Origin of the sequence: Rossellomorea arthrocnemi, assembly GCF_904424705.1 — a bacterium.
In the GTDB taxonomy this organism is placed as follows: domain Bacteria; phylum Bacillota; class Bacilli; order Bacillales; family Bacillaceae_B; genus Rossellomorea; species Rossellomorea arthrocnemi.
In genome coordinates, this window is the sequence record NZ_CAJGBF010000002.1 from 56,194 (window position 1) to 113,864 (window position 57,671).

Here is a 57,671-nt window from a genome sequence, read left to right on the forward strand (position 1 = left end):
ACGATGATCTTGGTATTCCAAAACTTCCCCAAAGAAGCAATCGACCATATTCTCCCGATTTGCATAAGGATAAAACCACTAAGTAAAATCGGCCAATAGTGGTTGACCCCGGAGTGAAAAGCCCCGCCTTCAATTAATAGGGAAATGAAAAATGCGATATGAATGAAGACCATCACTTTATAATGTGCCTGCCCGTATTCCTTTGCCCCACGCTCCTTCATCCACTTTTCATTCGCTCTGGCAATGTATAGTTCCACAATCCTTTGTATCAGTAATACACAGAAAAACAGTACAAAATATAGCATCATTCCCACCTCAGCAATAAAAGTTCCGAACTGAATCCCGGTCCCAAAGCCGTACCTAAACCTATATCTCCACGCTCACACCCTTTTTCCATAAATTCTTTGAGAACATAGAGAATGGTGACAGAAGACATGTTCCCATATTCCTTCAACACCTTCATGGATTCAGTGGTCATACTTTCATCCATCCCTAAAGCTTCCCTGTAAGCTTCAATCACTTTCTTTCCACCTGGATGGGCTACGAAATGCTTAATTTCTTCAAGTTTAACCTCATTCGCTTCAATGAACCCTTCTACATTCGGACGGAGCCAATTTTTCACCAGTGACGGAATATCCTTTGAAAATACAACATACAACCCGTTTTCCTTTACTTCCCAACCCATGACATCAAGTGAGTCCTCAAGCAACGTTGACTGAGTGGCAAAGATTCTTGGCAGTGGCTGTAAGACTCCCTTTACGGCAGGACTTTCATCCCCGCACACAATGGCACATGCCACACCATCAGCAAAAAGTGACGTCCCAATCAAATTACTCTTTGATCGGTCCCCATGTTGAAAGGTCAATGAACATAGTTCGATCGAAAGAACAAGAACATTTGCTTTTGGAAAAGCCAGGCAGTATTCATACGCCCGTGAAAGACCGCTCGCTCCCCCCGCACACCCTAATCCCCAAATCGGAATTCGTTTTACATGAGGAGAAAATGGAATCCTATTCATGATTCTTGCTTCAAGACTCGGTGTTGAAAGACCCGATGTTGATATGGTGATGATGGCGTCAATCTCTTCCATTGTGAGCTTATGACGGGACAGACTCTTTTTGACAACTTTACTCCCCAATTCAACTGCATGACGAATAAATTCATCGTTTTTCTCCTGAAAAGAATGCTCCTTAGAAAACCAATCCAGATCCTTCACAAAATAACGACTCTCTATTTCACCATTTTGAAACACATTGATTAGACGGCCAATATCCCTGAAACTCGAAGAAAATATTTGTTCCGCAAATTCCGCCGCTTCGTTTTGCGTAATTTTCACAGGTGGGATTTCAGTTTCAACTGAGAGTATCTTCGGCATGCACGTTCACTCCTTACACTTCCATGTAAGGATAGCTTTTCCATATGGACATAAATCATGTATAGCAGGTAGTCTTTTGTTATTTTTTCAATCTGCATTCCTTAAATATAGGTATTTAGTATGAATATAATATTATAATACCATCCTTTACTCCTGGGTAATATGGTATGATTACAGTAACAAAATACTGGAGGATACGACATGATTTTAACAAAAAGTGTCACCGATATACTTAATAACTCAGTAGAAGCGATTAAAGGGGTCATCCCTTTGAGTGTTACTGTTTTAAAGCCCTCATTGCTCACAGAGCCGTTTAGTCAGCATAAGATCGGAGTACTCATCGGGTTTACAGGTGATGTTAGAGGAAGAATGATCATTGATGGAGAAGAAGAGAGCTTTCAAGGCTTGGGTGCATCCATGTTCGGAATGCCCTTGGAAGGTGAAATGCTTGAATCTTTCGCGGGGGAACTCGGAAACATGATCGCGGGGAATCTGGCTACACTCCTTGCACAAGCCGGTCATTCACTGGACATCACACCGCCAACAGTCATTGTGGGACAATCCAAAATGTATGGCTTTGACAAAGCATTAAAACTACCCATTTCCATTGAAAATGTGGGAGATTTTTTAGTCATTCTAATGATTGAATAGTCATTAATGAACAAATAAAAGGCTAACCTTTAACCTAGGTTAGCCTTTTATCCTGAACAAATTAAAAACCATTAATCGTCATCCCGCCGTCTACAAAAAGGGTTTGGCCGGTAACATAGTTTGAGGCATCCGATGAAAGGAAAACCGCTGGCCCCACCAATTCTTCGAGCTCGCCAATCCTTTTTAAAGGTGTCACAGAAAGTATATCGTTTACATACTCTTGATTTTGCAGCAGTTCCTTGGTTAAAGGTGTTTTGAAATACCATGGACCGATGCTATTTACATTAATATTGTATTTTCCCCATTCCATGGCTAATACCTTTGTCATTTGAATCATGGCTGCTTTCGTGGAAGCATAAACGACTCCGGTCCTGAGGGCAACATGGCCAGCGACGGAAGCAACGTTTATGATTTTTCCCCGTTCCCTTTCTTTCATGTGTTTGCCCACTTCCTGACACATCATAAAAGCAGATTTTAAATTCGTATCCATGATTTTTTGCCATTCATCATCCGTTGCCTCCAGGGCAGCCGAACGAATATTCATACCTGCGTTATTGATTAATATATCAATTGACAAGTCATGATTTTCTATGTAAGTCATTACTTTTCTAATGTCTTCCCGAGATGTTACATCTGTCGGGAGGATATGAGCCTTCCTTCCAAACTTCTCAATTACATCTGCCGTTTCTTCCAAATCCTCCCTTGTTCTTGATAACAGAACCACATCGGACCCGGCCTCAGCTAACCCAATACTAAGAGCTCGTCCAATTCCCCGGCCGGCACCTGTGACAACGGCCAATTTATTTTTTAATGAAAATGAAGGAACAAACAAATTTCCCACCACCTAACTTATTATTTGAATCTTCTTTATATTAGCACAGGGTGTTTCCAAAGTCTTCTCTATGATCCTTTTTCCCCTGCTGGTGTTGGACCTGAATGTGTATTTTGGCTACGACAGGCAATTGGCATTGAGGGCATATCATTTTATCAGAAAAGATTTGACAGCACTGTTTACAATAATACTTTTCCATAAAATCATCTCCTTTCCTCTTCATTCCTACAATCTATGCTTCAGGTTCAGGCAAATGAACATATATGATAGCCCAATTTCCCTTCATTTCACATTTATTTCACAAACTCCTTCTGAAACTGTGACATTTATCACAGATACAAAGAGCTGTACCTGCTTATGATAGAAGTATCATCTAAAGGGAGGAATGAGAGGAATGGAAAAACCGGAATTACGTCAAAAATCAGAAACCAAATTAGACGATTTCAAGTCATTAAAAGGTACGTTTACTTCCGTTTTATTCTTAGGTGGATTTTTAGTCCTTACATGGCTGGGAGTATTCTTACTGTTTCTGAATCGTTTTTAATTTAAGGAGTGGTTTATATGCATATGCATCGCTATGAAAAATGGTGGTTAACGTTAGGCACGGGATCTCTTATTTTATTTTTAATTATCTTAGGAATCAGCGCTTTTCATCAGGGGCATCAACCTCCAGGTGCAAAGGCTTACGTCAATCCAGAGCAGGTGGACAAAATTGCTCCTTTCAACGAACCTGGGCTTAAAAAAGTGGAAGATAAGCCTTGGGATTATGAGTTGATATTTGTAGCTTCAGCTTTTCTTTACACCCCCGGGGAAATTGAAATCCCTAAAGGATCTACACTCAAAATCACTGCCACAACCAAAGACGTTGTACATGGATTTGAAGTGGCAGGAACGAATATAAATATGATGCTTGAACCGGGATTCGTGAGTGAATACACGACAACCCTTGACCAGGCGGGGGAATTTCTCATTGTCTGTAATGAATATTGTGGTGTAGGGCATCACACGATGAAATCAATGTTAAAGGTGGTGGAGTAGGTGAAACCATTTGTTAGAATCGATAAGAAAGATGCTGCCTTGGCCATGGCTCATATATATGTTGGCTTTGCTGCCCTTGCACTAGGTGGATTGGCGGGGCTGTTACAAGTTTTGGTACGATCAGGCAGATTCACTTTACCAGCTGGAATCGGTTATTATCAAGTACTGACGGTCCACGGGGTATTACTCGGATTAGTACTGACGACATTCTTTATTCTCGGTTTCCAACATGCTGCCATTTCCCGGACCTCAGGAATTTATTCAGAAAAATCCCGCTTCATGGGCTGGTTGGGATTCTGGGTCATGCTTCTCGGTACGATCATGGCTGCAGTCATGATTTTATTAAATGAAGCAACGGTCCTTTATACCTTCTATGCCCCCCTCCAGGCACATTGGATCTTCTACTTAGGCTTAACATTTGTTGTAGTCGGCAGTTGGATTGGCGGGGCAGGGATGCTCATGAAATACATGAGTTGGAGAAAAGAACATCCGGGACAACCGAGCCCGCTGTTAACCTTCATGGCTGTCATCAACACCGTATTATGGATCGTTGCTACCATAGGAGTGGCAGGAACCGTACTATTCCAGCTCCTTCCCTGGTCCCTTGGTTTAGTGGACAGGGTCGACGTACTTGTCAGTCGTACATTATTTTGGTATTTCGGCCATCCTCTTGTGTATTTTTGGCTGCTGCCAGCTTATATGGCTTGGTACGTGATTATTCCAAAAATTATTGGGGGGAAAATCTTTTCCGATTCATTGGCACGATTGTCCTTTATTCTGTTCCTACTCTTCTCTATTCCTGTAGGCTTTCACCACCAATTAGTGGAGCCTGGGATTGATGCATATTGGAAATTCCTCCAGGTAGTCCTGACGTTCATGGTCGTCATTCCTTCTCTTATGACGGCATTCTCATTGTTTGCTACCTTTGAAATGTACGGGAGGTCCAAGGGGGCAACAGGATTATTCGGATGGTTCAAAAAGCTTCCATGGAGTGATGCCCGTTTTACAGTACCGTTCATCGGGATGGTCGCCTTCATTCCTGCCGGGGCTGGCGGGTTGATCAATGCTTCCAACCAGATGAATCAGGTAGTCCATAATACGATCTGGGTGACGGGGCACTTCCACTTAACTTTGGCTACTTCGGTTGTCCTGACTTTCTTTGGAATTTCTTATTGGCTTGTCCCACATCTGACAGGTCGTGTCCTAACGAAAGCGATGAATAAATTGGCAATCGTCCAGGCCATTGTATGGTCTGTCGGAATGAGTATCATGTCAGGTGCCATGCATGCAGTTGGCTTACTGGGCGCTCCAAGACGATCATCTTTTTCCACCTATGGGGATGCACCACAGGCCCTTGACTGGATTCCTTACCAAATCGCACAGGCAATAGGGGGAACAATCCTTTTCATGGGTATCATTTTGATTTTATACATTTTTGTCAACATGGCTTTCTTCGCTCCTAAAGGAGATGAAGAATTTCCTGTCGGTGAAACGGCAGACACAGCTGAGAGAACCCCAATGGCCCTGGAAAACTGGAAAATTTGGTTAACCATCTTAGCGGCACTCATCCTGGTTGCCTACACCGTCCCATTCATCGACATGATCCAAAACGCCCCACCAGCATCCAAAGGATATCGTATGTGGTGACAATAAAAGCGGAGGCGGCTTGGGCAGGCCCGACAAGCATAAGGCGAACCAACCGGAAAGGCACTCTTTGCCTTTTTGGTTGGTTTGACTTATGACCTCGAGGGCCTAGCCGCCGGAGCTGGATAATCGAAAAGCGGAAGGGGCTCGCACTGGGGCGACAAGCATAAGACGAGTGACCCGGAAAGGCGCACTTTGCCTTTTTGGGTCACTTGGCTTATGACCTCGAGCCCCAAGCCCCTGGAGCTGGACATAAATAAAAGCGGAGGCGGCTTGCTCAGGCCCGACAAGCATAAGATGAATTGGCCGGAAAGGCGCCCTTTGCCTTTTTGGCCAATTTAGCTTATGACCTCGAGGGCCTAGCCGCCGGAGCTGGATAATCGAAAAGCGGAAGGGGCTCGCCCTGGGGCGACAAGCATAAGACGAGTGACCCCGAAAGGCGCTCTTTGCCTTTTCGCGTCATTTGGCCTATGACCCCAAGCCCCTGGAGCTGGTAAAACAAGCATTATAAGAGGCTGCTTCAAAATAAAGCAGCCTCCTTTTTACTATTCTTTAATTGGGACAAAAAGCTCTAATTTCCGCTTATCTTCCGTATCGAAGATTTCTCTATCCCGGGACAAGTACTTTTCTATACTCAGCCTGGAGTAGTCTTTTTCAAACCCATTATCTTTAATCCAGTTAAAGATGGCAAAATAGGCTTGCTCCACTTCTGTTGATAAGCCTTCATACAAAGCGTGGGCATATTCACCGGCAGGGAGTGACAACTCCACTAATCCCGGTGGAAGATCCTCCACTCGATCAACCTCCACGGCACAATAATACGAAAAATCAGTCGCTCTGTCATGGAAAGGTGCGTAAATGCATTCATCTTCATTGATATGGTGAATGGACGGTATCATCTGTTGAAACTTAGTGAATAGTCCCGGGATCTCGGACCCTCTTCCATAGGGACCTGTCCAACCTATTCCAACAAGTAATTTATCCTCTAGGGATGTTACATTAATTTCCATGATTTTGCCTCCAATGTATTTAAGAATTCAAGGAATATACTTTCGAATACTTTTCCGTTAAATAATCGGCCAAGTATTGGGCATTAAGACCCTCCCCAGTCACTTCCCTGATGATTTCAAGCGGTTTCTTCATTTTCCCCCACTGATGCACGTTCGTTGTTAACCATTCTCTTACAGGAGCAAGATCCCCTTTTTCCAACAGATCGTCATAGTTGGGTATATCCTTTAACATGGCACGCTTAAACTGTGCAGCATACATATATCCTAATGCGTATGACGGAAAGTAGCCGAAGCTTCCACCAGCCCAATGTACATCCTGAAGCACTCCTTCACCATTATGTGAAGGCCGTATACCTAAATACTCTTCATATTTCTGATTCCAGATTTCAGGAAGATCCTTCACTTCTATCTCATCATTAAATAATCCTTTTTCAATTTCATATCGGATGATGATATGCAGAGCGTACGTTAATTCATCTGCTTCAATCCGGATTAAAGAAGGCTTTGATTCATTGATCGCTCTGTAGAAGTCATCCAGGTCAACCGAGTCAAATTGACCCGTCGAGTACTCCTTCAATAATGAATAATTCTTTTTCCAGAAGGAGTGATCCCTTCCTACAAAATTTTCATAAAACAGGGATTGAGACTCATGGATTCCCATGGAAGTTCCAGTGCATAGTGGTGTGCCCATTAAGTCCTTTGAAATGTTTTGTTCATACAGAGCATGTCCACCTTCATGGATCGTTCCGAAAACGGCTGTTCTCCAATCCTTTTCGTCATATTTAGTTGTTACCCTAACATCACCGGGGTTTAAACCAATCGCAAAGGGATGGACCGTTTCATCCAGTCTTCCTGAGTTGAAATCATATCCCATTTGTTCAAGGATTTTTAAACTGAAGTCCTTTTGCTTATTCTTTGGGAAAGGATCGAAAAGGAAATCGGTTTGAGGCTTATTTTCCACCTTGGCAATCTTATGTACAAGTGGGACGATTTGATCCCGAAGATCACCAAATACTTTATCTAACACTGCTACCGTCACTCCAGGCTCATACATATCCAGTAACGTATTATATTTGTTATCTTCGAATCCCCAATAATCAATGAAGCGTTTTGTAAATGCCACAAGCTTTTCTAAATAAGGCTTGAACATCTCGAAATCCGCTTTTTCTTTCGCTTCTTCCCAGATTCCTTCCGCCTTCGACTGTAACACCACATACTCCCTGTATTCAGTAGCCGGAATCTTTTTATTTCGATCATACTCTTTTTGACACTCTTCTATCAGTTTTTGTGTCTTCTCATCCAGCTGATCCATTACGGGAGAGAGTTCCGCTAAGTATGCCGCCATTTCAGTGGACGTAGACATTTCAAACAGCTCCGATGAAAGCATTCCGATGACTTCTGACCGTTGTTCTGCCCCATTTTTTGGAGCGCCTGTCCGTAAATCCCAAAACATCAATCCAAGTGCTTCATTGTAAGCAGACATTTTTTTAACATGTTCATAAAATTGATCTTTTGTCTCTAATACTGACTCTTTCATTTAATGGCCCCCTTATTTTACATTCAATCTATTTTATCATATTTTTCTGGAAACTTGGTTTCAGAAATGCTTTGGTGTAAGTGAATGCTCATTGCAGAAATGAGACTGGACCTTTTATATCTCGACGGCGAATGGAAAATCTTATATTAGTTCCATTAAAAATAGCCGCCCATCAAGGCGGCTCCATTTCATTCTCTTAAACGTTCAACACTTCAATCCCAACGGGTATAACGGACTCTACCAGGTATCTATATGACGTTTCCCCATCGGTCATCAGGACATGAACGCTTCCTTTGTCTACACTCGTACGAATCAGACGTCCGATTCCTTGCCTCAAGCGAAGGATCATGTAGGGAAGATCCACTTCCTCCACAGAATGAGTGGCATGTTTTCGTTTCGCATCAAAGACAGGGTCCTTTGGAGGGAACGGAAGTGAGTAGATAATGACCTGTGAAAGGGACTCCCCTGGCACGTCTAATCCTTCCCATAGATGATAGGAACAAAGAACCGTGGAGGTTTCCTGCTGGAACTGTTCTACCGTATCACTGATCTCCCTGTCACCTTCATAAATCACATTCCACGCTTGGTTCGCCTGTTGCTTTTGAAATGATCTAAAAGCGTTCATTTCATCTTTGGATGTAAAAAGTATCAACGATTTTCCTCCATTACTTTTCAGCTTGTCCAATACATACTGATTCTTGGAATGGACTCCGGAATCCATAGTAGAAACATAGGCTTTCATCATCTCTTCATATTCATACGGAGATTCCACTGAAAATTTCTCATATTTCTCTATCCCCAGGGAACGAGAAACATAAGAGAAATCCCTATTGTAAGAAAGGGTTGCAGAGGAAAAGATAAATGGGATATTTTGAGAAAAAACATGCTCCTTTAATATTTCCTCTACTAATCTTGGCATCACCACAAAAGTGTGTTCTTCCTCTGAAGTTTCCAACCAGTAGATTCCTTTTTCATCATCTAAAAACAGTTTCAATGAATACTGAATTTGTTCCAGGTATTCTTCAACGACCTTTAATAGATAATCATCCATAACATACATTTCAGCTTCAAAAACAAGCTCATTCAACAGGTTTTCAATTTTCTCAGTAAGAGCCCTGCCCTGCTGTAATATTGCTTCTGAACGAATGATGTATTGTCTAGTGGAGCCAGACTCTCTTTTCGATTCCTTCTCTATGAGCTCGAACCACTTCTCATTGTCAAGCATGATATCTTCAATGATATAAAGGGTCTCCTCCCTCATATCCGATGAAGACAGCTTTTCTAACAGTCCTTCAAGTGTCTCCATCCTCATACGGTAAGTCATCGCTTTCTGTGAGGCAAATTCCAATAGGTGACCTTCGTCAAAAACAACAGAACTTGCTTCCGGCAGAAGTGGCAGCTGTCCTTCCCGTTTTCTGCTGTCTTTCGTCCAGATATGTTCCATATAGAAATCATGAGAACAGATGATCAAGTCAGCCGCATTCCGATAGTGCTCACGATGAAGGGTAAGGCCACAACGATGTCGATAGACGCAGGACATGCAGTCCTGAAGAGAGTCCCATCCTACATGATTCCATTCTTCATCTGTCAATCCGGCATATTCTTTACGATCCCCGTAATGACTGAAGCTTTTCATGGAGGAACTATCATGGACGAAGCCCGGCAATTCTTCCCACATATCTTGATAGACTTCATTTTGAGAAACATTTTCCTCTAATTTCTTGATACAAAGATATTGCTCCCTCGACTTTGCCAAACGAACATCAATATCTAAATCCAAGGCATTTTCAAGCTTCTCAATGTCCCCTTCTTTTTTGACAATCTGCTCGATAAGCGTTTCATCGGCACATGCGATGATGGCAGGCTTTCCCGTATACCTCGCATAGGCTAAGGCGTATAAAAGATACACAAGGGTTTTGCCCGTTCCAACTCCTGCTTCGGCAAACATAACCTGCTTATTTTTATAAGCCTGATTGAGCTGAAATGCCATGAATACCTGTTCATCCCGTAAATCAAATCCCTTTTCAGGTAATAAATCATAAAAAACATCCCCGACCCAATCGGATAAGGCTTCATAAAAGGATTGCTCCTTGGTTAATTCAAATGGTAATTTTCTTCTCATGAGGACCTCCTGCGTTACACAATATTTCTAATTTACTAGAATTCTTTCTAAATGGAAAGCTGTTTCGAGAACTTTGTTTCTTTTAAGTTGTGAGGGATAATCAATATTTTAACTCACGGGCTTGACCATTCATTCAACGACCAAAAGAAAAGAGACTCTCCATACAAAGGGTGAGTCTACCAGTTGTATGGATGTCCCTAGTCTCCTGAGAATGCTCTCAGTCGTATATTTTCTTTTTTCTCATTAGTTCAAATTGAAATGCCTGATCCAGGTTTTTCGTTGCTTCATGTAAGTCTGGCTGAACGGCCGCCCCTTCATCTCCTGAGATAGATGAAATGGAGCTTTGCAAGGCCTGATAGATTTTATGGAAATCGATGAAAGAATGGTCCATTCTCTTTCACTCCTCTAAAAATGATAGAACTATTATACGCAGGAAGTGAAAAGGATATTCTGAACTTCATCATCTTTTTTCATCAATTCCAAGAATTCATTTTCTTGGAGGGCGAGGCCCGAAAAACTGGTAGTAGTCTGTCCGAATGAATCCATTGAACAATTTGCGTTTCTTTGTAGCTGGTTTCCCGTAGCATTGTTCAAAGTGTTCATGGGAAGTCAGCATGTACACAGACCATGTATCCAGTTTTTCAAAGGCTCTTCCCATTTCCTGATACATCTTTTCTACCTCTTTACGTTCACCTAAACGTTCACCATAAGGAGGGTTTCCCACAATGATCCCGTATTCCAGTTCCGATGTAAAATCCCTTACTTGCATTTGCTTAAATTTCACAAGGTCGCCAAGCCCTGCTTCTAATGCATTCTCTTTGGAAACTTCGATCATTCTGTGATCGATATCCGTACCGAGTATTTCAAGGGGTTGGTTATAATTAGCCATATCCTCTGCTTCCAGACGTGTTTTCTCCCAAACACCAGCAGGCATCAACGGCCAGCCCTCAGATAAAAATTCACGGTTGAATCCTGGAGCGATATTTTGCCCAATCAAAGCAGCTTCGATTGCAATGGTCCCAGATCCGCAGAACGGATCAACAAACGGACGGTCAGGGTTCCATGTCGTTAATTGGATAAGTGCCGCCGCCAGTGTTTCCTTTATTGGGGCTTCACCTTGTCCGACTCTATATCCTCTTTTATGAAGACCTTGACCGCTTGTATCCAGGGTAATACTCGCCACGTCTTTATGGATGGCCACTTCAATTTTAAACAATGGTCCTGTTTCGTCTAGCCACGATGTCCGCTTATACGCAGTCCGCAGTCGTTCTACGATCGCTTTTTTAACAATGGCCTGACAATCAGGCACACTGTACAATTTTGATTTAACAGATTTACCCTGCACAGGAAACTCTGCCTCTACAGGCAGGAAATCTTCCCAGGGAAGCTTCTTTGTATTCTCAAATAATTCATCAAAGGAATAAGCTTTAAAATCTCCAACAAGAATTTTGATTCTGTCAGCTGTTCTAAGCCACATATTGGCCCGTGCGATAGCCGTTTCGTCTCCCTTGAAGATGACCTTACCGTTTTCAACCTGACATTCGTACCCAAGTTCCTTCACTTCTTTGGCAACGATGGATTCTAAGCCCATGGCTGCTGTTGCGATTAATGTATATGTACTCATTTTAGTCACCCCGTCCATAAATATCCCTATATCAATAGTATGGTCCTTTTACCGTAAAATAAAAAGGACTGATACAAAAGAGCAGTGTATTACCTGCATGTATCAGTCACTTGCATTATTTAATCCATATTGCTCTTATCCCGTAATAGTGTTCTGTAAGCCATGTTTTGTTCCGTTGTACTACAGGCGACTGTTCGTCTCGTACTCGGGCGGTAATCATCTATCTACAAAGGAAATTCCTTTGTCCCTCTCTTTGTTCAATTCCTTCGAGAGGATTCCCCTACCTAATTTTGGGTTTCTCGCTCGTGGGGTTTACCTCGTTCCACTCCTGCCATTTCTAACAGGACTTCGTCACTGTGGCACTTTCAAAGTAGTCACACCATATCTCAGAAGATGAGACGTAGGTGTTTTCCCTGCCGTCAGCTCGGGATGAGCTGCCCTAGCTTATGAATTGGCTAGGCACGAACACTACGTGCATCTCAGCACCGTGCGAGCATGGACTTTCCTCTACAACGAAACGTTGCAGCGATTACCCAAACACCATTAAGGATCAGCAATAACTAATTATACGGTAATCTTTTAAAAAATTCAACTGGAAAAATCAGTCGTATAATTTGTTTCCAAAAACGTGTTTCTCTAAATTAGACAAACGCTTTAAAATATCGAAATTAGTTGTCCCGGTCTGTTGAGGGGGAGCCGCGGAACGTTGCTTCGCAGCACCTTCTGCCTGCTTTTTCAATCGCAGGTTTTCTTGTTGAAGGTCTTCTATCTCCTGATGGAACGTTTCATAATCTTTAATAATCAAATCTAAGAATTTATCCACATCTTCCGGTTTGTATCCCCGCATTCCACTTTTGAACTCTTTTTCGAGAATATCCTTTGCGGTTAATTTCACTTTATCTGAGATCATTCTATTCACCTCTATATTTATCACTATCATTTTTTCAAATAACCATCATTTTGTCAATTGTATTTCAATCCTGATTTATTCAAATTCACCCGGATTTAGGGTTAAAGGCTGTTTCTTCAGTCTGTTTTCCACTGCTCCTCTTCGACAATCCATTGTAGATCATGGAAACTGATTGCCCTTATATCAAAAGATGGATCGCTTTCTTTCTTCCGTTTAGCTTCTTCATAGAAATATTTAGGCGAACCTTCTTTTTCATCGTCATATAGTATCACACATGAGTGACTTTTTTGTAAAAATAATTGATTCTTGTTTCGGAACTGTTGTGGGCTTTTATAGGCATCCTTGGAAATGGATTCGACAAAATCAGCTTGAGAAAGAATCAGCTCATAGTACTCCTTGTTCTGATCGTTCCAGTTTTCTTCCTGAGAAATAAAAGGGGTCAGGATGGCCAATTTAAGATCAGGATAGTCTTCCTGAAGTTCAAACACGACTTCTGCCCCCCATAATTCAACGCCAAGCTGACCGCTTATAAGCACCCATTCCAGCCCTTCATCTAATAGGGATACCAGTTCTTTCTTCAGAGCTTGTTTTATGTAATAAACTGCTTTGTCATCCTGCTTAAAAATTCCTAATTCAAAGGATTTATATCCAGTTATGCATGCAACATTCCCCAAATGTAAAACTCCTTTTAGTTCACTTTAGGGGGTAACAAGTTTATTCAATGCTTAGTGTACCCCAATCCTTTACACTCTATTGTATCATATTTTACGGTTTTCTAAAGACAATGAAACAACTATGAATAATAATCTGGCGCTGAATTTAAAAAAGAGATGGCTCTATCAAGACTTATTTCTCTTCAGCAAAGTGATACAGCGCAGAAGCGCTGTATCACGAGCCCAGTCTTTTAGAGGCATCCCTCTGAAATCATTAAGTTTATTATCTTCCCATACCATATGGTCCGAATGGTGGTCTTGGTCGAGGTCCGAATCCTGGTCCTCCGGGACCTTGTGGCCCTTGAGGTCCACCAGGCCCTCCTGGTCCGCCCCCACAATTAAACTGCTGATGTGAAACACTGTCCACTTGGGATTGTGTTTGCGGAAAATAATGCTTATGCTGATACATAACATTATTCACGTTTGTCGTGTGAGTCGGGTGAATATGTGGCACCTCATAGGTAGTCATGTTGTGATTCACACAACATTTCGTCGGGTGCATAACTGCAGGAAGTACTTGATTAGGTCTTGGTCTACAATGCATATTAACGCTCTCCTTTCATCTCTTAGTTGTTACACTAATAGCCTATGAATTAGAGAGGGTACATGTACTAATGAAAATACCTATTTTTAGGAAGTTATTTTGTAAGACTTACATTAAGCTATATAAACTTTGTGAATAATTGGTAAAAACATAGGCTGTTAACCCAATGACCACAAAGAACAAAATTAAGATTGCACGGTTCACTTTCATCATTCCTTCTTCATATTAAATATTTTCAACACAATTTATTATTTTACAACTACTTTAGAAAATTCTCAATATAAAAATAAGGAGATGGAACCACTTTCACACTAAATTTTTTTATTCTTATCCCTTTGTGATACATGAATCTACTATTTGTCAATTTTATCCTCTATACGACCCTTACGATGGTTCAGATTCCCTAATTGGGTGGCTTGTTTTTTGTTCGTATCCCCCGTATTTTCAATCAGGGTCAAAAGCTGATCGCATATCTCTAAAGCACGCTGCAAATTCTTTGTTTTGTGCTCATACAATTTAGCCAATTCCAGTAATGCAGATTTCCTTATTGAAACTGGTGCTTCTTCTTGGATGCCCTCCCACAATTCAATCGCCTTCTCTACCTGCTTCTCTCTTTTATACTGAAGAGCAAGCTGGTGTATTGCTTCATAGTTTGGTTGTTCATTGTCTTTAATGATTTCCTCGTAGCGTTCCTTGGCGATATTCCTATTACCTGTGTATTCCAACCATCTGCCGACTTCGAACCGTTCCTGTCCGGTTGCGCGCTCATGAACGTTCAACAGTTGGAACGTCAAGTGAGTATAGAGGGTTATGAGGGATAAAATATCCAATTCGTTATGGGACATAACCTTGAGGACACCCTCTGGATCTTTACGATCGATGTAATCGAAATAAATCATCGGTGCCAGATAGCCAGGCACATCATCGACTCTATTAAATCCAAGGATGTTTCGTTCTACGTTAATCAGCTTCACGGATTCCAGTTTGTGCTTAAAAAGTCTTCTGGAACCATGGTAAAGATCGAAATGGCCAAAGTCAGGAAGTTTCGGTACATGATCTTTAATAAGGGTGTGCCTTGTCTTAACCTGTGGCCAATCAAAGGCTTTACCATTGTAGGTAACAAGGGTATTATAGTCCACTTTACGTAAGAAGCTGTGATATAACGGGATTTCATTCCCAGGCTGAGGTAGGAAGTGTTGTGTCACGATCACTTCTTTATCCGTCACCCTTCCATGGCCGAGAAGAAAAATCGTATTACCTACTCCCCCACCGAGTCCGGTTGTTTCCGTATCGAAAAAAAACATTTCGTCATGACTGAGCCCTTTAGAAGACAGGGGGTGATCTCCTGTAAATCCCTGCCAGGCATCGACTGCTTTAATAAAATCCTTAAATGTATAATCCCCATGCTTATAATCAATGGAATAGCGCTTTTCCTTTACAATACAGAAATCCTCATCAATGAAATACAACGTAGATCCATTTTCTTTCCATACATCCAGAAATGGAAGATCCGCCGTATCCTCCACAAATGGCTGTTCTGTCGTAGTATCTATATTCTCTTCCCGGATAATATGCTTTTTCATTCTCGTTAATTTATTTTTCAGAGACATGTTTGTATCCTCCTTCCATCATTGAAGGAAAAGATGAAGAAGCTTTAATGAATCAAATTTGGCTGTGTCAAGTGAATGCTCCATTCCAATACAGGACGGGCAGCCGCTTTGACAGGGACATCGTTCAATCATGGAAGATGTCTCAAGGAGAATCTTCTCGATTTGTTCATACACTTTTTCACTTAGCCCGATTCCGCCCGGGTAGCGGTCGTATATAAAGATGGTCGGTTGTTCATTATGGGCTGCCTTAATTTGGGGCACAACGAAAATATCGCTCGGATCACACATGACAAATAATGGGATGATACATTTCAGGCTTTGGGACACCCCGATAAGCCCCTCTTCAAGACGTTCCTGACTGAAAGTGGCAGAATCCTTTAATGAAATCCAACTTGAGCTCGTGTGCAGCTCCTCTTCTGGAAGGTGAATTGGTCCTGATCCGATATTTTCATGGGTATCAAATTTAATCTTCTTAAAAATGGTTGCCATGGCTTGAACGGTTACATCCCCATACGCTACATCGAATATTTCTGATTCCCGTATTTTGTCTGTTTCCAGTACTCTTAGTTGTACAGCGAGATTGGCGTCCGTAAAGTAATCCACATCTACCTCGCGTACGAATGCCTTCTTTTCTTCCCAGTCCAGTTTCTCTACTTGAAACTGAACACCCTGATGTAGATAAATGGCTTCATCATGCAATAAGGTCATAGCAGAAAAACGATCCATTTCTCCGATCACTTTCACAGATGAAATATCCGTTTGATCAATGATGATGACATTTTCCTGAGAAGCAGATCGAAGGCTGATGTTATGTGCCGGAAATACATCATTCATCCAGTACCACTTATCACCGTTTTTATGGACGACCCGCTCTTCTACGAGAAACTCCAATATATCTTCAATCTCATGTTCTCCAAATTGTTCGCCTTCTCTGAAGGGCAGCTCATATGCTGCGCATTTGATATGATCAACAAGGATGATTAAATTATCGGGATTGATCCTTGCCGTTTCAGGTGTTTGCTCGAAGAAATAATCCGGGTGCTCAATGATGAATTGATCCAACGGACTGGAGCTTGCCACCATTATGACGAGTGACTCTCCATGTCTTCTTCCCGCTCTTCCTGCCTGCTGCCATGCGCTTGCGATCGTCCCAGGATATCCCGTCATGATGCAAACTTGCAATTGGCCGATGTCGACACCTAATTCAAGGGCATTTGTACTTACCACCCCATATATTTCCCCTTTCCTCAAACCTTTTTCAATCTCTCTGCGCTGGGTTGGAAGATATCCTCCACGGTAGCCCCTGATAGATTTCGCCCCTAATTGACTTTTCACCAATTCTTGTAGATACGTAAGAATGATTTCCACACGCACTCTACTTCTCGCGAATATGATGGTTTGTATTTTATTCTTCAAGAGTTCGCCAGCGATCCTTCTCACTTCGAGAGTGGCGCTTCGACGAATATTAAGCGGTTTATTGACGATAGGGGGATTATAAAAAACGAAGTGTTTCCTTGCACTGGGTGCCCCGTTGTTATCGATTAAATTCATTTCAGAACCGGTTAAATGCTCTGCCAGTTCTTTTGGGTTGGCGATTGTTGCCGACGTACAGATGAATACCGGTGAAGCACCGTAAAATTCACAAATTCGCTTCAATCTTCTTATCACATTGCTGACATGGGATCCGAATACCCCTCTGTATATATGAAGTTCATCAATGATGACGTATTTAAGATTTTCAAATAGGGACACCCATTTAGTATGATGCGGAAGAATCGCTGAATGCAGCATATCGGGGTTTGTTATGACGATATGCCCGGCTTTCCTCACCTTTTGACGGATATTTGCAGAAGTGTCCCCGTCATATGTATAGCTATTAATGGAAACCTCAGCCTCAGTGATGATTTCGTTCAGCTCACTCTTCTGATCCTGGGCAAGGGCCTTGGTAGGGAAAATGTATAGGGCCCGTGACTCCGGTTTGTCCATGATGGTTTGCAGCACGGGGAGATTATAACAAAGCGTCTTCCCTGACGCGGTTGGGGTGACGGCTGTAAAACTATAACCCTTCATTGCCAGCTGAAACGCTGAATTTTGATGGGTATAAAGCTTTTCCACCCCTCTTTTGTGTAATGCTTTCCGAATTCTATTATCTAATTCATTTGGCATATCTACCAATTGTGGCGGTTTTTCATCAATGGTATGCCAATGAACAATCTGTTTATTGAAGTCTTCATCTTTCTTAAAATGTTCCATCAACTGTTGAAGGTTGTTTTTCATAAACATATCTATCACCTCTCTTACTCATTTTACCGAATCTATGTTCGAAACTAAAGTAAAATTCGCACCTTTCCATATTCATCCTTATTTAGGTTCTTTTCTCTAAGTGAGTTTTTTGGAAACGCAGGATATGCCAATGCTCTGTCTATCAAAATGTGAAACCCTCCTTCCTTTTTATCCCTGGATGCATAGGACATATGCACATATTCATCTCTGAAACATACCCTAGTATGAATACGTTTGCCTGAAAGGAGAATACCCATGTCGAAGGATTCAAACAAAAATGGTTTTGGTGATCTGATGCATTCTATGAATGAGTTCTTTCACGAAAGACCGATGAAAGGAATGCTACAAAGTATCGATGATTTCTTCACATCCTCTGCTAACCCTTTTGGTTCATTCCCGGTCGAAATGACTGAAACCGAAGATCATTATGTCGTCACTGCAGAACTTCCCGGTGTAAATAAAGAGCAAATAAAGCTCGATGTATTCCCTCAGTACATCACGATTTCAGTGACCAATAAGGAAATATACTCTGAAGAAAATGAACAACGCCAAACAATAAGAAGGAAACAATCCATGGGAAAAAGCAGTAGAACCGTTCCCTTTCCAAGGGTTGTAAAGGAAAAGGATGTAAAAGCTTCATATAAAAATGGTTTACTTACAGTGAAAGTGAACAAGGAGTCAGGGAACCGTATACAAATAGAATAATTGAAAAAGGAGCTGAGGAATCTGCAGCTCCTTTTTCGTTTAAAATTTGAATATTCCACCTAAACCTTTTACTAAAGAAGATACTTGATTAACGGCACCCATCATTTGTCCTGTAGTATTCATCATTTTGTTAAAATCCAACGAGCCGTCTTGTGACTTAAAGGAGTTCATGATTCCGCTTACCCCTCCTGAAGAGGGTTTTGCCATAAAAGATGCTTTCGGATAAGGATTAGCGTAGTTTTGTTGTTCCATTGCCTTCGTTTGATAAGGATTGTATTCTTTCTGCTGAAGAGGATTTTCAAAATATGGATTCATCTGCTGTGGCTGATTCATCTGCTGATATTGGTTCATCTGACTCCCGGCGCCGGAATAAGTGCCATCCGGCTGTGGTAAGTAATTGGGTTGATAAGGTCCATAATTCGGCGGTCTCATCCCTTGTATGGGATAGTTCATTATCGGCCCCATATTCCCAGGCTGAGAAGGATAATACGGAAATGGGTGATATCGCATCTGTCTCGAATAAGATGAAAAATTCATACTTAGCCCCCCTACTTTTAGTGGTTACTATACTTTATGTATCAACGGAAATAATGGTGAAAGAACCCATAAAGATCTTTCGACAATCTTTAAGAAGAATGTCGGAAGTTACACTATTCTTACAACTTAAAGAAAGGGTTTTCTATGATAGGATAATTGTAGATGCGAAGCTATCATCATTCATATGAAATATAAGTATTGGGAGGAATCGAGATGGACCTTAACGAATTGCTGAAAAGATATGAAAGCAGTAAACAGTATCAAGCAACCGATCAACAAGAACTTCTTACACTGGCCAAAAAACTTTATATTTCTAATGAGATTTCTTTTCACCACTATAAAGAGTTAGCGAAGCAAATCAGTACTGTAGAAGAAAATGCCATTTCAACTCCATAAGAAAGAGGCTGCCCTGTGGCAGCCTCTTATTTTTCATTCAGTTCATCGAGCTGTGTACCGAGAACGTATGAGACAGATTGGTAATGACTGATGAACCGGTTATAGCTGGACTCAGGAAAAAAGCAGTGTACCGATAACATTTCAATATTGTCGAAAGTATTTACGATCTGAGGTAGATGAAGGTGCTTGGGCTTGGATTCTTTTATCCAGTTCAGGGACCATTCTTTCCATCGATCATTCTTCTCTTTCACTTCATCTGCAAAAGGCTTAACTTCAGTATAAAAATCTCCTTTTTCACCTGACTCGCGCCTGCTTTTGTATTCATTCATCATTTTCTCGACCAATACGAGAAGCTCTCCCGTTACCTGATTCAATTCCTTCAAAAAAAGCCCTCCATGCAAGTATATAGAAAAAAATAAAAGTAGCACAATGCTACTTTCTTATAAAGTCAGTTTAAGACGTCTTAAAGGATAATTCAAGTTTTTGTAAGACATAGGACTTTTCCCTGTTATTCATAACGACCGTTTTTAAGCCTGTGTTTCTTTCTATAGAACTTAATTGGCTGTCCATTTTCTGTATCTTATTCGATAGTGTATTCAACCCTTCTTGCTCTTCAGCTGAGATTCGATCATGAAGGCTTTGTTCCAATTGATTGAGGCTTTCTTCGATTTCAGCCAACTTTAACATGATATCTTGTTTTGGAAGCATGTGAATCCTCCCACCTTTTTTTTGGATTAATACAGTAATTCTCCTCTTTTTTCCCTTTCCCTTCACCCCTGACAAAACTAGAAGCGTTTCGCCAAAGAAAGTGCAAAAAGGACATTCACAAAATGATGTTTCGACAGCTCCTGAATAAAAGGTACAAAAACTCAAAATACTATGGGTGGAGGTGTGAATCAATGAAAAATCCAAAAAACAAACAACCCAAACAACAACCAGCAGAAACAAAAGCATCCAAAGGCAACCCAAAACTAGAAGGCGAAAACAGACCTTCAACATAACAAAGCGGAGGCGGCTCGATCAGACCCGACAAGCATAAGACGAACCTCCCGGAAAGGCGCTCTTTGCCTTTTTGGGTGGTTTGACTTATGACCTCGAGGGTCTAAGTCATGCCCATTTTCAGTATATGATTAAGAAGAGGCAAACATTTTCAAAATGTTCGCCTCTTCTTTGTCTTTCGCCATGACCACATCCCATTGAGTGCCCCTTTTATGGATGCCAGCTTCTTAAGCTGTTTTTGCTTATGAGAAAACCACTTTGTCATAATGACGTCTTTAGGGAGTTCCTGATTTCTGTACCAGTCATCCTCAATCGAATTGTCCACAGACCAATCTCTGTGATGATTCCAATTGTGGGAAATCTGATTGTATGCCTGATGAAGAATCGGTGTCTTCGTACCAGGCACTTTACGACAAAATGTTTCATAATCCTTTCTGGAACCTGTATGCTCAACTTCTAGAGCAAACTCAAGAAAAAAACAATGGTAATCCGGGTGAAATAACAGTTCGAATAAAACGTTACCCAACTTGATTCTATTCTGGACTTTTCGAAAACCATGTACACTTGCACCATAAAGATCTCCATGTAAAGTCGGGAAAAGTACGGAACTAAAGTGCAGATGATCTTCTATAAAGAAGATTGAGGTACCAAACACTTTTTTCTTGTATACCTCATGTTCAATAACAGGTCCCTGTATAAGGTGCTGTTCATTTATTATGAGTGACTGCACCAATCGTTTCTCATCCCGTTCCTCCCAAAAACGGTTCCACTCTTCTTCCATAAAATTCGAAATGTGAAGATCTTGAAACAAATGAAACATTTTCTTCTTATATATCGTCGAATAATGGTAGAGAAGGAGTTGAGGAAAAGCATCTTGAAAAATGCTCCAATTCGCTCTCTCATAGGTCATAAAAAGAAGATTACATGTCGTCGGACTCAAGAGTTTTGGGAAGATGGCACCCTTAAGATCGGTCATATTCCACCCCGCATTGCGGGATACCATAGAAGCCAGAAGGGACCATTTAATTTCAGGATGAAGGAGGAAAAATGTTTGATAAGCAGTCGTTCGCGATATATTATCTTGATTGTATCTATTCACCAGTTGAATTACCTCTTTAATCCATTCATTTTCACGTTTAGGTTCAGGTATATAGGGTAAAAAGCGATAAGTATTGCTGAATTTTTTCATCTCTTTTATCACCCTTTCTCTACTAGTCCTAGAATGAGGAGATTTGTAAACAATTATTCACACAAAATGGATTGGTTTCTGTTATGATATAGATTAGTCTGCGAGGTGAATTACCATGAAATTCCATTATCCGAATGGAAAGAAATATGTGGAAGCAACATTACCCTCAAAAAAAATAAAGTCAAAACCGAAACAAATATCGTATAGCAACAGAGGGATGACACTGGAAGAAGATATTAATGAAACTAATCAATATTATTTGACGTTTCAAAAAGCGGTTATTCATAAAAAACCCACCCCTGTCCAAATTGTGGATGTTCACTATCCAACGAGGAGTGCCGCTGTCATAAAGGAAGCTTACTTTAAGCAGCCGTCAACGACTGATTACAACGGGGTCTACAAAGGAAAATATATCGATTTTGAAGCAAAGGAAACCAAAAACAAAACGTCTTTTCCTCTGCAAAACTTTCACGAACACCAAATTCATCATATGGAAAACGTCCATAAGCAGGAAGGCATCACATTTGTACTTATACGGTTCTCCGTTTCAGAAGAGGTATTCTTTCTCCCCTATGAAAGTCTGCGGATTTTCTGGGACCGCATGGCAGATGGAGGGAGAAAATCAATCAAAAGGGAGGAAATGGAAGAGAACGGCATTTCCATTCCATTAGGACTCCATCCCAGGGTTGATTATTTAAAAATAGTCCATCAGTTATATTTTTAGTTTAAGAAAAATGAGTTAATCTATATTTTATCTCATTATGAGTAGTATATTTTTAATCTTAGACAATACTAAAAACACAGAAGATTGAAAGTGAGGAAACAATATGGCTGGTCAATATAAGTCAAGGGAAGAAAAACGCCTGGCCCAACAGAAGTCTAAATCCACTAAGAGCAAGAAAAAAGGCTCTATGGTTAAGCGCGTCATTATATCATTATTTATTATCGGGATCATTGGGATGCTCGCTGGTGCAGGATTATTTGCCTATTATGCATCCAGTGCACCAAAGCTTGATGAAAAATTATTAAAAGATCCGATTGCCTCCGAAATCTATGATATGAACGGAGACTTGATTACAACAGTAGGAAAAGAAAATCGTGAGTACGCCAACTTCGATGATATCCCCCAAGTTATGCAGGATGCGGTCATTGCAACGGAGGATAACCGCTTCTATAAACATAACGGGCTCGACTTGATTCGTTTAGGAGGGGCCATCATCGCCAATGTAACAGGCGGATTCGGTTCAGAAGGGGCTTCAACGATTACTCAGCAGGTCATTAAAGGTTCCTTTTTAAGCCCTGAAAAAACTCTAAAGAGAAAAGCACAGGAAGCTTGGCTTGCTCTGAAGCTTGAGCAGGAGTATACAAAAGAAGAAATCTTTGAGATGTATTTCAATAAGGTATATATGTCTGATGGCATTAACGGTATGGCCACAGCCGCCGATCACTATTATGGAAAAGACATTAAGGATATCAAACTGCATGAAGCTGCTTTGATTGCGGGACTCCCTCAAAGTCCAAACAATTATAACCCGTTTGATTATCCTGAAAAGGCAGAAAAGAGACGTAATATTGTCCTGTCATTAATGGCCCAACACGGTAAAATTACGGAAAAAGAAAAAGAAGAAGCTCAAGCAATCCCCATTTCAAAAGGATTGGTATCTGCAGAAGATATAGAAGAAAAGAGCAGAAAAAAATATCCTGCTTTTGTTGATGCCGTCATCGATGAAGTACAAAAGATGGGAGACTACAACCTGTACTCTGATGGATTAAAAGTGTACACAACAGTCGACCCTAATGCTCAAAAACGCCTGGAAGAAATCTTAGCAGGTGAAAATACCAGCTTCAGTTATCCTGACGCTGCTGAAGAACCAATGCAGGCAGGCGTTACTCTTCTTGATACGAAAACAGGGGAAATTCGGGCGATTGGAGGAGGTCGTGAACAAGATCCAAATGTTCAACGCGGTTTCAATTACGCCATCGACTCCAAGCGTCAGCCGGGATCGACGATCAAGCCTTTACTTGATTATGCTCCCGCAATTGAACATTTAAAATGGTCAACATATCACATTTTAAAAGATGAGCCTTATGAATACTCGAACGGAACGGAAATCAACAACTACGATGGTCAGTTTAAAGGACCGATCACAATCCGTGAAGGACTATGGGATTCCCGGAATATTACCGCCTTAAAAGCCTTCCAGGCAGTTGGAGCGGAGAAGGCGGCTGATTTCGTCAATGGACTTGGACTGAAATTTGACCATTATTATGAATCTGCTTCTATCGGGGGGGTTTCACCTGGTGTGAACTCGGTACAAATGGCCGGGGCGTACGCCGCGTTCGGTAATGAAGGGGTTTATAATAAGCCTCATACTGTATCGAAAGTCGTTCTGCGCGACGGTGAAACAGAAATAAAGAATGAAAACAATCCAGAGCCGGCCATGAAAGAATACACGGCTTATATGATTTCAGATATGCTGAAGAGCGTCATCGACCACCCACAAGGGACTGGAAAGTACGCTAAGGTACCTGGATTGCCAATGGCGGGTAAATCTGGTACGACAAACTATTCTCAAAAAGAACGGGAAAAATACGGTATCGCCAAATCCGGTGCTCCGGATTCATGGTTTGTAGGATACACGACAAATTACACAGCAGCTGTTTGGACTGGATACAAGACTCAATCCATCCCGCTTTCCCCCACTGATCGTCATGTAGCTCAATATATCGTAAGTGACCTGATGAGCTATGTACATGATGGTGTCGATACACCTGATTTCAACAAGCCTGACAGTGTCGTACAATCAAAAGTGGAAATGGGAAGCGATCCTGCTAGACTGCCAAGTGAATATACGCCGGATGACAGAATCATCACAGAACTTTTCGTTAAAGGAACGGAGCCTTCCAAGGTTTCCAAGGAGTTCGATAAAATCGATGCTCCATCTAAACTGAAAGGTACATTCAATAAGAAAGATAAGACCATCACCCTCGCATGGGACTATGGTAAAGATAAAGGCGTGCAGTTTGAAGTTTCCGTATCTATAAACGGTGAAGCGAAGCAAGTCTTGACGACTACAGATAAAAAGGGACTAAATGTTGAAAACATTCAATCAGAAGGTACCTTCACCTTTGAAGTTGTAGCCATTTCGGGTGATCAACGGAGTAACCCTGCATCCGCAAACGTAGATGTAAAAGCGGATAAAGAGGATGAAGGGAATACAGAAGAAGGCGAAGGCAACAGTGAAGAAGGTCAAGGTAACGGTAATGGAAATAACCAAGGGAATGGCAATGACCAGGGCCAAGGGAATGGCAATGACCAGGACCAAGGGAATGGCAATGATGATAACTCAGGTAATGACGACGGCACTACTGGTGAGGATGATGGCACCACTCCTCCACCTGAAGGAGACGGTACTGGAGACGGGGGAGCAAGTGGTGACACCGGTACCGGGGATGGTGGAGCCACAGGAGATGGCGGCACTGGAACCGGAGACGGTTCAGGTACACCTGCTACTCAATCTGAAACCAGACGAAACGAAGAATAAAAATAAGGCAGCGAGAGAACTCTCTCGCTGCCTTATTTTATAGATGCTTGTTTCAACGCCAGAAATTTGGCATATTGTTTATGTTGTTCCTCAAAAAGTTGAGCAAGCTGGATATAGGCATGATAGTGTGACGAATTTTCCCTGATGAAGGTTATTCGTTCCACTGCATTTACAGGCTTAATAGCAAGACGGTTAACCTTCGATTCCCACTCATTCAAATTTGCGGGCTGTTTATTACTCCAAAACAAAAACATATAAAATTGGCCAATACTTTTCTTCATTGATTCCTTCGTCTTTTTTGAACGGTTTTTGAATACCTTCTCTAGATATTCACCTTCTTCCCTCCACTCCCTTACTATGTCTTCAATCCATTCTCCTTGCACGAACCAAGGCAGGCGATTGAGACTCACCCCATTGAAATGTAGAATCTCAAATGCAAAGAAAGGATCCCAAGGTACGATTTGAGATCCATCGATTTCCACCTTTTCATTGGTAAAGAAATAAGGATCTCTCAGCTCTGATGGGATGTTCAGGACATACCTGCTCATTGGCGGGCCTTTTTCTTCAATCTCTTTTGTCCTTCCCTGCATAGATCCACTAATGGACAAACGTCGCATTGAGGAGATTGAGCTTTACAGTGATATCGCCCAAAGAAAATTAAGCGGTGATGAGTTTCGGACCATTCTTCTCTCGGTATTCTTTTCATTAGCGTTTTTTCAACTTCCAATACGTTGTCTTTCCACCTGCAGATTCCCAATCTTTTACTTACACGCTCAACGTGAGTATCAACTGCCAGCGCCGGTATGCCAAAAGCAACAGAAACTACTACGTTCGCCGTCTTCCTTCCCACACCGGGAAGTTTCACCAATTCTTCATGATTCTCAGGTACGTCTCCCCCGTGCTCATCGAGGAGGATTTCACATAATTTGCGTATGTTTTTTGCTTTGTTTCTATACAGACCGATAGAGCGTATATCCTGTTGAAGTTCATCCAATGTGACATCCAGATAATCCTCGGGTCTTTTATATTTCTTAAAAAGGTCATTTGTGACCTTATTGACAAGGACATCCGTACACTGCGCCGATAGAAGGACAGCGATGACAAGTTCGAATGGATTGTCATGACGGAGTTCACAGTGTGCTTCTGGGAACATTTTTCTCATTTCATCCAGGCAAATGTGTATTTGTTTTTTATTTAACATTTTTTTACTGCCTCCAGCCTAAGGAAAATTTGTGTCAAAATAAAGAGACTAACCCCCAAGCATATGAGAGTCAGCCCTCTTTCATCATTTTATTGCTCGAGCCAATTATAAAATGGTACTGATTTTCGTTTCGGAGAAGATGCTGATTCATTTATAGCAGCCGGTTTCTGGTGAGACCTGAAGCGTTGGCTTTGATTTCGTGCATCTTCAATGGTTTTTACGCCATTTTTCTTCCATTCAAATAGAATGCGGTCAATATATCTGAAATTCAACTTACCTGAGATGACCGATTCCCTTAATGCTGCTTTAATGATAATAGCATTGTGATCGTCCTGATCCAGCCACATGGCCAGGGTCTCGCATTCTAATGGAGATAGAGGGCGACCGAATTCTTGTTCGAATGTTGTATAGATATCCGATTCTTCTTCCATTGATTGCTGCATTTGTTTCATTTTTGAATCTTGTATCACGAACTCTGCCATTTTTTCCCATAGGGGATTGAGAGAGTATTTTTCGAATAGAATGCCATCTGCTGATGAACCTTCTTCAATCGATAAAAATTGCTGTTGAATGAGCTTTCGTAATAAAGTGGAACAAAACTCACTGGAAATGCTCATAGGCCGGGAAAGTTCTTCCGGGGTCGGAAAGTGATTTCCCTTTTCTAAATGGCCATAAATATGCAAAAGCAGTACAAATTCTGATTCATTTAATCCCAGTGTATGGTAATTTGATAATAATAATTGTGGAATGTTCAGTGTCCCCTCTTCTATCCAAGACACCATTAAACGTTTATAATCCATATTCAGCACACCTCACTCATAAGTATATCATGATTCAATATATGTGGACATGGTTACGGATTAGAAGAAAGATGGAAAAACAAAAGCATTCTTGGTTCATTTGTTTTTATATCATTTGTAGTGTAAAACATAGGCCGTTCCTTTCTGCTCCACTTTGTGCTTCTCCATACTGACTGCCAAATTATGAATAACCCTAAAAAAAATATCCCTCTGCAAAGAAGTAAAAATTGCAAACCAGTGTGTTATAAAGGCAATTGGTATCAATCAAAGCATTCCCTATAAAAAAAGATCATAGGTAAAGATTCTAGCGGCAGGAACAAAAGAAAGAACCGGCCGGGATTGCCTATAAGCAATCCTGCCAGCTCTATGTTTGGTGTTTTTTTATTATGGATACAAACGGTTAAGTAGACGTGGGAAGGGGATGGTTTCCCTTACGTGTTCCACTCCGCTGATCCATGCTACTGTTCTTTCAAGACCAAGACCGAAGCCGGAATGAGGAACAGATCCATATTCTCTTAGTTCCAGGTACCACTTGTATGCGTCTGTAGCCAGCTCATGCTCTTTAATGCGCTGCTTCATCAACTCTGCGTCATGGATACGCTCTGAACCACCAATAATCTCTCCATACCCTTCCGGAGCAATTAAGTCTGCACATAATACCACATCGTCGCGATCAGGATCCGGCTGCATATAGAAAGGTTTCAGAGAAGTCGGATAATGGGTGATGAATACGGGCTTGTCGTAACTTTCAGCAATGGCTGTCTCGTGGGGGGCACCAAAGTCATCTCCCCACTTGATGTCATCAAAGCCTTTTTCATGTAATAATTTCAGGGCATCGTCATACGTGATGCGCGGGAAAGGTGCTTTGATCTGCTCCAGTTTAGACGTATCTCTTCCCAAACGGTCCAATTCAAGCTTGCAGTTTTGAAGTACTGATTGGACGATATAGGAAACATATTGCTCCTGAACTTCCAGATTATCTTTGAAATCATAGAATGCCATTTCAGGTTCGATCATCCAGAATTCGATTAGATGACGACGGGTCTTTGATTTTTCCGCCCTGAATGTAGGTCCGAACGAAAATACTTTTCCTAACGCCATGGCTGCAGCTTCCATATAAAGCTGACCACTTTGGGAAAGGTACGCATCTTCTTCAAAATATTTTGTGGCAAATAATTCAGTCGTTCCTTCCGGCGCACTTCCAGTGAGAATCGGCGGATCCACTTTTACAAAGCCTTCTTGATTGAAGAATTCATATGTAGCTCGGATGATTTCGTTCCGCACTTTCATCACTGCATGCTGTTTGCGTGAACGAAGCCATAGGTGACGATGGTCCATCAGGAATTCTGTTCCATGTTCCTTTGGAGTAATAGGATAATCTACTGCTTCATGGATGACTTCCACGCTCTTCACCTGGAGTTCGTATCCAAACGGTGAACGGGAATCTTCAGATACTATACCAGTTACATATAGTGATGTTTCTTGTGTTAATGATTTTGCTTTTTGAAAGATTTCTTCTTCCACTTCACTTTTAACGACGACTCCTTGAATGAATCCAGTCCCGTCACGAAGCTGAAGAAATGCAATTTTTCCACTTGAACGTTTATTGGCAAGCCATGCTCCAATGGTGACTTCTTCCCCAACGAACTTACTTACTTGAGATATAGTAGTTTTCACGATTTTTTCCCTCCAAAAAAACTAAGACGCTTATGTATCGTTATTTATTATACATTTACCGTTATCCCGTCGCAACAGATAGAGTAAAACGAGATGACTTTAAGGAAAAAGCAGACCGGCACACGGTCTGCAACCCTTTGATTAATGACTATTGCTCACAACGAATTCATGCATGCGCTCGATTGCTTCTTCAAGGGCATCCAGGCTTGTGGCATAAGAAAGGCGTATATTGTTATCTGACCCGAAACCTGAGCCGGGTATCACTGCTACCTTTGCTTCTTCCAGAAGGGCTTTGGTGAATTCGTCTACATTGTTAAAGCCCGTTTTCTTTGCTGCTTCCAATACATTGGGAAAAAGATAGAAAGCACCTTGAGGTTTCAAGCAGTGAAATCCAGGGATATTGTTCAATTTATTAAACACAATGTTTAGACGCTCTTCAAATGCCTGTCTCATATCCTCTACCGGCTGCTGATCCCCTAAATAGGCAGCAATAGTCCCATATTGTGAGGTAGTTGTAGGATTCGATGTAGAATGACTTGCAAGATTGGTCATAGCTTTAATGACCGTTTCGTTCCCAGCTGCATACCCAATTCTCCATCCCGTCATAGAATGGGATTTGGATACTCCGTTAATCACGATTGTTTGTTCTTTCAGCTCCGGAGACAATCCAGCAATAGAAGTATGTGTGCTCCCACCATACACCAGCTTTTCATAAATTTCATCCGACACAATCATTATACCCTTTTCTAAGCAAACATCCCCGATAGCCTGCAGCTCCTCACGGGAATATAGCATTCCTGTAGGATTACTTGGTGTGTTGAGAATGACTGCCTTTGTTTTCGAAGTGACTGATTCTTCCAGCTGTTGTGGAGTGATTTTATACTCATTCTCTTCTTTCCCCTCAACAATTACGGGAATCCCACCGGCAAGTTTCACTTGTTCAGGGTAGCTTACCCAGTAAGGAGTTGGAATGATGACTTCATCCCCTTCGTTTAACAGAACTTGAAACAATGTATAAAGGGCATGCTTGGCACCACTTGTCACGATGATCTCAGATGGTTTATACGTCAAGTTCTGATCGGCTTTAAACTTATGGATGACAGCTTCTTTCAGGTTGGCCATTCCACCGGATGGTGTGTATTTTGTATGACCTTCCCTCATGGATTCATATGCAGCCTGGATAATATGCTCAGGAGTATTAAAGTCAGGTTCACCTGCCCCCAACCCGATGACATCAATTCCCTGAGATTTCATTTCCTTCGCTTTAGCCGTGATCGCTAAAGTCGTTGATGGTGTTAATGCACTGACTCTATCAGCTAATGTGAATTTCATTGACATTTTCCCCCTGATCATAAATTTTCAATTTTCCTCCACCATTCTCCAGTAGAAAACAGCAGATAATAATAATTTAAATTGTCTTGTTGATCCAAGTAGGTCAATTCCCATACCGGTCCGACAGATTCGTATCCTAGGCGTACAGATAATAATTCTTTCGGCTTCTTTTCATCCTTTAGTTTATTGATCGCCTGATCTTTTGTAATACCATCAGCCCATTTTTTCTCAATTATTTTTCCTTTCTTGTCTGGTATCCACGCAACCAGCTTTTCATTTTGTTCATTTTCCCCCGTTACAACCACATAGGACTTGGATCCATGATAAAAGCTCGTGTTATCCACTTTAACGATTTCTGTTTCGTCTTGCACTCGCTTTAAGGCCTGGTCTGCCTGTCGATCGAGGGGATTCCGGGAAACCTGATACAATATGACTGACGCGGTTATTCCAATGACGATGAACAATAATACGATAATGGTTATCCATTTTTTCATTACAATCACTCTTTATGTACGATAAATTGTTAATACTGCTTGATTTTGATCTTCCGGATCTAAAGCTAAACCAAACATATAATCATCTTTTTTTAATGTTCTATTTAGTGTATCAACCACTTTATATAAGTTATCCGTATATTCAATACGAACGGTGGAAAGAATTTCAATGCGGCTTTCCATGTTGTTCCTCCTTTTATCTATTTCCTTACTTAAGAGTAAGAAACTCTACACATATTATAACAACATAAGTGGCCACCATGGTAGGGGGTTATCATAAAAACGATCGTGATTTCACACAGAGAGGGCCGAACTGGCAGACTTCTTTTCGTATGGCTGTTTCGCAAACTTTGTTGCTTTCAATTAGCGAGAATCGATGGAATTCCACTCCAGTGCCCGCTTTTCCGCGGAGGGTGAATTGAGCCTTCCTCGTTCTAAAAAGTGCTGAGGAGGCTCCCCGTAGGCTGGCTGCAAGTGAAGCATTTCCCTCCACTCGATTGACAAATCCAAATAAACTTGTTCAAAAAAAGCAATCTAAAAAACCTTTCTTTTACTCTTCTTCCTTGAACACTCCATCTCCCTGATCAAATGTGAGCACCTCATAGTTTCTCTTGTTGAACTTCACTGCAATCAACCCATGTTGACCTGTTAAGTAAAGATCGATCCACTCTTCATTGATCGCTTCCAGCATATCTCCATTAAGAAGCCTTTCTTTAGAGCGATAAAGGATAGCGGTTTGTGGATCAACATGCTCAAGGAGGCGCTGAGACATGCTCTCTGATTTTGAATGAACCGGTATTTTAACGATGTTGACATTTTTTAGGGATTTCGATAGTAACACCCCTTCAGAATGTGATGACTGAGAACTCATCCAGAGAAAACGATGGTGAAAAAAGGTGATGGAAAAGTCTAACCCTTCTCTTCTCTCATTTCCGTCATGTACAACTCTCATGGATAATTCATCAGAAAAAGTGTAGGTCTGATCCTCTTGAACGGGATGAACGATGCGGGAAACCAGCGTGGGCATATCAGGTTCCAGGGATTTCCCCACCACGATTTCTTCTATGCTGAACTTTTCCACCAATTCTGCAATCATTCTCTCATCCACTTCACTTTTCTCTGTGATGATCAAACCCTTTATGTTATCAATATGAAGTTGATTGAAATAATAATAAAGTTGATTACGGTCTTTAAATGATCCTGTATTGATCATATAATGGTCCCCCGAAGCCAAATGAAGAACAGCGACCTCCCCTTTTTGAACTGGGAGAAAGCTAATCGCATACTCATCTTGTGACACATGTAAGTTAACCTTGGGGACTTTCATTCCATAGGCATTTGAAATGATCAGGAGAAATAACAGCATTACCGATAGAATCACTCTCATTAACAATCCTCCAGTTTCACATCTACTCTCTAGGTTGTGTTAAAGAAGAGATTTTATCACTGACATTTCAATGGATTCAAAGCCAATCATCAATCAAAGAGACCAAATCAAACATGTCTCCTTCTTTGACTTCCATAGAAGGAATCGACTGTATGAAAGCTTTTCCATATCTTGTAGTCATGACTCTACGGTCGTACACAATTACGATACCACGATCACTGCTTCTCCTGATCAGCCTTCCCACCCCCTGCTTAAAGCGAATGATGGCTTCAGGTAAAGAGTGTGAAGAAAAGGGATTCTTCCCCTGTGCTTTGAGGATATCTGATTTCGCCTGATTGACCGGATCATCCGGCGGGGAAAACGGGAGTCTTACCATGGCAAGACAGGACAGGTCCTCTCCCGGAATGTCCACCCCTTCCCAGAAACTGCTCGTACCAAATAGAATTGCCTTATCGAAGCGTTGGAAGTTCTTTGTCAACCGTGTGCGGCTCCCTGAAGTAATACCCTGTGCCATCAACACATATTCTTCCAACAAACCACTTTCTTTCATGAGCTCATACGTTTTCCTTAACATATCGTAAGAGGTGAATAATATGAGCATTCTGCCTTTTGTCGCCTGAGCCACCCCTATTAAATGAGAGCTGATTGCCTCAATGTATTCTTCGTTGTGAACCTGCTGAATTTCAGGTACATCAGTAGGAACAAAAAGTCTGGAAACCTCATTATAGTCAAATGGGGAGGTAAGCTGCAGCTTTTTCACACCATTGTCGATAAGTCCTATTTCATTCAAGAAATATTGGAAAGATCCGCTGACAGTCAAGGTCGCGGACGTCAGCACTACACTTTTCTTTTTGGCGAAAATCTCGTCCTGGAGATTACGATCGACGGTAATGGGCTGTGCTTGGATAGAAAGACTATTGGGCAATGACCTTGTGTCCCCATCAAGCCAGAGAACGTGGTTGTTCATTTCCTTCAAAAATACCGTTTGAAAATTCGTCCTCAACTCTGTCCAATCCACCAAAAAACTGTAAAATTCTTCAATCAGTGCCTTTTCTTTATCAAGGAGCTTGATTTTCTTTTCCTTGATGGCTTCCAGTACCTGTTGGAACTCTCCTTCTACAAATTTCATTCCTGAAATCACACGTTCCATCGACATAACGACAGGCTGCCAATAACTGCTCTTTTTCATTTCATCTGTAATGCGCAGCTGGATCTTTTGTATGCCCGTTCTCTTTTTGGACTTCTTATAGAAAACACTTGTCAATACAGAAATGGCTTCTTCCAAGTCCATATAAAATTGTCCGATTTTCGAATCCACTTCAAAGGAATGTAAATTCAAATCAACCGAGTGACTGGTTAGAAGCTGATCCAGGCGGTAAAAAAGTTGTTTGTGGTCAAGTGTCCCTAATTGTGACGTGCTAAACTTAATGGAGAGATAATCCATGACTACCCCAAGGTGTTGTCGTGCCGACTTTTCCAGATGATGAGCTTCATCGATCACTAAGTACTCATAAGGGGGTAGCATGCTGTTTTCTCTCACCATATCCGATAAAAGCATCGAGTGATTCGTGATGATGATATCTGCTTCCTGTGCATTTTTTCGCGCAGAAAGGTAGAAATCCTTCCCGATCCATGGATCCTTCGTATGGGCCAGGTGCCAGCCATCGTGTTTTAAACGATTCCAGAATAACTGTCCCCCAGAAGTAAGGTTCAATTCATCCAAGTCCCCGGACTCGGTACGTGTCAGCCATACGAGAATCTGCATCTTTGTCAGGACCACATCGTATTGGGACTCGCCTTCCCTTAGGGACTGCTCGAATTTGAACAGGTTTATGTAATGATTCTTCCCCTTCAAGAGAACGGTTTTGAAAGGGGTCGGGCTGATTTTCTCCAATAATTTAATTTCTTTATGGAGTAATTGCTCTTGTAATTGAATGGTATATGTACTGATTACCACTTTTTCATGGGTACTCTTGGCAAACATGACTGCCGGCCACAAATAACCAAGTGACTTTCCAACCCCGGTGCCTGCTTCGATGACCACATGCTTCGATTCATGAAATGCACGCGTGATCTCATTCATCATTTCCATTTGCTGCTCTCTCTTTTCGTAGAGGGGTACATGTTGTGCAAGGTGCTTCTCTATATCAGTCTCATGAAAATGAAGATCTTGATTGGGGGTCACCGAGTGATTTTTCTTTCTCAGGGCTATACCACGATAAACCTCTAATTCATCTGAAAGGTCCTCTATATGTTTTTGTTTCTCTGTTATAATGCTGTCAAACAATAAATCAAGATCACTCTTTAAATGTTTCGAAAGCTTGTGAAGCTTTTCCAGGGTGACCAATGGGAGCTTTGAAAGTTCCTGGATAAAATAAAGAAGAATTTCAGCTGTCACATAAGCATCACTGTCAGCCTGATGCGGCCTTACATGGCTTAACTCCAATGAATTGGAAAGCTCCGTCAGTTTAAAGCTGTCCGCGGATGGCAATGCCACCTTCGCTAATTCCACAGTATCAAAGGCAGGTCCCTTAAATGGGTTGTACCCCGCTTCTTCTAATTCCGCCTGAAGAAATGAAAGGTCAAATTGAACATTATGAGCCACAAAGATACCATGATCCAATAATTCAAGAATTTTTGGTGCAATTTCATGAAAGGCTGGCGCATCCTTCACCATTTCATCATTGATCCCCGTTAATTCCTCAATAAACGCAGGAATGGGTTTTCCAGGTGATACAAATGACGTGAATTGATCAATGATCTTTCCACTTTCAATAATGACCGCTGATAGTTGAATGATTTTTTCTCCCTTTTTTGGAGAATTTCCTGTTGTTTCTAAGTCGATGACAACCAATTTAAATGGGTACATGTTATTCACTGCCTTTATATAGATCCTACTCTTATGATTTTCTAAATAAGTGTACCATAAACAAAAAAGCAAGTCTCCTATTCCAAAATAGAAGACTTGCCCTTCTCTTATAGTATTGTCGCTTCCGGTTCTGTTCCGATCATGTCAATCACACGGTTATTTTCTCCCATGATTGCCACTTTCGGAATATGGTCATGAACCATTTCTTCAGCGACCAATTTATACGAAATGATGATGACGATATCACCTTTCTGTACGAGTCTTGCAGCCGCTCCGTTCAAACAAATGACGCCGCTTCCTCTCTCCCCCGGTATGATATAGGTCTCGAGGCGGGCACCATTATTGTTATTGACAATCTGAACTTTTTCATTTGCCATCATTCCGACTACATCTAGAATATCCTGATCGATGGTAATGCTCCCCACGTAATCAAGATTCGCTTCCGTTACAGTCGCTCTATGAATTTTTCCGCTCATCATCGTTCTAAACATTTGAATCCTCCTTTGATTCTACACTGATGATTATATTATCTATCAACCTGGCTTGTTGAAATTGGACAGCGATGGCTAAGATGATGTCACCTTTCAGTCTATCCAGCTTTTCAAGCTCCGGATAGGAATACACTTCCACATAATCGATCGTGCCAGAAGTATGTTCTTGTATGTCAACTGAAATTTCCCCTGTAATGACAGACGGGTTTCGCTCTCCTAATTCAATACTCTCCCTTGCTTCTTTCAAACTTCGGTAGAGAAAAGGGGCTTCTACTCTTTCTTCATGAGATAGATAGACATTTCTAGAGCTCTTGGCTAGTCCATCCTCTTCCCGAACGGTAGGGACACTGACGATTTCCAGTGGAAAAAAATAATCACTTACAAGGCCCTCTACGACCGCCACTTGCTGGGCATCTTTCTGTCCGAAATAGGCTCTGGTAGGCTGCACGAGATGAAACAATTTTGTCAGGACGGTTACCACTCCATCAAAATGACCTTCCCTCTTCCGACCGCACAGTACATCTACGCGCTCTTTTACGCTCATAGTCACTGACTGCTTCCCCCTGTAAACGTCTGACGCTTCAGGAATGAAAAGGATATCGACTCCTGCCATCCTTGCTAACTCTGTATCTCTATCAACATCACGGGGATAATGGTCAAAATCTTCGTTTGGTCCAAACTGCAGGGGATTCACAAAGATACTCATCACAACGATTTCATTGTTTTCCCTTGCTTCTTTAGCCAGTGTCAAATGCCCCTCATGAAGATACCCCATTGTAGGGACGAAACCAATTGTGGTACCCCTGGTTTTCAATTGTTCTATATTCAATCGCAAATCACTACTATTTTTTATAACGTTCATTTCTTCAACCCGCCATAGAGAGAATGAAGTTCTTCATCCCGCATGGTAAAGGAATGTTCATCCGTTGGGAAACGCTTACCCTTCACTTCTTCTATATAGTTCTTTAGGCTGTTATGAATGACTTCAGATGCATTACCATATTGTTTGACAAACTTAGGCACACGGTTCACACCATAGGTGACAAGGTCATGGAAGACCAAAACCTGACCATCAGTATCTATACCGGCCCCTATGCCAATCGTAGGAATCATCAACGTTTCTGATATCTCCTTTGCGATTTGCTTAGGTACACATTCCAACACGAGGGCAAATGCCCCAGCCTGTTCACACTTTATGCTATCTTCGATCAATTTCTTTGCAGCGTCTGCCGTCTTCCCCTGCACTTTATATCCCCCGAGTACTCCTACTGATTGAGGAGTCAATCCTAAATGAGCGACAACAGGAATACCCGCACTTGTAAGATCCTTTATTCGATCGATGACGTGTTCGCTCCCCTCGATCTTTACCGCGTGAGCCCCTCCCTGTTGAAGTATGTCTGCAGCAGTTTTCAGGGTTTCTTCCCTTGACAAGTGGTACGACATAAACGGCATATCAGTCACGATAAACGTGTTTTTTGCCCCTCTTTTTACAGCTTTGGTATGATGAATCATATCATCGACCGTAACGGGTACTGTGGAGTCATAACCTAAAACGACCATCCCAAGGCTGTCACCCACAAGAATGACATCAATTCCCGCTTCTTCAGCAAATTTGGCACTTGGATAATCATAAGCTGTAACCATGGAAACCTTTACCTTTTCATTCTTCATCTTAAGAAAATCTGTTGTTTGTTTCATGTTATCCTCCTTCTTTTCAGTCAGAGGTGACGAAACGAAATGAAAGCACTTTCATACTGAAACTAAAAAAACCTCCTGAATAAATGACAGAAGGATCATAAGTGTTTGATATCATTGTTTCGACCCTCTGTCCCAGTCCACAATGGATCAAGGCAGAAATAGTATTAAATGCTGAATCTATGTTTTTACAGGTGCAGTTCCAAGGATACTGCCCAATTTAAATTATACCATAAAAAGATGGGATGGAAGAATCGGTTTTACACCCCTTCCCTACCAAACTTATACATTCACTTCAATATCTGCAGAGTAAATCTGATGGATGGTACCACCGGAATCTTCGATCTTCAACACTCCTTCATCCGTAATTCCGAGTGCCCTGCCTTCAATGGTTCCATTAATGGTTCTTGCCCGGATCTTCTTTCCGATACTGATGGCATAGCTCTCCCATAAGAGCTTGATTGGGGTGAAGCCTTCATTCATGTAAAGTGAATACAACGACTCTATACGCTCGAGCAGTCTTTGAACTATAGCAGATCTTGATAAGGTCTTTCCTTCCTCGATAGAAAGGGAGGTTGCGATCTTTTGAATCTCATCAGGGAAATGTTCCTTTGTCTGATTGACATTCATACCGATTCCGATGATGATCGAGTTTATTTTATCCGATTCTGCCTGCAATTCCGTCAGGATCCCCGTCACTTTCTTTCCATCAATGAGGATATCATTAGGCCATTTGATCTGGGGATGCAGATCAGACACTTCTTCGATTGCCTGGACAACAGCCACAGCTGCAATCAGTGTGAATTGAGGGGCTTTTTGAGGCGGCAGATGCGGCTTCAATATTAAACTCATCCAAATTCCGGTACCTTTTGACGAGTGCCATTCTCTCATCAACCTGCCTCTTCCAGCAGTCTGTTCGTCTGCTATCACCAACGTGCCCTCTTCTGCCCCATCACTGGCTAGAGTATGAGCGATCCGTTGGGTACTTGGAACGGATTCTTCGTAATGGATTACAGTTCCTAATGTTTTAGTCTGCAGGCCTAAACGTATTTTACTTTCTGTAACGCTATCAGGCGTTTCTATAATTCTATATCCTTTTTTCCTTACAGCTTCCAATACGAACCCTTCTTTTCGAAGTTCTTCAATATGTTTCCAGATTGCAGTCCTTGAACACCCAGCAATATCAGCAAGAGCTTGACCTGATAAAAATTCCTGATCCGATTCAAATAGCGCTTGAAGGACTTTCTTCCTTATAGTCGATTGCATGTTTTCAGCCACCTCCTTATCACTTCTTTTTCATTTGTGATCGTTTCATTTATGATAGCCGATTCAATATCAGACAATAACTCTTTTATCCATGGACCTCCCTTTTTGTCAGTCCATGTCATTAAGTCTGTACCTGTTACATCGAGCTCATGTCTGGAGGAAATGGCAAGTTTATGGTATTGTTCCATTACTTTTTCCTCAGAAAAATCCGATGACTCTTTCAAGCATCCATATACCTTTTCAACATTTACTGCTGCTTCAAGGCCTGCTCGATAAAGTAGGGTCTTAGTCCATCCTGATACTTCCCTTTCCTTTAATATTTCAAGCTCTTTGGAACGTGCCCTGATCATTTTAGTGGGAAGTCTCCAATCTTTCAGAAACCCCTCTATATCGTCCTCCACGAAATGAGTTAACAGAAGTAACCACGTTTGATTTTTATTTAACTTGTCCAAACCAGAACGATTGGCTGAATATTTAAGCTGCTCACTGTATCTGCTTAGATTAGGGAGCTCCTGATACAGGTTGGTATGGACAAGAAGGTTCAGCCCTTCTTGCTTCCATTTCCCCTGAAGGATCTTCTCGAATTCCATCGTTTTTCTTTCAACTGCTATATGCTCAAGCAGTTTCGAATGTTCCTTTAAGGCACTTAATGTAGAAGGCTCGAGCCCAAACCCTAATTGACTGACAAAGCGGACAGCCCTCATCATGCGCAAAGCATCCTCAGAAAACCTCAATTCTGGTGAGCCTACAGTTCGGATCAACCTGTTATGTATGTCTTCTTTTCCATTAAAAGGATCCTTCACAATTCCGTCCCGGTCCATAGCCATGCTGTTCATAGTGAAATCCCGTCGCTTCAGGTCCTCTTCAAGCGAACGGATAAATTCCACTTTATCAGGCCTTCTATAATCAGCATAGGCAGATTCGGTTCTAAATGTGGTGATTTCATATTCTTTTCCTTCATCCATTACGAGGATCGTTCCATGGTCGATGCCGACATCAAACGTCTTTTGGAAAATCCCCTTAACTTCTTGTGGGTAAGCAGAAGTAGCGATATCTACATCATTGATTGCCCTTCCAAGGATATAGTCCCTGACAGAGCCACCTACGAAGTAAGCTTCGTAGCCAGCTTTTTCAAGTTTTCTTAAAACGGGTACCGCTTGCTGAAATATGGTTGGTAACATTCATAACACCTGCTTTACTTGGATCCTATATAGGAAAACTGGACTCTTCACAAAAGATCCTTGTAGATTTGTTCATATTGTTCGACTATTTTACTGGAATGGAATTTCGTACGTGCTGTTTGAAGGGCATTTTTCGAAAGCTTTCTGTGAAGCTTTTCATCCTTCAGTAATTGCAGTGCCTTCAAGGCAACTTGTTTGACGTTTCCGACTTCACATATAAAGCCGTTGTACCCATCCTCAATCACTTCCGGGATTCCCCCGACATTCGTTCCGATGCTTGGAACACCACATGCCATTGCTTCGAGGGCAACAAGACCGAAGCTCTCTTTTTCTGAAAGTAATAGTTTAATATCACTGATTGAATAGAGCTCTTCAAGGTTATCCTGCTTCCCAAGGAATAAGACGCGCCCTTCTAACCCAAGCTCTCTTACCTGTTTGCATATGAGCGTCATTTCAGGTCCGTCCCCTACAAGGAGCAGCTTGGATGGGATCTCTCTGTGGATTAGGTTGAAGGAAGCGACGACGTCCTGCACCCTCTTCACCCCTCGGAAGTTTGATACGTGGATCATGACCTTTTCATGATCCTTTATTCCATACTCATTCCTCAGATGACGGGAATCCACTGCCTTATATACTCTCTCATCAATAAAATTATAAACCGTTTTAATCTCTTTATCAGGCTGAATCAAATCATAGGTTTGTTTCACCAGAGCGGAAGAAACCGCCGTCACGACATCCGACTTTTCAATACCGAAACGAATGGCACCTGTCAAAGATGGATCATACCCAAGGACCGTAATATCGGTTCCGTGCAGCGTGGTGACGATCTTCACGTCTTTTCCGGACATTTGTTTCCCCAAAATGGCACAGACAGCATGGGGTATGGCGTAATGAACATGCAGGATGTCAAGATTCTCACGCTCGGTTATCTCCGCCATTTTATTCGCCAGTGCCAGATCATATGGGGGGTATTGAAACACAGAATATTGACTCACTTCCACTTGATGAAAATAGATATTGTGATACATCTTGTTCAATCTGAACGGTATGCTCGAGGTTATAAAGTGTATTTCATGACCTTTCTCAGCCAATAATTTACCCAACTCAGTTGCCACGACGCCAGAGCCACCAACTGTTGGATAGCAGGTTATTCCTATTTTCAACTTCTTCATACAATTAATCTCCTAACAAATCTTGATGCAAGATAAGGGTATTATAGGAAAAGAACCCTTCTGCATAGCGCAGTCCGGCATCTTTCCCCATCATTCTCTCCCTTGCTTCGACCGCTTCGATATATCCTTCCGTTAAAGGGGTGGACACACCATCTGTTCCTCGGGTGAATTGGCTGCCATATGCTTGTAAGCTGTCAACCTTCACCTGCATAAAGGGTTCGATATCTACCACAAATTGAGGTTTGTGGAACCCGTTGATCATATAAAAATAAAGGTGCGCGGCTTTATGTACTGGACTGCTCGAGTGGAATTTCCTGATCCCCGCAGAGAAAAAAGCTTCTTTCACCAACCTGGAAGCATTTCCATGATCAGGATGGCGATCTTGATCATAGGGAGCGAAAATTGCTTTCGGTTTATATAATCTGATCACGCTAACGATTTTTTGAATGATTTCGTCTGTTATGTATATTCCCCGATCCGGTACATCGAGGGTGACCCTTTTCATTGCCCCTAGTATGTCCGCTGCCCTCAAAGCTTCTTCTTTGCGTATAGAAACCGTTCCATTGGAAGATAGCTCTGCCTCTGTTATGTCACATATCACAATCTTCTTTCCTTCAGCAGCAAATTTCGCCAGAGTTCCCCCCATTCCGATTTCCACATCGTCGGCATGTGCCCCGAACGCAAGAATGTCTACTTGTTGTTCCACATTATTCCTCCTTGTCCCTGACTACACTTCGCCACTCAATGTCCCCTCTGTCGAGACCTCTTACCAGCACTTCAGCAGTACCCATATTTGTTGCGAGTGGAACAGCATACACGTCACAAAGCCTGATCAGAGCCGAGACGTCAGGTTCATGGGGCTGAGCCGTCAGGGGATCCCTGAAAAAGAGGATAAGGTCCATTTTATTATTCGCAATATAGGACCCTATCTCCTGATCTCCACCAAGTGGGCCTGATCGAAAGCGATGGATGGGTAAACCCGTTTCTTCACCGATTCTTTTTCCCGTCGTCCCTGTTGCAAAAAGAGAGTGTTTTTCTATGACTGACTTATATGCCAGTACAAATCTAATGAGATCATCTTTTTTTTTATCATGAGCAATCAACGCAATATTCATAACACTCACCCTTTAGTCTAATATATTTTCAAGCCCGTATACTAATGTGTCGAGTTTCATGACAGTCTCGACAGAAACCTTGACCCCAGACATGAAGCTTCCACGATTAAAGGAATCATGTCGAATCGTCAATGTTTGCCCCTCAGCTCCTAACATTACCTGCTGATGAGCAATGAGGCCAGGAAGTCGAATACTGTGAATATGCATCCCATCTACATCTGCTCCCCTTGCACCTGAATGTGTTTCTTTCTCATTAGGATGCCCCTGCTTCTTTGTTTCCCTCACTTCTCTGATCATTTCCGCCGTTTTCAATGCCGTCCCTGATGGTGCGTCCAATTTTTGATCGTGATGGAGTTCAATGATCTCTACATCATCGAAATATTTCGCAGCCATTTGAGAGAATTTCATCATAAGTACGGCTCCAATCGCAAAGTTGGGGGCAATGATACATCCTGTGGATTTCGATTCAGACAGTACCTTCAGTTCCTGTAGTTCCTCCTGGGAAAATCCCGTCGTACCGACCACGGGTCTCACCCCGTATTCCAGTGCTGTTTTTGTATGGTGGTACCCGACTTCAGGCGTCGTTAAGTCGATTAATACATGTGGCACACGATCCTGAAAGCACGTTTGGATATCTGCATATACCGGTACATCCAGATCCACATCTTTTTTGTGATCAATCACACTAATGAGCGTAAAGTGCTCTGTGTCCTTCACCAATTGAACCGCTTCTTTTCCCATTCTTCCTCTGGGTCCTGCGATCGTGACGTTAATTTGTTCCATCTTCATCCCCACTTTCGATTCTGGTCCAACGATCTTTATCTCTTGTATTAAACTTGTACATCACCCGATTGTGTGCTTCTTCCAGGCTGATATCCAGGGAATTAGCCAAACAAATGACCACAAACAATAGATCCCCCAACTCTTCCTCAACTGTATTTTCTTCTTCTGTCCTTTTTTTAGGTTTTTCGCCATGATGATGGTTCACTTCTCTCGCTAATTCACCAAGTTCCTCTGTGAGACGTGCTACCATAGCCAATGGACTGAAATATCCTTCTTTGAATTGGCTTATGTATTGATCTACTTCTTTTTGTAATTGATTCATCGTTTTGTTCTTATCCATAAGAAGGTTCACTCCTTCATTATCTCCTATCATGTTAGCTAAATCCTTCCCATTTGACAAATATAACGTTTGATTCCCAAACTCTTCATTGCCAGTTTGTTTTTCTTCTTATATAATGTCTCTGTCAACGAGATAATACTAATAAAAGGAGGGAATCACAGATGTTGGGATTACGAATTAAAAATATTTTGTTCATCTTATTGGGTTCGGCTATATTTGCTTTTGGTCTTGTTCACTTTAATATTCAAAATAAACTGGCTGAAGGTGGGTTCACGGGAATAACTCTTATACTTTATTTCTTATTCGACATTGACCCGTCGTACTCCAACCTTGCCTTAAATATACCCCTATTTTTCCTTGGATGGAAGCTACTCGGAAAGAAAGCATTCTATTATACTGTGATTGGAACGGTTGCTCTTTCCGTTTTCCTCTGGATTTTCCAACGGTATCAAATGACCATTGACCTGGAAGGGGATCTATTTCTCGCTGCTTTGTTTGCTGGTGTATTTATCGGAATTGGACTTGGAATCATTTTCAGATTCGGCGGTACAACAGGCGGCGTCGATATTATCGCCAGACTTGCCCATAAATACATAGGCTGGAGCATGGGGAAAACGATGTTTATGTTTGATGCTGTCGTCATTGGAGTCTCTCTGATTACCTATTTGGAATATCGGGAAGCAATGTACACACTGGTGGCTGTATTTGTGGCGGCAAGGGTCATCGATTTCATGCAGGAAGGGGCCTATTCAGCAAGGGGCGCCATGATCATCTCTGAAAGCCATGAAGAAATCGCCAGTGTCATTAATGAGAAAATGGACCGTGGAGTAACTGTACTGCGCGGCCATGGTTCGTTTACGAAGCAGGAACGGGAAGTGCTTTACTGCGTAGTTGGGAAAAATGAAATCGTACGCCTTAAAAATATCATCACAAGCGTCGATCCTCATGCCTTCGTTTCAGTCACCGTCGTACACGACGTGCTCGGGGAAGGGTTCACACTGGATGCAGATAAGAATCCTATCCTTGACTAGACAGAATCATCACATATAAAAAGCAGCGGGACTCCAGCTGAGTCCCGCTGCTTTTTTGTATTGTTAATCGTCACCGTTCATTCCTGTAAAGATCAATATCAGTCTTAGCAGTTCAATGATGGCCACTGCTGCAGCTGCTACATACGTCATCGCTGCTGCGTTAAGCACTTTTCTGGCATGCCGCTCTTCTTCATTTCGGATCAATCCCAGGGAAACAATTTGATTCATCGCCCGGGAAGAGGCATTAAACTCAACGGGAAGAGTGATCAATTGGAACACAACCCCTGCAGCCATCAAAATGATACCGAGAAGAAACATGCCGGATAATTGGGTGAATATACCGATCATAAGAAAGATCCAGGACATATTCGATCCGATATTTGCTACAGGAACAAGGGCATGACGGAAACGTAGAAACGCATAGCTTTCAGCGTCCTGTATTGCATGACCGACTTCATGGGCAGCCACTGCCGCTCCAGCTACCGAATGACCATGATAATTATCAGGTGACAGCGCAACCGTTTTAGTCAACGGATTGTAGTGATCACTCAGAAACCCTCTACCTTCTACTACTTTCACATTGGTTAAACCATTTTCGTCCAGAATTCTTCTGGCCATTTCCCTTCCAGTCATACCAGAAGTAGTGGCTACTCTTGAATATTTCTTAAAGGTACTCTTTACTCGCATCTGAGCTCCAATCGGAATGAGAGCAATCAGTAAAAAGTAAATTAAAAATCCTGCCATTATCGTGATAACCTCCAGATGTTTAGATACTTAAATATTATAGCGCTATCAGAGCCCTGTCAATTTTTTTGGCGCTCTGACTTCTTCACTTCACTTTGACCCTTATATTTTCTCCAACCTACATAAGATAAGGTGGAAACGATGATACTGCCCGTAGAAATGATGACCCACCAAAGGGAAGGATCGGCTTCATCCTCTGTCATATTTTCAAAAAGCTTCTGGAGATCTGTTTCCAAGGCGGTCAACTCACTCATCGTTTCTTCCCCTTCCAACACGTCCTGGCGATAATGATCCAAGTAAGTGATTCTGGCATCCAGTGATTGAGCTCGTTCAACTGGTATATCTAATTTGATACTCGGTTGAATGATATTATATTTTGATAAAAAGACATTCAATGTCGTATGGTACTCATTTGTGTTCCCACTTTCCGCGGCAACCTTCACACTATCGAAGGCTTCCATGATCGGGTCTTCCATTTCAACCCATAATGGCTGATGCTGGCTGTTTAAAGCATCCATCACCAACCGGAACTTTGTAACGGCATTCACCTTCTGCTCCAAGTCGGCAGAGGTTTGGTTGATGCTTTCCACTGCCAAATTATGTGAAATGGTAAGAATTCTAAGCTCATCCATCGAAAAAGACTGTTGTGCACTCAAAGAAGCAAATTCATCCGAGAAATATACTAATAGATGTTTTGCTTCTTCATATCGGCCAGCCTTTGTCATTTGTAAGGCCTGATCCGATATTTCATCCAGCTCGTTCATTGGAGACGGCGATTCTATAGCGATTAGTGGTTGAGGTACTAAAATGAGAAATAAAAAAAGCGTGATAAAAAATTGGATAAGTTTCATACTTGTCCCCCCTAAAACTACTAATAAAGTTTATGAGGATGCGGACAAGAGTAGACCATTAAAATCATTCAAACTTGTAGTGGATGAATGATCGATTCGTTTTTTGAGTGAAATAATAGGCAATTGCGATGGACACGATACTTAGCCAAAATGTAAAATATCCAATATTCTGAATATATATATATAGTTTGGAGTATACAGGGAACTGCATGTATACATAATCGATGATATCATTATGCACTGTCCATACAGCTCCGACCACAATATGCCACAATTTCACCCGATAAAAAGAAGAATATAAAATTCCCTGAACGGCCATTGCCCCGTGGGAAGCCATCAACATGTATCCTTCCCATGGCAGATCACCCGAGACCCAAAGTGTTAAAAGGTTCATGATGACAGCCCAAACCCCATATTTAAACAGGGTGATGATTGCAAGCACTTCGAAAATCGGCCAGTTACGATTCATTAAAAATGCGATCAGTACAAAACAAAAGAATAAGCTGGCTGTCGGGCTGTCAGGAACAAACAGTAAAAATTGGGGAGGGGTATTTCGCAGTTGAGGTAAATACCATATGTATCCGTAAATCGTCCCCAATAAGTTTATAATAAGCAGCGACCATAAAAACGTTTTATTTCTTAAAATAGTCGTGATCCAGAGCATGTGCTGCGCCTCTCTTTCAAGTAGAAAAAAAGGGCCAACATAAGCCGGCCCTTTTTCAAACATTATTCTTCTAAACCAGAGATGAATTCAGATAGTTTCTTCAACTCTTCATCTGTCCCTTTAAATAAACCTGCTGGCATGCCAGGCGGCTTACCGTTTTTAGCGATCTTTGCAATTTCTTCAGGTGCAAGGCCGGTTCCAATTAAGGATGGACCTGCTCCCCCTTGCAGATTCTCACCATGACAGTTAATACAGCCATTCTTCTGGTCAGCAAAGATTTTGTAGCCTTCAGATTCTTTATCGATATCCACTTCAGCACGGATCTTCCCTTGTTCCTTCGCTGCATCCCAGTCATGAGTCGCAACGGATTCCCAAGTCAGGAAGTACGTAGCTGCTAATGCCAATAACATGAATCCTACTGCAAAAGGACGTTTGGTTGGACGACGTTCAGGTCCTACATCAATGAATGGTGCAAGTAAAAGTGCCCCAAATGCGATTCCAGGAATAACGAACGCTCCAATAACATTATAAGGTCCAGATGCATATGTGTACTTAAGTAATTGGTATAAAAATAAGAAATACCAGTCAGGTAATGGAATATATCCGGTATCCGTCGGATCGGCAATACGTTCTAACGGTGATGGATGAGCAACCGTTAAACATAGATAACCGATAAGGAAAACAGCACCTACCAGCCACTCTTTTAATAAGAAGTTTGGCCAGAAAGCTTCTGTTTTACCAGGGAACTCCGAATAGTCTTTCGGTATATTCGGCTTTCTGTCTGCAGGAACCCGGGAGTCCCCTACAAACTTCATCCCTTTTCCTCGATGCATAGTGTCCCCCTCCTTTTATTAGGTTAATTAATAACTTATAGCGGTCCAGAAATACCTTGCTTACGGATCATCAGGAAGTGAGCTCCCATCAATCCAAGTAGAGCAGCAGGCAGGAAGAATACGTGAATAGCGAAGAATCGAGTCAGAGTCTGAGCCCCAACGATATGAGCATCACCCGCTAATAACATTTTCACCTGATCTCCGATAAATGGAGTCGCCCCTGCAATTTCAAGACCTACTTTCGTCGCGAATAGCGCTTTCATATCCCACGGCAGTAAATAACCGGTGAAGCCAAGCCCTAACATAACGAAGAAAATAAGAACCCCAACAACCCAGTTCAATTCACGAGGTTTTTTGTATGCACCTTGGAAGAAGACGCGTAGTGTATGTAAAAACATCATTACGATAACCAAACTAGCTCCCCAGTGATGCATTCCACGGACAATTTGTCCAAATGCAACTTCATTTTGCAGATAATACACAGATTCCCAAGCGTTTTTAATATCTGGAACATAGTACATTGTTAAGAACATTCCAGATAGAATTTGGATTACGGTTACGAAGAATGTCAACCCTCCGAAGCAGTAAACAAACGCAGAAAAGTGATGCGCAGGGTTTACATGTTCAGGTACTTCGTGATCCGCGATATCGCGCCACAAAGGCGTAATGTCTAAACGCTCGTCAACCCAATCATAGATTTTGTTCAGCACAGATTACGCCCCCCTTACTTAACAAATTTATTTGGTTCTGGTTTTCCAAGATAAAGAATTCCGTCTTTTTCTTTTGTTGGATACGAATCCAACGGTGCTGTTGGTGGTGTACCGGGTACATTCTTACCGTTTTTGTGGTACATTCCACCATGACATGGGCAATAGAACATTTCTTTATGATCCGGATTCCCATTCCAGTTCACTGTACAACCAAGGTGTTTACAAACCGGTGAAAGAGCAATGATTTTGCCTTCTTTGTTCTTATAAACCCAAGCGGTTTGTGTCACTTCTGATGTGTACCACGCATCTTTTTGCTCATAAGAGAAATCGACACGTACTGGTTCGTTTGTTAATTCTGAAACCTTTTGCTTAGTCGCTCTAAAATCTCCGGCAGCTTCCGTTTTTAACACTGGATCCACTGCAAAGCGAACCATCGGCATTAACATTCCCGCCGCCATGAAACCACCTACACCCGTAAGTGTATAGTTAAGGAATTGACGTCTAGATACACGATGTTTGCTCATCCTTTTCCCCCCTCTATCGTAAGGTAAGTCCGTCGGACATATTTCGCACAAATATAAAACTAGGACATAACTATGATATATTAAACTCTATACAAGGTCAATAACTCTCTAATCTAAAAGATGGAAACAATGTGAAGTTTTTATGAATTTTTTTGCCATTTTTGTACAATCACATTTAACAACTGCTTGACCTGATCTTCCATGATCGAATGCTTGAATTGCTCGTCCAGGTTCTCAAGGGGAATGGATGGCAACCAGATCAAACGGTCACCGAGTTCATCCTCGACCTTTTTCCATCTGCTGTCTGCGGTTAAAAAGAAGATATGCTTCACACCGCTTTCGCTTAACTCTTCTGCCCATTTGGTTAACCCCGATACCACGTGATCCATCAAAGATGACATTCGATATGTAAATGACGGTGTCATCATCATTCTTCCCTTAAACTGCCTTTCAAGGTGCATGGTGAGTAGATTGATAAATTCTGATTGTGCTGCTGAGACTCTTATGTCCTTCCCGAAATCAACAGGGACAACAGGAATGACTGCCGTATCTATGTATGCTTTTTCTGCTTCAAACACTTCAATATCTTTTACGTTCCAATTCATGCATAGCCCTCACTTTTTCTTTCATTTTCCACTTCCCATCATATCACTTTATATCATCCATTTTAAAGCGATTTCACTTTTTCATTAAGGCTGTTTTCATTAACATTGATATTTTTAAGAGGAAAGTGCCGGTTGATTTCCATCCCAGTTGCTCACTTTCAGAGTAGCGTCAGTTTCTGAAAACAGACCAATATAAGTACCTATACTCGTTTTAATAACGTGCATTTTTCAAAGTGTTGAAAGGTCGACATTTGCTTCTATAATAGAGATCTTGTTAATCAATTGTTTATTGTCCCTATTGGGCACTGTCATGAAATGTTGACAAAGCTTTAGCAGATACTTTCCTAAAACAACTTTCTCTGGGAAAAGAGCCTCGTCAATAGTATGCTCCATTCTTAATCTTACTATCTATAAAAGACATAAAAAAATCGAATGAAGAGAGAATGGTTCTCTTCATTCGACTTATCAGGTAAGGCTATTCAATTCTTTGGTCAATTTATTGAAGGCCATTTTGTCCCCGGTATCCAATGCTTGATCAATTGCCTTTAGTAAACGGTCTCGTTGAAATGTCTGCAGACTGTCTTTCATGAACTGCTCAGCTACCATTCTGTCTTTTTCATTGATGAGTAAGTATTTCGGCATAAACGGGTTTTCTTCCAGTACAGCTGCAAATTGATAACTTGAATTTGCTTTACTGAAGTTAAGTTGAATGTAAATATCTTCCTCTTTGTTCAGGCGGATATCATGAAAAGACTTCTCTGCATCCGTTGTCATGATATTCTCTTTGTAGAAACGGAATGGGACATCCTCGACACAATGGGTCGACATCACCAATCCTCTTGGGCAGTACTGGGATTCTTCTACAAAATGGACCTTTTTCATTAATTGATCATGACTCATTAAATAATTTAAGATCCACACACATTCTCTTCGCTTTAATTGATATCGGTTCAAAAACCAGCGGATAAATTCTTTCTTCTCGTTGACAGAAACAGGGGTGGTCATTGTTTTCCCTCCTCTGCAGAATCCTTTTTATAAGGTCCGTATTCCTTTTTTCATAAAGTTCAGTAACCTGACAACTCTGATGCCCTTTTATCAATCGCACCAGTCAATCCCTAAACCCCACCGACGTCGATCAGTCTTGTAATCTTTCAATCAGTTCCTGCCATTCGTCATTTGAAGGATCCATTTCAATCAGGTATTTATATACTTCTACTGCTTCTCCCCTTAGTCCTTCTTCTACTAGAAATTGTCCGAACTCTAGTAAAAACTCTTGATGATTCTTAAAATAAGTATATGCAATACGGTATTGTTTTAATGCATGATTATATTGTTCAAGCCCTTCATATGCCTTCGCAAGATCCCAATTGATCTGAGGCTCTTCCTCCCCCTCCACCGTCAGCATCCGGGCAATTTCCAGGACATCGTCAAACCGGTCCTGCGTAAAGAATAATTTATTAATGATAAGGGCTGCCTCCAAATATCCGGGGTCGAGTGCCAATGCTTCCCGAAGAAATGCTTCTGCTTCTTTTTCAAGACCCAGTTTCAAGGAAACCTTCCCTCCGAATACATTCAGTTCTTTGTTAAATTCATCCTGCTTTACTCCCTCTTGAACGGTTTCAAGGCTCTCTTGAAGCTTTTCTTCACGTTCATACGACTTGGCCAATAGTAAATACACAGAATGGTATTCCGGATCCAGTTCCTTAACGGAAACGAACTTTTCAATCGCTTTCTCATAGTATCCAGCCTGATATGCTGTAAAGGCATAGCCGAAAAGAGTATTGATTTCAAGATGGTCTTGAAGAGCCTTTTCATAATGCGTTAAAGCCTCTTCAAATGCTCCTCCCACACTAAAGGCCTCGGCCAATCTCTGATGGACATTGGTTCCTCCAAGCTCGGTCGTTCCCTTCTGAATCAGGAACTGATAATGCCTGATGGCTTCCAGGAACCTTCCCGTTTCAGAATACAATTCCCCTAATCCGAAATCGATGACAGGCTCATCGGGCAATAGCCTCTTGGCTTGAAGAAGCTTTTGTTCGCTTACTTCAAACAAGCCCTGCATTTGGTATAAATCAGCCAATAGGAGAAGTGCCCTTGGATAGGCGGGGCCTTCTTCATCCAATTCTGCGAGCGTCTCGATCGCTCCTTCTTCATTATCCATCTCCACCAGCACTTCCGCCAGCTCAATAAGTAGTTCACCCTCTCCAGGATAATATTCCAGGAGATTCCCGTACAGCTCTTTTGCTTCCTCCAGAAAACCTAAATGATGTAATTCCTCTGCCAAACTGTATTTTTCTTCATGACTTCCGAACTTCAGCACTTGATTATATTGTTTCGTTGCTTCTTCTAAATTTCCTTCTTCTAAGGAAGATAACATTTGTTCAGCGTATGACATGGTCATTCCCTTTCTATAAAAAAGCTTGTATTCAGTTAAGTAAAATATCCCGGTGTTTGAATGATCAGTTCTTCACCAGCTCCAGGATAAAAATTCCCTCTATTATTTACATATTGATACTTCCCTTTGTTCATAGTACATTTTAGCACATGATGATCATAATGAAATGATAATGGCTCACTATCCGTTTCACCTTCGGGTTTCATATAGAGGTTATAACTTATTTCTCCACCAACCAAAAAATTTCCTCTAAGGGGATATATTCCAATTTTCTTCAATACACCTAAAGTCAGAGGTGTTTTTTGTGGAATCTCATCAGGAAAATGTGGAATTTTCTCGCTTTCCATCGAATTCTGCCATATTTTAAGATGCTTCAATTTGGTTTTGTTGTCTATGTTTGTCGTAAAAAAAGGGACAAAAGTAATAGGGTAATCATACAATAATCCTTTGATCCATCCCCAGGGAATGTCTTTTAATACACCCGGATCGTCCATCTCAATCCAAATGACAGGAACTTTATACCGCTTACATGATCGTATGATACTCGGTGTAATCAGGGTCGCAGCTATTTTTAACCCTATTGTGTAATCAAGGGGACAGTTGAGCAATGATGTTTTCCTTTTATTTAATTTTTTCAGGAATTCATATTCGTATCGTATTGAAAAGGACGTTAAAACCGTCGTACAACCTTTATTAATAAATTCGTCAAGGTAATATTTCTTTATAGAGGAAAAATCGCTTCCTTCTGGCACATCTATATCACACATGACATGCCCTGGGGTCATCACGAACTGTGAGACATCCACCTTCATATACCTGTAGTACTGAAAGCTATCCCTGATGGCTGAAATCCTTCCATCTTTAATCAAGAGTGAAGTGGGAGTATGTTTGGTATCCTTTACCCAATTTGCGTTTTCAATGATATATGTGCTCAACCAGTCATCACCTTCCTTTATAGACAAGCTATGAAGGAAAAGGTGAATTCATGCCAGTCACTCACAAAAAGGAGAGGCGAATGGACGTCCTGTCCAGTCACCTCTCAATTTACTATAACCTGGTTATTTTGTGTGCAGTTGATGGATGTGTTCAAAGAAATTCGGATATGAGACTTTCACTGCCTCGGCACCCTCCAAGTAAACATCAGAGTCAGTCAGCAGGGAAGCCACTGCCAGGGTCATTCCAATCCGGTGATCTCCCCACGAATGGACTTCTCCACCATGTAAAGATGTTTTACCCTCAATGATCATCCCGTCGTCTGTGCCATGTATTCTTGCCCCAAGCTTTCCAAGCTCTTTCACAATGGCATCAATTCGATTCGTTTCCTTTACTTTTAGCTCCTCAGCGTCCTTGATTATGGTCTTTCCACTCGCTTGTGTGGCTAAAAGGGCGATAATGGGAATCTCATCGATTAAAGAAGGAATCAGGTCCCCTCCGATTTCAATCCCTGAAAGATTCGAAGATTGAACGAGAATATCCCCTATCGGTTCCCCTTCTTTGGAGTGCTCAACAATCTCGATGGATACTCCCATTTTCTTCATGACTTCCACAATCCCAATTCTGGTTTCATTAAGACCGACATTTTTCAACAGTACTCTACTATCAGGAACAATGGCTGCGGCAACCATAAAAAAGGCAGCTGAGGAAATATCTCCCGGAACATAGACATCCGTTCCTTTCAATACTTGCCCTCCCTTTACCTTAATGATGTCTCCGTGCTTCTCAATCGTTCCACCAAACTCGACAATCATCTTTTCTGTATGGTTTCTCGTCTGTTGGAGCTCGACGATTTCAGTCATTCCTTCAGCCTGAAGTCCCGCCAGTATGAGGGCGGATTTCACCTGGGCACTGGCAACAGGTAGTGAATAATGTATTCCTTGCAAGTTACCTCCCCTAATGGACAGTGGAGTGAAATTACCTTCAGAGCGGCCATCTATCTTTGTACCGAATTGCATTAGTGGCTCTGTCACCCTCTTCATCGGCCTTTTTGCAATCGAGGAATCTCCTATAAGGACCGAGTGAAATGGTCTTCCTGCCAGGATTCCCATAATAAGGCGGGTCGTGGTCCCTGAATTTCCCACATCAAGAATCTCAGCGGGCTCTGTCAATTGATCCCAGCCCTTTCCATAAACGATTACTTTATCTTCCGTAACATCAATCTCAACGCCTAATTTACGAAAGCAGGAAATGGTACTTAAACAATCTTCACCCATAAGAAAATTATGTATGACCGTTTTGCCTTCTGCAACCGATCCAAACATAATGGAGCGGTGGGAAATCGACTTATCCCCTGGTACTTGAAGCTCTCCATTCAGACCACTGTTTGGATTTGACAATCTTTTCTTCGCTTCCATCCGTATCACCCTTTATCCTAAGAATAATTCATAGTTTGTTTGTTTCCTTAAACAGTATAAAGCTCTTTCCCTATCCTCCAAGGTTTGAAAGCTGATCACTAAAACGCCGTAAATATCTTCTCTCGTTTCCATTATCCTGATATTCGTCAAGCTTATCTTTTCCTCTGCAAGATACCCGGTCACTTCCGAGATCACCCCTGGATAATCGGGAACATCCACAAATAAATCATAGAATGAAGGAATGGCCCCTTTCTCTAAAATTGGGAGATCATCCCTGAATATCTTCGCATCATTAAAATAGTCGAATATTTTTTGTGGATCATTGATCTCTATGAGGGAAACGACCTCATTCATCTCTGCTTTCCACTCTTCTAAGAGGGAAAGCAAAACCATTCTGTTCTGGATGGTAATATCTTTCCACATCGTTGGGTTGGAGGAAGCGATACGGGTAATATCGCGAAAACCTCCTGCAGCAAGCCTTCTCAAATAAGGGTGCCCAGACGAAGAGACCTTCGCCCGATGGACCAGAGAAGCCGCAATAATATGGGGGAAGTGACTAATCATGCCGGTTAATTCATCATGCTCCCTTGGTTCTACAATCAAAAATTTAGCATATGTTCCTTTCAGCCATTCTTTAAGCTTCTCCACATTTTCTTCAGTAGCACCCGACCCTGGGGTAAGCATGTAGAATGCATTTTCAAATAAGATCTCTTTCGCAGCTGCTACACCACTTTTATGAGATCCTGCCATTGGGTGGCCTCCGATAAATTGAGTCCCATTTTTGGTCAGCATATCAGAGCACTTCATGATTTGCTCTTTAGTACTTCCCGTATCGGTGATCAACACCGTATCTTTCAGTGAAAATAATTCAAATTGTGAGATGATCTTTTCTGTTTGAAAGACAGGCGTAGAGATAATGATGAGATCCGCTTTTTCGGCAGCAGACTGTAAAGAAAGAGTCATCTCATCAATAACCCCTAAAGATTTTCCCAATCTTAATTCTTTATGATTCACATCATAACCAATGATGTTAGCATTTGGGTGTTCTTTTTTTATACAGAGGGCAAGAGACCCTCCAATCAACCCCATCCCTATGATCAACACTGTTCCATCCATTGTTGTCCCTCCATCATCTGATTTGAAAAAAAGCCGGAAGGGACTTAACGTCCATCCGACCTCCTGTCACACTTGCTTTTGAAGGGCAAGAAACTCCTTCATTCTGCCAATGACTTCTTCATTTTGTTCATGGGATCCTACCGTCACCCTGACAGAATGAGAGTATCCTAAGGCTTCCCCCGAACGGACGATGTAGCCCTTGCTCATTAAATATTGAAATACCTCGTCTCCACTCACGCCGAAGTTAATCAATACGAAATTCGCTTGTGATGGGATATAGTCGAGATCATTTTCCTCACAGAAACGGTAATACTGCTGGAGTCCTTTCCGGTTATGACTCCTGCATTCCTCTATGAAGGTCTGATCCTCAATTGCCGCTGAAGCTGCTCCTTGAGCGAGTGCATTATTGTTGAAAGGTTCACGGATCGGCTCCAGTTTCCCGATCACTTCTTTATTCCCAATACCGAACCCCACTCTGAATCCTGCTATTCCGTATGCCTTTGAAAACGTACGCGTAATCATTAATTGAGGGTATGATTTCAACAATTCGAGTGAATCATAATAATCCTCAGCCACTACATATTCATAATAGGCCTCGTCCAATACGACAAGGACATGGGAAGGGACAGCATCCAGGAAGGAAACGAGTTCCCCATTTCTGATATATTCCCCTGTTGGATTATTAGGCGAACATAACCAGACGATCGAAGTGGTATCATCAATTTCTTCAAGCATTTTATCCAACTGATGCCTTCCAGCAGAATCCAGGGGTACCTCCCTGATTTCTGCACCTTCAACGATGGCATTATGTTTATATTGAGGGAATGTAGGTGTCGCCATCACCGTGCTTTTCCCTCCATCCAATAAAGCCCTTGAAATGATTTCTATAACTTCATCAGAGCCGTTCCCAAACAGTAACTGTCCGGGCTCGACTGATAAATGCTCCGACAGCTTCATACGCAATCCCTTCGCATATCCATCAGGATAAATCGCGTGTGAGAAAGCGTTCGTTTTCAGAAAGGTTTCAACGTTTTTAGAGCATCCAAATGGATTTTCATTTGATGCAAGCTTCACTACTTTCTCAAGATTGAATAGCTCTTTTACATCATCCATCGTTTTTCCAGGCTGGTATGCTTTCAGATTTTGAATCTGGGATTTCCACTTCATGTTTAACTTCCTTTCATTTGTTTTCATATATGGCCGCTTTACTATTTCTTTATTAAGTCAGGGCGCAGGCTGACCGCATTTTTCATATAGATATGTTGAATGTCACTCTGGGGTGTGGATGTATTATAATGGATCATCACCCTGATGCACAGAGAAAGTCCGTGAGGTACATCCAGTTCTTGCATACACATAACAGGAACATACTTCCATTCTTCAAATACTCTTAATGCTTTAGCCGGAAATACGCTGGTAATGTCCTCTGTGGCAGAAATAAATACGGATGCTACATTTTCTGCTCTAATATTATTATGTAAAATCATTTCCCTTAAGAGACTTTCCGTTGAAAGGAGAATTTCCTTTTCATTATCACGATCTGCTGTAGTGGCACCACGAATTCCCCTGATCATTCTTCCACTCTCCCTTTTCTCTCGATATTCTATAGGCATTAACCACAGCTAAGTGCCTGAATTTACAACTGTCGAATGAATACATCCGCCTGTTGTAAGTCTTTCTCCTCAACCTCTACCATCACTGGTTCACCGATACCCTTCAATAACACGAAAACCGGATTTCCGTTAAGGGACTTCTTATCACGCTTCATCCCCTCATTTAATATGTCAAAGCTGATGCGGGATGGAATCTTTAGATTGTAACCCAAAGACTTGATCCAGCCAATGAACTCCTCCAGGTCAAATGAAAGGCTGCAGTATCGTTTGCTAAGATATAAAGCATAGATCATCCCGATCATGACGGATTCCCCGTGGGTCCGATTCCCATAGCCGCTTGCACTTTCAACTGCATGACCGTAAGTATGGCCGAAATTCAAGAAAGCCCGGATATTTGACTCCTTTTCATCCTTTGAAACAATGTCTCCCTTTACTTGTATACCCCTAATCAGGCATTCTGTTAAAAATTCCCCATCCAGAGTTTCCGCCGAACGGAAAGAATGCTTAAGCTTGTTTAAAAACGCATGATCAGATAAGAAGGCATGTTTGATCACTTCAGCGAATCCGGACAAAACTTCTGTACTCGGCAAGCTGGAAAAATAATTTAAATCAAAGAATACACCTTCCGGCTGGTAAAACTGTCCTACCATATTTTTCCCTAAGGGATGATTGATCGCCACTTTCCCTCCGACTGCACTGTCATGGGCCAGGATCGTTGTAGGAACGCTGATGAAAGGGATTCCCCTCATATAGGTCGATGCGATGAAGCCCGCAAGATCACCAATGGCCCCCCCTCCGAAAGCAACCACTAGGGATTTACGATCTACATGATGTTTGAGACCGTGTGTAATCGCTTCTTCATAGGTGACAAAACTTTTAGCCTTTTCTCCTTTAGGTGCTTGATAAATGGTAACGTCAAATGACTGACCGAGAACATCTGAGAATGCTTCTCCATGAAGCTTGTATACCGTTTCATCTGCAATGACCCATAGCTTTGATGCTTCAGGGAAGGACTTCTTAATAAAAGAAATAATCTCATTCGTCATCTCCGCTCCAATTTTCACACCATATGTCTTGGAAACAGTTTGAATGGTTACCTGTTTCATGTAATTAATACTCCTTTGAATCCTGACGGTGTCTGTTTAAATCGTGACTAAGCTTCTCAAA

Annotated in this window: 61 protein-coding genes and 1 other RNA gene (2 of these 62 only partly in view); 9 read left to right on the forward strand and 53 right to left on the reverse strand. The window is 41.7% G+C overall.

The annotated features are described in order from the left end of the window. A protein-coding gene (locus BAA9072_RS03195; protein WP_230980744.1) for an isoprenylcysteine carboxyl methyltransferase family protein crosses the window boundary here: on the reverse strand, nt 1–308 show its 5' portion. 262 nt of this gene lie to the left of the window's left edge; only the first 308 of its 570 coding nucleotides appear in the window; its start codon is at nt 306–308; its stop codon lies off the left edge, out of view. Then, nucleotides 305–1,375 carry a type III polyketide synthase gene (locus BAA9072_RS03200; RefSeq protein WP_201713265.1) on the reverse strand — a complete coding sequence of 357 codons (1,071 nt, stop codon included), beginning with the start codon at nt 1,373–1,375 and terminating at the stop codon, nt 305–307. Before BAA9072_RS03200 ends, BAA9072_RS03195 begins: the two co-directional genes overlap by 4 nt. Nucleotides 1,376–1,576: 201 nt before the next feature. Between BAA9072_RS03200 and BAA9072_RS03205 the strand changes: the two genes are divergently transcribed. Further along, nucleotides 1,577–2,026 carry a chemotaxis protein CheX gene (locus BAA9072_RS03205; RefSeq protein WP_201713266.1) on the forward strand — a complete coding sequence of 150 codons (450 nt, stop codon included), beginning with the start codon at nt 1,577–1,579 and terminating at the stop codon, nt 2,024–2,026. Between the two features lie 61 nt (nt 2,027–2,087). Here the strand turns inward: BAA9072_RS03205 and BAA9072_RS03210 are convergent, their stop codons facing one another. Then, nucleotides 2,088–2,858, reverse strand: coding sequence for an SDR family NAD(P)-dependent oxidoreductase (locus BAA9072_RS03210; RefSeq protein WP_201713267.1), 771 nt, complete (start codon nt 2,856–2,858; stop codon nt 2,088–2,090). A 394-nt stretch (nt 2,859–3,252) separates the two neighbouring features. Between BAA9072_RS03210 and BAA9072_RS03215 the strand changes: the two genes are divergently transcribed. The 3 genes from BAA9072_RS03215 to BAA9072_RS03225 are packed head-to-tail and all read left to right on the forward strand — an operon-like array spanning nt 3,253 to nt 5,543. Then, complete coding sequence (locus BAA9072_RS03215; protein ID WP_201713268.1) at nt 3,253–3,402, forward strand: cytochrome c oxidase subunit 2A; 150 nt, start codon at nt 3,253–3,255, stop codon at nt 3,400–3,402. Nucleotides 3,403–3,419: 17 nt separating this feature from the next. Continuing rightward, complete coding sequence (locus BAA9072_RS03220; RefSeq protein WP_201713269.1) at nt 3,420–3,896, forward strand: cytochrome c oxidase subunit II; 477 nt, start codon at nt 3,420–3,422, stop codon at nt 3,894–3,896. Between the two features lie 45 nt (nt 3,897–3,941). Further along, nucleotides 3,942–5,543, forward strand: a complete 1,602-nt coding sequence (locus BAA9072_RS03225) for a b(o/a)3-type cytochrome-c oxidase subunit 1 (protein WP_201713679.1) — start codon at nt 3,942–3,944, stop codon at nt 5,541–5,543. A gap of 542 nt (nt 5,544–6,085) precedes the next feature. On the opposite strand, the gene BAA9072_RS03230 is transcribed toward BAA9072_RS03225, so the two are convergent. The 11 genes from BAA9072_RS03230 to BAA9072_RS03280 all read right to left on the reverse strand — a co-directional run bounded on the left by BAA9072_RS03230 (nt 6,086) and on the right by BAA9072_RS03280 (nt 17,893). Further along, the gene (locus BAA9072_RS03230; protein WP_201713270.1) at nt 6,086–6,550 is read right to left on the reverse strand and encodes a GyrI-like domain-containing protein; all 465 of its coding nucleotides are present in this window, start codon (nt 6,548–6,550) and stop codon (nt 6,086–6,088) included. 19 nt (nt 6,551–6,569) lie between these two features. Then, nucleotides 6,570–8,087, reverse strand: coding sequence for a carboxypeptidase M32 (locus BAA9072_RS03235; RefSeq protein ID WP_201713271.1), 1,518 nt, complete (start codon nt 8,085–8,087; stop codon nt 6,570–6,572). A gap of 196 nt (nt 8,088–8,283) precedes the next feature. Further along, on the reverse strand, nt 8,284–10,209 hold the full coding sequence (locus tag BAA9072_RS03240) for an ATP-dependent DNA helicase (protein WP_201713272.1): 1,926 nt from the start codon (nt 10,207–10,209) through the stop codon (nt 8,284–8,286). Between the two features lie 217 nt (nt 10,210–10,426). Further along, on the reverse strand, nt 10,427–10,600 hold the full coding sequence (locus tag BAA9072_RS03245; RefSeq protein ID WP_201713273.1) for a hypothetical protein: 174 nt from the start codon (nt 10,598–10,600) through the stop codon (nt 10,427–10,429). Between the two features lie 96 nt (nt 10,601–10,696). Beyond that, complete coding sequence (locus BAA9072_RS03250; protein WP_201713274.1) at nt 10,697–11,833, reverse strand: THUMP domain-containing class I SAM-dependent RNA methyltransferase; 1,137 nt, start codon at nt 11,831–11,833, stop codon at nt 10,697–10,699. Between the two features lie 151 nt (nt 11,834–11,984). Beyond that, an RNA gene (rnpB, locus tag BAA9072_RS03255) (RNase P RNA component class B) lies at nt 11,985–12,374 on the reverse strand. A 60-nt stretch (nt 12,375–12,434) separates the two neighbouring features. Continuing rightward, complete coding sequence (gpsB, locus tag BAA9072_RS03260) at nt 12,435–12,743, reverse strand: cell division regulator GpsB (protein ID WP_201713275.1); 309 nt, start codon at nt 12,741–12,743, stop codon at nt 12,435–12,437. A 116-nt stretch (nt 12,744–12,859) separates the two neighbouring features. Next, entirely contained in the window at nt 12,860–13,417 is a 558-nt protein-coding gene (locus BAA9072_RS03265; protein WP_201713276.1) for a DUF1273 domain-containing protein, read from the reverse strand. A 262-nt stretch (nt 13,418–13,679) separates the two neighbouring features. Further along, complete coding sequence (locus tag BAA9072_RS03270; RefSeq protein ID WP_201713277.1) at nt 13,680–14,000, reverse strand: CotD family spore coat protein; 321 nt, start codon at nt 13,998–14,000, stop codon at nt 13,680–13,682. 353 nt (nt 14,001–14,353) lie between these two features. Next, a complete protein-coding gene (locus tag BAA9072_RS03275) occupies nt 14,354–15,610 on the reverse strand; it encodes a ribonuclease H-like domain-containing protein (protein WP_201713278.1) in 1,257 nt (418 codons plus the stop codon). Between the two features lie 18 nt (nt 15,611–15,628). Next, entirely contained in the window at nt 15,629–17,893 is a 2,265-nt protein-coding gene (locus tag BAA9072_RS03280) for a DEAD/DEAH box helicase (RefSeq protein WP_201713279.1), read from the reverse strand. A gap of 255 nt (nt 17,894–18,148) precedes the next feature. Between BAA9072_RS03280 and BAA9072_RS03285 the strand changes: the two genes are divergently transcribed. Beyond that, complete coding sequence (locus BAA9072_RS03285; protein WP_201713280.1) at nt 18,149–18,598, forward strand: Hsp20/alpha crystallin family protein; 450 nt, start codon at nt 18,149–18,151, stop codon at nt 18,596–18,598. Nucleotides 18,599–18,637: 39 nt separating this feature from the next. On the opposite strand, the gene BAA9072_RS03290 is transcribed toward BAA9072_RS03285, so the two are convergent. Further along, the gene (locus tag BAA9072_RS03290; protein ID WP_230980745.1) at nt 18,638–19,135 is read right to left on the reverse strand and encodes a YppG family protein; all 498 of its coding nucleotides are present in this window, start codon (nt 19,133–19,135) and stop codon (nt 18,638–18,640) included. Between the two features lie 213 nt (nt 19,136–19,348). On the opposite strand from BAA9072_RS03290, the gene yppF reads away from it, so the two are divergent. Further along, complete coding sequence (gene yppF / locus BAA9072_RS03295; RefSeq protein WP_201713281.1) at nt 19,349–19,531, forward strand: YppF family protein; 183 nt, start codon at nt 19,349–19,351, stop codon at nt 19,529–19,531. Nucleotides 19,532–19,557: 26 nt separating this feature from the next. On the opposite strand, the gene BAA9072_RS03300 is transcribed toward yppF, so the two are convergent. The 3 genes from BAA9072_RS03300 to BAA9072_RS03310 all read right to left on the reverse strand — a co-directional run bounded on the left by BAA9072_RS03300 (nt 19,558) and on the right by BAA9072_RS03310 (nt 21,719). After that, nucleotides 19,558–19,914, reverse strand: coding sequence for a YppE family protein (locus BAA9072_RS03300; RefSeq protein WP_201713282.1), 357 nt, complete (start codon nt 19,912–19,914; stop codon nt 19,558–19,560). A 70-nt stretch (nt 19,915–19,984) separates the two neighbouring features. Further along, the gene (locus BAA9072_RS03305) at nt 19,985–20,239 is read right to left on the reverse strand and encodes a hypothetical protein (protein WP_201713283.1); all 255 of its coding nucleotides are present in this window, start codon (nt 20,237–20,239) and stop codon (nt 19,985–19,987) included. 442 nt (nt 20,240–20,681) lie between these two features. After that, the gene (locus BAA9072_RS03310; RefSeq protein WP_201713284.1) at nt 20,682–21,719 is read right to left on the reverse strand and encodes a DUF2515 family protein; all 1,038 of its coding nucleotides are present in this window, start codon (nt 21,717–21,719) and stop codon (nt 20,682–20,684) included. Nucleotides 21,720–21,834: 115 nt separating this feature from the next. On the opposite strand from BAA9072_RS03310, the gene recU reads away from it, so the two are divergent. Beyond that, nucleotides 21,835–22,443 carry a Holliday junction resolvase RecU gene (recU, locus tag BAA9072_RS03315; RefSeq protein ID WP_201713285.1) on the forward strand — a complete coding sequence of 203 codons (609 nt, stop codon included), beginning with the start codon at nt 21,835–21,837 and terminating at the stop codon, nt 22,441–22,443. Between the two features lie 103 nt (nt 22,444–22,546). Next, nucleotides 22,547–25,264 (forward strand): transglycosylase domain-containing protein, encoded by a 2,718-nt coding sequence (locus tag BAA9072_RS03320; protein WP_201713286.1) that lies wholly within the window; start codon nt 22,547–22,549, stop codon nt 25,262–25,264. 32 nt (nt 25,265–25,296) lie between these two features. On the opposite strand, the gene BAA9072_RS03325 is transcribed toward BAA9072_RS03320, so the two are convergent. The 19 genes from BAA9072_RS03325 to BAA9072_RS03415 form a co-directional block, all read right to left on the reverse strand. Further along, entirely contained in the window at nt 25,297–25,812 is a 516-nt protein-coding gene (locus BAA9072_RS03325) for a YpoC family protein (RefSeq protein WP_201713287.1), read from the reverse strand. Next, nucleotides 25,809–26,465 (reverse strand): endonuclease III, encoded by a 657-nt coding sequence (gene nth, locus BAA9072_RS03330; protein ID WP_201713288.1) that lies wholly within the window; start codon nt 26,463–26,465, stop codon nt 25,809–25,811. Before nth ends, BAA9072_RS03325 begins: the two co-directional genes overlap by 4 nt. An 89-nt stretch (nt 26,466–26,554) precedes the next feature. Then, on the reverse strand, nt 26,555–27,265 hold the full coding sequence (locus BAA9072_RS03335; protein ID WP_201713289.1) for a DnaD domain-containing protein: 711 nt from the start codon (nt 27,263–27,265) through the stop codon (nt 26,555–26,557). A 384-nt stretch (nt 27,266–27,649) separates the two neighbouring features. Further along, nucleotides 27,650–28,942, reverse strand: coding sequence for an asparagine--tRNA ligase (gene asnS / locus BAA9072_RS03340; protein WP_201713290.1), 1,293 nt, complete (start codon nt 28,940–28,942; stop codon nt 27,650–27,652). Nucleotides 28,943–29,083: 141 nt separating this feature from the next. Next, complete coding sequence (locus BAA9072_RS03345) at nt 29,084–30,274, reverse strand: pyridoxal phosphate-dependent aminotransferase (protein ID WP_201713291.1); 1,191 nt, start codon at nt 30,272–30,274, stop codon at nt 29,084–29,086. Nucleotides 30,275–30,291: 17 nt separating this feature from the next. Continuing rightward, nucleotides 30,292–30,768, reverse strand: a complete 477-nt coding sequence (locus tag BAA9072_RS03350; RefSeq protein WP_201713292.1) for a cell wall elongation regulator TseB-like domain-containing protein — start codon at nt 30,766–30,768, stop codon at nt 30,292–30,294. A gap of 12 nt (nt 30,769–30,780) precedes the next feature. Further along, a complete protein-coding gene (locus BAA9072_RS03355; protein WP_082051082.1) occupies nt 30,781–30,951 on the reverse strand; it encodes a YpmA family protein in 171 nt (56 codons plus the stop codon). 367 nt (nt 30,952–31,318) lie between these two features. Next, nucleotides 31,319–32,155 carry a hypothetical protein gene (locus tag BAA9072_RS03360; RefSeq protein ID WP_201713293.1) on the reverse strand — a complete coding sequence of 279 codons (837 nt, stop codon included), beginning with the start codon at nt 32,153–32,155 and terminating at the stop codon, nt 31,319–31,321. A gap of 76 nt (nt 32,156–32,231) precedes the next feature. Then, nucleotides 32,232–35,024, reverse strand: coding sequence for an ATP-dependent DNA helicase DinG (gene dinG / locus BAA9072_RS03365; RefSeq protein WP_201713294.1), 2,793 nt, complete (start codon nt 35,022–35,024; stop codon nt 32,232–32,234). Between the two features lie 107 nt (nt 35,025–35,131). Beyond that, entirely contained in the window at nt 35,132–35,515 is a 384-nt protein-coding gene (gene panD / locus BAA9072_RS03370) for an aspartate 1-decarboxylase (RefSeq protein ID WP_201713295.1), read from the reverse strand. Continuing rightward, nucleotides 35,508–36,377: a pantoate--beta-alanine ligase gene (panC, locus tag BAA9072_RS03375; RefSeq protein WP_201713296.1), complete on the reverse strand. Its 870-nt coding sequence runs from the start codon at nt 36,375–36,377 to the stop codon at nt 35,508–35,510. The genes panD and panC overlap by 8 nt, the downstream gene beginning before the upstream one ends. Continuing rightward, nucleotides 36,374–37,213, reverse strand: a complete 840-nt coding sequence (gene panB, locus BAA9072_RS03380) for a 3-methyl-2-oxobutanoate hydroxymethyltransferase (RefSeq protein ID WP_201713297.1) — start codon at nt 37,211–37,213, stop codon at nt 36,374–36,376. The genes panC and panB overlap by 4 nt, the downstream gene beginning before the upstream one ends. 279 nt (nt 37,214–37,492) lie before the next feature. Continuing rightward, nucleotides 37,493–38,476, reverse strand: coding sequence for a biotin--[acetyl-CoA-carboxylase] ligase (locus tag BAA9072_RS03385; RefSeq protein ID WP_201713298.1), 984 nt, complete (start codon nt 38,474–38,476; stop codon nt 37,493–37,495). Next, nucleotides 38,461–39,657: a CCA tRNA nucleotidyltransferase gene (locus BAA9072_RS03390; protein WP_201713299.1), complete on the reverse strand. Its 1,197-nt coding sequence runs from the start codon at nt 39,655–39,657 to the stop codon at nt 38,461–38,463. Before BAA9072_RS03390 ends, BAA9072_RS03385 begins: the two co-directional genes overlap by 16 nt. Before the next feature lie 47 nt (nt 39,658–39,704). After that, complete coding sequence (gene bshA / locus BAA9072_RS03395; RefSeq protein WP_201713300.1) at nt 39,705–40,829, reverse strand: N-acetyl-alpha-D-glucosaminyl L-malate synthase BshA; 1,125 nt, start codon at nt 40,827–40,829, stop codon at nt 39,705–39,707. 4 nt (nt 40,830–40,833) lie between these two features. Further along, nucleotides 40,834–41,535: a bacillithiol biosynthesis deacetylase BshB1 gene (gene bshB1, locus BAA9072_RS03400; RefSeq protein ID WP_201713301.1), complete on the reverse strand. Its 702-nt coding sequence runs from the start codon at nt 41,533–41,535 to the stop codon at nt 40,834–40,836. A gap of 1 nt (nt 41,536) precedes the next feature. Further along, a complete protein-coding gene (gene mgsA / locus BAA9072_RS03405) occupies nt 41,537–41,944 on the reverse strand; it encodes a methylglyoxal synthase (RefSeq protein ID WP_201713302.1) in 408 nt (135 codons plus the stop codon). A 12-nt stretch (nt 41,945–41,956) separates the two neighbouring features. Then, entirely contained in the window at nt 41,957–42,727 is a 771-nt protein-coding gene (dapB, locus tag BAA9072_RS03410; RefSeq protein WP_201713303.1) for a 4-hydroxy-tetrahydrodipicolinate reductase, read from the reverse strand. After that, nucleotides 42,714–43,127 carry a nucleotide pyrophosphohydrolase gene (locus BAA9072_RS03415; RefSeq protein WP_230980746.1) on the reverse strand — a complete coding sequence of 138 codons (414 nt, stop codon included), beginning with the start codon at nt 43,125–43,127 and terminating at the stop codon, nt 42,714–42,716. The genes dapB and BAA9072_RS03415 overlap by 14 nt, the downstream gene beginning before the upstream one ends. 101 nt (nt 43,128–43,228) lie before the next feature. Here BAA9072_RS03415 and BAA9072_RS03420 point away from each other — a divergent pair, with 101 nt between their 5' ends. Further along, nucleotides 43,229–44,098 carry a YitT family protein gene (locus tag BAA9072_RS03420; RefSeq protein ID WP_201713305.1) on the forward strand — a complete coding sequence of 290 codons (870 nt, stop codon included), beginning with the start codon at nt 43,229–43,231 and terminating at the stop codon, nt 44,096–44,098. Between the two features lie 63 nt (nt 44,099–44,161). Here the strand turns inward: BAA9072_RS03420 and BAA9072_RS03425 are convergent, their stop codons facing one another. The 16 genes from BAA9072_RS03425 to aroC form a co-directional block, all read right to left on the reverse strand. Continuing rightward, nucleotides 44,162–44,842 carry a zinc metallopeptidase gene (locus tag BAA9072_RS03425; RefSeq protein WP_201713306.1) on the reverse strand — a complete coding sequence of 227 codons (681 nt, stop codon included), beginning with the start codon at nt 44,840–44,842 and terminating at the stop codon, nt 44,162–44,164. A gap of 59 nt (nt 44,843–44,901) precedes the next feature. Next, nucleotides 44,902–45,693, reverse strand: coding sequence for a sporulation protein YpjB (gene ypjB / locus BAA9072_RS03430; protein ID WP_201713307.1), 792 nt, complete (start codon nt 45,691–45,693; stop codon nt 44,902–44,904). Between the two features lie 64 nt (nt 45,694–45,757). After that, the gene (gene lhaT / locus BAA9072_RS03435) at nt 45,758–46,357 is read right to left on the reverse strand and encodes a lipoprotein heptaprenylglyceryl N-acetyltransferase LhaT (RefSeq protein WP_201713308.1); all 600 of its coding nucleotides are present in this window, start codon (nt 46,355–46,357) and stop codon (nt 45,758–45,760) included. Nucleotides 46,358–46,419: 62 nt separating this feature from the next. Further along, nucleotides 46,420–47,190 (reverse strand): menaquinol-cytochrome c reductase cytochrome b/c subunit, encoded by a 771-nt coding sequence (locus BAA9072_RS03440; protein ID WP_201713309.1) that lies wholly within the window; start codon nt 47,188–47,190, stop codon nt 46,420–46,422. A 35-nt stretch (nt 47,191–47,225) separates the two neighbouring features. After that, nucleotides 47,226–47,900 carry a menaquinol-cytochrome c reductase cytochrome b subunit gene (gene qcrB, locus BAA9072_RS03445; protein ID WP_032087896.1) on the reverse strand — a complete coding sequence of 225 codons (675 nt, stop codon included), beginning with the start codon at nt 47,898–47,900 and terminating at the stop codon, nt 47,226–47,228. Nucleotides 47,901–47,914: 14 nt separating this feature from the next. Continuing rightward, nucleotides 47,915–48,424 (reverse strand): QcrA and Rieske domain-containing protein, encoded by a 510-nt coding sequence (locus BAA9072_RS03450; protein ID WP_201713310.1) that lies wholly within the window; start codon nt 48,422–48,424, stop codon nt 47,915–47,917. A gap of 140 nt (nt 48,425–48,564) precedes the next feature. Further along, nucleotides 48,565–49,029 (reverse strand): YpiF family protein, encoded by a 465-nt coding sequence (locus BAA9072_RS03455; protein ID WP_201713311.1) that lies wholly within the window; start codon nt 49,027–49,029, stop codon nt 48,565–48,567. A 465-nt stretch (nt 49,030–49,494) separates the two neighbouring features. Beyond that, complete coding sequence (locus tag BAA9072_RS03460) at nt 49,495–50,034, reverse strand: ReoY family proteolytic degradation factor (RefSeq protein WP_201713312.1); 540 nt, start codon at nt 50,032–50,034, stop codon at nt 49,495–49,497. A 130-nt stretch (nt 50,035–50,164) separates the two neighbouring features. Further along, entirely contained in the window at nt 50,165–51,424 is a 1,260-nt protein-coding gene (locus tag BAA9072_RS03465; RefSeq protein ID WP_201713313.1) for a tetratricopeptide repeat protein, read from the reverse strand. Nucleotides 51,425–51,459: 35 nt separating this feature from the next. Beyond that, on the reverse strand, nt 51,460–52,359 hold the full coding sequence (locus tag BAA9072_RS03470; RefSeq protein WP_201713314.1) for an amidohydrolase family protein: 900 nt from the start codon (nt 52,357–52,359) through the stop codon (nt 51,460–51,462). A gap of 123 nt (nt 52,360–52,482) precedes the next feature. Beyond that, nucleotides 52,483–53,775 carry a 3-phosphoshikimate 1-carboxyvinyltransferase gene (aroA, locus tag BAA9072_RS03475; RefSeq protein ID WP_201713315.1) on the reverse strand — a complete coding sequence of 431 codons (1,293 nt, stop codon included), beginning with the start codon at nt 53,773–53,775 and terminating at the stop codon, nt 52,483–52,485. Nucleotides 53,776–53,787: 12 nt separating this feature from the next. Next, nucleotides 53,788–54,891, reverse strand: coding sequence for a prephenate dehydrogenase (locus BAA9072_RS03480; RefSeq protein WP_201713316.1), 1,104 nt, complete (start codon nt 54,889–54,891; stop codon nt 53,788–53,790). 66 nt (nt 54,892–54,957) lie between these two features. After that, complete coding sequence (gene hisC / locus BAA9072_RS03485) at nt 54,958–56,058, reverse strand: histidinol-phosphate transaminase (RefSeq protein WP_201713317.1); 1,101 nt, start codon at nt 56,056–56,058, stop codon at nt 54,958–54,960. Between the two features lie 41 nt (nt 56,059–56,099). Then, nucleotides 56,100–56,465 carry a chorismate mutase gene (gene aroH, locus BAA9072_RS03490; RefSeq protein WP_201713318.1) on the reverse strand — a complete coding sequence of 122 codons (366 nt, stop codon included), beginning with the start codon at nt 56,463–56,465 and terminating at the stop codon, nt 56,100–56,102. A gap of 62 nt (nt 56,466–56,527) precedes the next feature. Beyond that, nucleotides 56,528–57,610 (reverse strand): 3-dehydroquinate synthase, encoded by a 1,083-nt coding sequence (gene aroB / locus BAA9072_RS03495; RefSeq protein ID WP_201713319.1) that lies wholly within the window; start codon nt 57,608–57,610, stop codon nt 56,528–56,530. Between the two features lie 4 nt (nt 57,611–57,614). Further along, on the reverse strand, nt 57,615–57,671 hold the 3' end of the coding sequence (gene aroC, locus BAA9072_RS03500; protein ID WP_201713320.1) for a chorismate synthase. It continues 1,116 nt past the right edge of the window; the window shows 57 of its 1,173 coding nt (coding positions 1,117–1,173); its start codon lies off the right edge, out of view — the gene reads right to left on this strand; it ends in the stop codon at nt 57,615–57,617.

Bases quoted from the DNA above. Each gene is read 5' to 3' on its own strand.
- BAA9072_RS03200 (WP_201713265.1), bottom strand. From the start codon at position 1,375: ATGCCGAAGATACTCTCAGTTGAAACTGAAATCCCACCTGTGAAAATT.
- BAA9072_RS03205 (WP_201713266.1), top strand. From the start codon at position 1,577: ATGATTTTAACAAAAAGTGTCACCGATATACTTAATAACTCAGTAGAA.
- BAA9072_RS03215 (WP_201713268.1), top strand. From the start codon at position 3,253: ATGGAAAAACCGGAATTACGTCAAAAATCAGAAACCAAATTAGACGAT.
- BAA9072_RS03220 (WP_201713269.1), top strand. From the start codon at position 3,420: ATGCATATGCATCGCTATGAAAAATGGTGGTTAACGTTAGGCACGGGA.
- BAA9072_RS03225 (WP_201713679.1), top strand. From the start codon at position 3,942: ATGGCTCATATATATGTTGGCTTTGCTGCCCTTGCACTAGGTGGATTG.
- BAA9072_RS03230 (WP_201713270.1), bottom strand. From the start codon at position 6,550: ATGGAAATTAATGTAACATCCCTAGAGGATAAATTACTTGTTGGAATA.
- BAA9072_RS03235 (WP_201713271.1), bottom strand. From the start codon at position 8,087: ATGAAAGAGTCAGTATTAGAGACAAAAGATCAATTTTATGAACATGTT.
- BAA9072_RS03240 (WP_201713272.1), bottom strand. From the start codon at position 10,209: ATGAGAAGAAAATTACCATTTGAATTAACCAAGGAGCAATCCTTTTAT.
- BAA9072_RS03245 (WP_201713273.1), bottom strand. From the start codon at position 10,600: ATGGACCATTCTTTCATCGATTTCCATAAAATCTATCAGGCCTTGCAA.
- BAA9072_RS03250 (WP_201713274.1), bottom strand. From the start codon at position 11,833: ATGAGTACATATACATTAATCGCAACAGCAGCCATGGGCTTAGAATCC.
- gpsB (WP_201713275.1), bottom strand. From the start codon at position 12,743: ATGATCTCAGATAAAGTGAAATTAACCGCAAAGGATATTCTCGAAAAA.
- BAA9072_RS03270 (WP_201713277.1), bottom strand. From the start codon at position 14,000: ATGCATTGTAGACCAAGACCTAATCAAGTACTTCCTGCAGTTATGCAC.
- BAA9072_RS03275 (WP_201713278.1), bottom strand. From the start codon at position 15,610: ATGTCTCTGAAAAATAAATTAACGAGAATGAAAAAGCATATTATCCGG.
- BAA9072_RS03280 (WP_201713279.1), bottom strand. From the start codon at position 17,893: ATGTTTATGAAAAACAACCTTCAACAGTTGATGGAACATTTTAAGAAA.
- BAA9072_RS03285 (WP_201713280.1), top strand. From the start codon at position 18,149: ATGTCGAAGGATTCAAACAAAAATGGTTTTGGTGATCTGATGCATTCT.
- BAA9072_RS03290 (WP_230980745.1), bottom strand. From the start codon at position 19,135: ATGAATTTTTCATCTTATTCGAGACAGATGCGATATCACCCATTTCCG.
- yppF (WP_201713281.1), top strand. From the start codon at position 19,349: ATGGACCTTAACGAATTGCTGAAAAGATATGAAAGCAGTAAACAGTAT.
- BAA9072_RS03305 (WP_201713283.1), bottom strand. From the start codon at position 20,239: ATGCTTCCAAAACAAGATATCATGTTAAAGTTGGCTGAAATCGAAGAA.
- BAA9072_RS03310 (WP_201713284.1), bottom strand. From the start codon at position 21,719: ATGAAAAAATTCAGCAATACTTATCGCTTTTTACCCTATATACCTGAA.
- recU (WP_201713285.1), top strand. From the start codon at position 21,835: ATGAAATTCCATTATCCGAATGGAAAGAAATATGTGGAAGCAACATTA.
- BAA9072_RS03320 (WP_201713286.1), top strand. From the start codon at position 22,547: ATGGCTGGTCAATATAAGTCAAGGGAAGAAAAACGCCTGGCCCAACAG.
- BAA9072_RS03325 (WP_201713287.1), bottom strand. From the start codon at position 25,812: ATGAGCAGGTATGTCCTGAACATCCCATCAGAGCTGAGAGATCCTTAT.
- nth (WP_201713288.1), bottom strand. From the start codon at position 26,465: ATGTTAAATAAAAAACAAATACACATTTGCCTGGATGAAATGAGAAAA.
- BAA9072_RS03335 (WP_201713289.1), bottom strand. From the start codon at position 27,265: ATGGATTATAAACGTTTAATGGTGTCTTGGATAGAAGAGGGGACACTG.
- BAA9072_RS03345 (WP_201713291.1), bottom strand. From the start codon at position 30,274: ATGAAATTCACATTAGCTGATAGAGTCAGTGCATTAACACCATCAACG.
- BAA9072_RS03350 (WP_201713292.1), bottom strand. From the start codon at position 30,768: ATGAAAAAATGGATAACCATTATCGTATTATTGTTCATCGTCATTGGA.
- BAA9072_RS03355 (WP_082051082.1), bottom strand. From the start codon at position 30,951: ATGGAAAGCCGCATTGAAATTCTTTCCACCGTTCGTATTGAATATACG.
- BAA9072_RS03360 (WP_201713293.1), bottom strand. From the start codon at position 32,155: ATGAGAGTGATTCTATCGGTAATGCTGTTATTTCTCCTGATCATTTCA.
- dinG (WP_201713294.1), bottom strand. From the start codon at position 35,024: ATGTACCCATTTAAATTGGTTGTCATCGACTTAGAAACAACAGGAAAT.
- panD (WP_201713295.1), bottom strand. From the start codon at position 35,515: ATGTTTAGAACGATGATGAGCGGAAAAATTCATAGAGCGACTGTAACG.
- panC (WP_201713296.1), bottom strand. From the start codon at position 36,377: ATGAACGTTATAAAAAATAGTAGTGATTTGCGATTGAATATAGAACAA.
- panB (WP_201713297.1), bottom strand. From the start codon at position 37,213: ATGAAACAAACAACAGATTTTCTTAAGATGAAGAATGAAAAGGTAAAG.
- BAA9072_RS03385 (WP_201713298.1), bottom strand. From the start codon at position 38,476: ATGCAATCGACTATAAGGAAGAAAGTCCTTCAAGCGCTATTTGAATCG.
- BAA9072_RS03390 (WP_201713299.1), bottom strand. From the start codon at position 39,657: ATGTTACCAACCATATTTCAGCAAGCGGTACCCGTTTTAAGAAAACTT.
- bshA (WP_201713300.1), bottom strand. From the start codon at position 40,829: ATGAAGAAGTTGAAAATAGGAATAACCTGCTATCCAACAGTTGGTGGC.
- mgsA (WP_201713302.1), bottom strand. From the start codon at position 41,944: ATGAATATTGCGTTGATTGCTCATGATAAAAAAAAAGATGATCTCATT.
- dapB (WP_201713303.1), bottom strand. From the start codon at position 42,727: ATGGAACAAATTAACGTCACGATCGCAGGACCCAGAGGAAGAATGGGA.
- BAA9072_RS03420 (WP_201713305.1), top strand. From the start codon at position 43,229: ATGTTGGGATTACGAATTAAAAATATTTTGTTCATCTTATTGGGTTCG.
- BAA9072_RS03425 (WP_201713306.1), bottom strand. From the start codon at position 44,842: ATGGCAGGATTTTTAATTTACTTTTTACTGATTGCTCTCATTCCGATT.
- ypjB (WP_201713307.1), bottom strand. From the start codon at position 45,693: ATGAAACTTATCCAATTTTTTATCACGCTTTTTTTATTTCTCATTTTA.
- lhaT (WP_201713308.1), bottom strand. From the start codon at position 46,357: ATGCTCTGGATCACGACTATTTTAAGAAATAAAACGTTTTTATGGTCG.
- BAA9072_RS03440 (WP_201713309.1), bottom strand. From the start codon at position 47,190: ATGCATCGAGGAAAAGGGATGAAGTTTGTAGGGGACTCCCGGGTTCCT.
- BAA9072_RS03450 (WP_201713310.1), bottom strand. From the start codon at position 48,424: ATGAGCAAACATCGTGTATCTAGACGTCAATTCCTTAACTATACACTT.
- BAA9072_RS03455 (WP_201713311.1), bottom strand. From the start codon at position 49,029: ATGAATTGGAACGTAAAAGATATTGAAGTGTTTGAAGCAGAAAAAGCA.
- BAA9072_RS03460 (WP_201713312.1), bottom strand. From the start codon at position 50,034: ATGACCACCCCTGTTTCTGTCAACGAGAAGAAAGAATTTATCCGCTGG.
- BAA9072_RS03465 (WP_201713313.1), bottom strand. From the start codon at position 51,424: ATGTCATACGCTGAACAAATGTTATCTTCCTTAGAAGAAGGAAATTTA.
- aroA (WP_201713315.1), bottom strand. From the start codon at position 53,775: ATGGAAGCGAAGAAAAGATTGTCAAATCCAAACAGTGGTCTGAATGGA.
- BAA9072_RS03480 (WP_201713316.1), bottom strand. From the start codon at position 54,891: ATGGATGGAACAGTGTTGATCATAGGGATGGGGTTGATTGGAGGGTCT.
- hisC (WP_201713317.1), bottom strand. From the start codon at position 56,058: ATGAAGTGGAAATCCCAGATTCAAAATCTGAAAGCATACCAGCCTGGA.
- aroH (WP_201713318.1), bottom strand. From the start codon at position 56,465: ATGATCAGGGGAATTCGTGGTGCCACTACAGCAGATCGTGATAATGAA.
- aroB (WP_201713319.1), bottom strand. From the start codon at position 57,610: ATGAAACAGGTAACCATTCAAACTGTTTCCAAGACATATGGTGTGAAA.